Source organism: Kitasatospora sp. NPDC003701 (genome assembly GCF_053587085.1).
On record NZ_JBSFNM010000011.1, the window covers coordinates 118,918 to 175,728 of the forward strand.

General features: G+C 72.4%; 51 protein-coding genes, 1 tRNA gene and 1 pseudogene (1 of these 53 only partly in view). 9 read left to right on the forward strand and 44 right to left on the reverse strand.

Features of this window, described 5'->3' with window-relative positions; genetic code table 11:
• Together ACWDRR_RS13535 and ACWDRR_RS13540 are read left to right on the forward strand one after the other, a co-directional pair.
• A pseudogene (locus ACWDRR_RS13535) lies at positions 1 to 2,148 on the forward strand (hypothetical protein); the annotation flags it as partial.
• Between the two features lie 107 nt (positions 2,149 to 2,255).
• Positions 2,256 to 3,185: a coiled-coil domain-containing protein gene (locus ACWDRR_RS13540; protein WP_218201876.1), complete on the forward strand. Its 930-nt coding sequence runs from the start codon at positions 2,256 to 2,258 to the stop codon at positions 3,183 to 3,185.
• A gap of 221 nt (positions 3,186 to 3,406) precedes the next feature.
• Here the strand turns inward: ACWDRR_RS13540 and ACWDRR_RS13545 are convergent, their stop codons facing one another.
• Entirely contained in the window at positions 3,407 to 3,727 is a 321-nt protein-coding gene (locus ACWDRR_RS13545) for a hypothetical protein (protein ID WP_387882102.1), read from the reverse strand.
• On the reverse strand, positions 3,724 to 4,518 hold the full coding sequence (locus tag ACWDRR_RS13550) for an alpha/beta fold hydrolase (RefSeq protein ID WP_449772329.1): 795 nt from the start codon (positions 4,516 to 4,518) through the stop codon (positions 3,724 to 3,726). Before ACWDRR_RS13550 ends, ACWDRR_RS13545 begins: the two co-directional genes overlap by 4 nt.
• Positions 4,519 to 4,610: 92 nt before the next feature.
• Here ACWDRR_RS13550 and ACWDRR_RS13555 point away from each other — a divergent pair, with 92 nt between their 5' ends.
• Together ACWDRR_RS13555 and ACWDRR_RS13560 are read left to right on the forward strand one after the other, a co-directional pair.
• The gene (locus ACWDRR_RS13555; RefSeq protein WP_449772330.1) at positions 4,611 to 5,615 is read left to right on the forward strand and encodes an ABC transporter ATP-binding protein; all 1,005 of its coding nucleotides are present in this window, start codon (positions 4,611 to 4,613) and stop codon (positions 5,613 to 5,615) included.
• 1 nt (position 5,616) lies between these two features.
• A complete protein-coding gene (locus tag ACWDRR_RS13560) occupies positions 5,617 to 6,384 on the forward strand; it encodes an ABC transporter permease subunit (protein ID WP_449772331.1) in 768 nt (255 codons plus the stop codon).
• A 29-nt stretch (positions 6,385 to 6,413) separates the two neighbouring features.
• Here the strand turns inward: ACWDRR_RS13560 and ACWDRR_RS13565 are convergent, their stop codons facing one another.
• Positions 6,414 to 6,737, reverse strand: a complete 324-nt coding sequence (locus ACWDRR_RS13565) for an ATP/GTP-binding protein (RefSeq protein ID WP_449772332.1) — start codon at positions 6,735 to 6,737, stop codon at positions 6,414 to 6,416.
• A 228-nt stretch (positions 6,738 to 6,965) separates the two neighbouring features.
• Here ACWDRR_RS13565 and ACWDRR_RS13570 point away from each other — a divergent pair, with 228 nt between their 5' ends.
• On the forward strand, positions 6,966 to 8,273 hold the full coding sequence (locus tag ACWDRR_RS13570) for an LLM class flavin-dependent oxidoreductase (protein ID WP_449772333.1): 1,308 nt from the start codon (positions 6,966 to 6,968) through the stop codon (positions 8,271 to 8,273).
• A gap of 142 nt (positions 8,274 to 8,415) precedes the next feature.
• On the opposite strand, the gene ACWDRR_RS13575 is transcribed toward ACWDRR_RS13570, so the two are convergent.
• Complete coding sequence (locus tag ACWDRR_RS13575) at positions 8,416 to 8,808, reverse strand: SCO5389 family protein (protein WP_329489629.1); 393 nt, start codon at positions 8,806 to 8,808, stop codon at positions 8,416 to 8,418.
• Positions 8,809 to 9,294: 486 nt separating this feature from the next.
• Between ACWDRR_RS13575 and nucS the strand changes: the two genes are divergently transcribed.
• On the forward strand, positions 9,295 to 9,954 hold the full coding sequence (gene nucS, locus ACWDRR_RS13580) for an endonuclease NucS (protein WP_387882096.1): 660 nt from the start codon (positions 9,295 to 9,297) through the stop codon (positions 9,952 to 9,954).
• Between the two features lie 19 nt (positions 9,955 to 9,973).
• Here the strand turns inward: nucS and ACWDRR_RS13585 are convergent, their stop codons facing one another.
• From ACWDRR_RS13585 to ACWDRR_RS13605, 5 genes are all read right to left on the reverse strand, one after another.
• Positions 9,974 to 12,271: an ATP-binding protein gene (locus ACWDRR_RS13585; RefSeq protein WP_449772334.1), complete on the reverse strand. Its 2,298-nt coding sequence runs from the start codon at positions 12,269 to 12,271 to the stop codon at positions 9,974 to 9,976.
• A gap of 264 nt (positions 12,272 to 12,535) precedes the next feature.
• Complete coding sequence (locus ACWDRR_RS13590; RefSeq protein ID WP_449772335.1) at positions 12,536 to 12,880, reverse strand: STAS domain-containing protein; 345 nt, start codon at positions 12,878 to 12,880, stop codon at positions 12,536 to 12,538.
• 367 nt (positions 12,881 to 13,247) lie between these two features.
• Entirely contained in the window at positions 13,248 to 14,117 is an 870-nt protein-coding gene (locus tag ACWDRR_RS13595) for a 3-hydroxyacyl-CoA dehydrogenase family protein (protein WP_449772336.1), read from the reverse strand.
• 183 nt (positions 14,118 to 14,300) lie between these two features.
• Positions 14,301 to 14,951, reverse strand: a complete 651-nt coding sequence (locus tag ACWDRR_RS13600) for a response regulator (RefSeq protein WP_449772337.1) — start codon at positions 14,949 to 14,951, stop codon at positions 14,301 to 14,303.
• Positions 14,948 to 16,159 carry a sensor histidine kinase gene (locus ACWDRR_RS13605; RefSeq protein WP_449772338.1) on the reverse strand — a complete coding sequence of 404 codons (1,212 nt, stop codon included), beginning with the start codon at positions 16,157 to 16,159 and terminating at the stop codon, positions 14,948 to 14,950. Before ACWDRR_RS13605 ends, ACWDRR_RS13600 begins: the two co-directional genes overlap by 4 nt.
• A gap of 159 nt (positions 16,160 to 16,318) precedes the next feature.
• On the opposite strand from ACWDRR_RS13605, the gene ACWDRR_RS13610 reads away from it, so the two are divergent.
• The gene (locus ACWDRR_RS13610; protein WP_449772339.1) at positions 16,319 to 16,909 is read left to right on the forward strand and encodes a hypothetical protein; all 591 of its coding nucleotides are present in this window, start codon (positions 16,319 to 16,321) and stop codon (positions 16,907 to 16,909) included.
• 56 nt (positions 16,910 to 16,965) lie between these two features.
• Here the strand turns inward: ACWDRR_RS13610 and ACWDRR_RS13615 are convergent, their stop codons facing one another.
• The 26 genes from ACWDRR_RS13615 to ACWDRR_RS13740 form a co-directional block, all read right to left on the reverse strand.
• Positions 16,966 to 17,538 (reverse strand): cob(I)yrinic acid a,c-diamide adenosyltransferase, encoded by a 573-nt coding sequence (locus tag ACWDRR_RS13615; RefSeq protein WP_449772340.1) that lies wholly within the window; start codon positions 17,536 to 17,538, stop codon positions 16,966 to 16,968.
• 194 nt (positions 17,539 to 17,732) lie between these two features.
• On the reverse strand, positions 17,733 to 18,233 hold the full coding sequence (locus tag ACWDRR_RS13620) for a DUF2550 domain-containing protein (protein WP_030302766.1): 501 nt from the start codon (positions 18,231 to 18,233) through the stop codon (positions 17,733 to 17,735).
• 148 nt (positions 18,234 to 18,381) lie between these two features.
• On the reverse strand, positions 18,382 to 18,765 hold the full coding sequence (locus tag ACWDRR_RS13625; protein ID WP_360639367.1) for a F0F1 ATP synthase subunit epsilon: 384 nt from the start codon (positions 18,763 to 18,765) through the stop codon (positions 18,382 to 18,384).
• Between the two features lie 186 nt (positions 18,766 to 18,951).
• A complete protein-coding gene (atpD, locus tag ACWDRR_RS13630; RefSeq protein ID WP_449772341.1) occupies positions 18,952 to 20,397 on the reverse strand; it encodes a F0F1 ATP synthase subunit beta in 1,446 nt (481 codons plus the stop codon).
• A 2-nt stretch (positions 20,398 to 20,399) separates the two neighbouring features.
• Positions 20,400 to 21,314: a F0F1 ATP synthase subunit gamma gene (locus tag ACWDRR_RS13635; protein WP_449772342.1), complete on the reverse strand. Its 915-nt coding sequence runs from the start codon at positions 21,312 to 21,314 to the stop codon at positions 20,400 to 20,402.
• A 32-nt stretch (positions 21,315 to 21,346) separates the two neighbouring features.
• A complete protein-coding gene (gene atpA / locus ACWDRR_RS13640) occupies positions 21,347 to 22,921 on the reverse strand; it encodes a F0F1 ATP synthase subunit alpha (RefSeq protein ID WP_449772343.1) in 1,575 nt (524 codons plus the stop codon).
• Positions 22,922 to 23,072: 151 nt separating this feature from the next.
• On the reverse strand, positions 23,073 to 23,888 hold the full coding sequence (locus tag ACWDRR_RS13645) for a F0F1 ATP synthase subunit delta (RefSeq protein WP_449772344.1): 816 nt from the start codon (positions 23,886 to 23,888) through the stop codon (positions 23,073 to 23,075).
• Entirely contained in the window at positions 23,885 to 24,445 is a 561-nt protein-coding gene (locus ACWDRR_RS13650) for a F0F1 ATP synthase subunit B (protein ID WP_449772345.1), read from the reverse strand. The genes ACWDRR_RS13645 and ACWDRR_RS13650 overlap by 4 nt, the downstream gene beginning before the upstream one ends.
• Before the next feature lie 34 nt (positions 24,446 to 24,479).
• Positions 24,480 to 24,722: an ATP synthase F0 subunit C gene (gene atpE / locus ACWDRR_RS13655; protein ID WP_030302757.1), complete on the reverse strand. Its 243-nt coding sequence runs from the start codon at positions 24,720 to 24,722 to the stop codon at positions 24,480 to 24,482.
• Between the two features lie 93 nt (positions 24,723 to 24,815).
• Positions 24,816 to 25,631 (reverse strand): F0F1 ATP synthase subunit A, encoded by an 816-nt coding sequence (gene atpB, locus ACWDRR_RS13660; protein WP_449772346.1) that lies wholly within the window; start codon positions 25,629 to 25,631, stop codon positions 24,816 to 24,818.
• 285 nt (positions 25,632 to 25,916) lie between these two features.
• Positions 25,917 to 26,360: a hypothetical protein gene (locus ACWDRR_RS13665; RefSeq protein WP_449772347.1), complete on the reverse strand. Its 444-nt coding sequence runs from the start codon at positions 26,358 to 26,360 to the stop codon at positions 25,917 to 25,919.
• A 320-nt stretch (positions 26,361 to 26,680) separates the two neighbouring features.
• Complete coding sequence (locus ACWDRR_RS13670) at positions 26,681 to 28,033, reverse strand: MraY family glycosyltransferase (RefSeq protein ID WP_449772348.1); 1,353 nt, start codon at positions 28,031 to 28,033, stop codon at positions 26,681 to 26,683.
• 132 nt (positions 28,034 to 28,165) lie between these two features.
• Entirely contained in the window at positions 28,166 to 29,470 is a 1,305-nt protein-coding gene (locus ACWDRR_RS13675; RefSeq protein WP_449772349.1) for a serine hydroxymethyltransferase, read from the reverse strand.
• 124 nt (positions 29,471 to 29,594) lie between these two features.
• Entirely contained in the window at positions 29,595 to 30,221 is a 627-nt protein-coding gene (locus ACWDRR_RS13680; protein WP_449772350.1) for an arsenate reductase/protein-tyrosine-phosphatase family protein, read from the reverse strand.
• Positions 30,222 to 30,268: 47 nt separating this feature from the next.
• Positions 30,269 to 30,916 (reverse strand): L-threonylcarbamoyladenylate synthase, encoded by a 648-nt coding sequence (locus tag ACWDRR_RS13685; RefSeq protein WP_449772351.1) that lies wholly within the window; start codon positions 30,914 to 30,916, stop codon positions 30,269 to 30,271.
• 119 nt (positions 30,917 to 31,035) lie between these two features.
• Positions 31,036 to 31,902 (reverse strand): peptide chain release factor N(5)-glutamine methyltransferase, encoded by an 867-nt coding sequence (prmC, locus tag ACWDRR_RS13690; RefSeq protein WP_387882078.1) that lies wholly within the window; start codon positions 31,900 to 31,902, stop codon positions 31,036 to 31,038.
• A 60-nt stretch (positions 31,903 to 31,962) separates the two neighbouring features.
• Positions 31,963 to 33,039, reverse strand: coding sequence for a peptide chain release factor 1 (gene prfA / locus ACWDRR_RS13695; protein ID WP_449772352.1), 1,077 nt, complete (start codon positions 33,037 to 33,039; stop codon positions 31,963 to 31,965).
• Between the two features lie 127 nt (positions 33,040 to 33,166).
• A complete protein-coding gene (gene rpmE / locus ACWDRR_RS13700; protein ID WP_148642921.1) occupies positions 33,167 to 33,388 on the reverse strand; it encodes a 50S ribosomal protein L31 in 222 nt (73 codons plus the stop codon).
• A 160-nt stretch (positions 33,389 to 33,548) separates the two neighbouring features.
• Entirely contained in the window at positions 33,549 to 34,718 is a 1,170-nt protein-coding gene (locus tag ACWDRR_RS13705; RefSeq protein ID WP_449772353.1) for an LCP family protein, read from the reverse strand.
• Between the two features lie 126 nt (positions 34,719 to 34,844).
• Positions 34,845 to 36,956 (reverse strand): transcription termination factor Rho, encoded by a 2,112-nt coding sequence (gene rho / locus ACWDRR_RS13710; RefSeq protein WP_449772354.1) that lies wholly within the window; start codon positions 36,954 to 36,956, stop codon positions 34,845 to 34,847.
• Between the two features lie 606 nt (positions 36,957 to 37,562).
• Positions 37,563 to 38,498, reverse strand: coding sequence for a homoserine kinase (gene thrB / locus ACWDRR_RS13715; RefSeq protein ID WP_449772355.1), 936 nt, complete (start codon positions 38,496 to 38,498; stop codon positions 37,563 to 37,565).
• 338 nt (positions 38,499 to 38,836) lie between these two features.
• Positions 38,837 to 39,976: a threonine synthase gene (thrC, locus tag ACWDRR_RS13720; protein ID WP_449772356.1), complete on the reverse strand. Its 1,140-nt coding sequence runs from the start codon at positions 39,974 to 39,976 to the stop codon at positions 38,837 to 38,839.
• A gap of 8 nt (positions 39,977 to 39,984) precedes the next feature.
• Positions 39,985 to 41,277, reverse strand: a complete 1,293-nt coding sequence (locus tag ACWDRR_RS13725) for a homoserine dehydrogenase (RefSeq protein WP_449772357.1) — start codon at positions 41,275 to 41,277, stop codon at positions 39,985 to 39,987.
• A 136-nt stretch (positions 41,278 to 41,413) separates the two neighbouring features.
• A complete protein-coding gene (gene lysA, locus ACWDRR_RS13730) occupies positions 41,414 to 42,808 on the reverse strand; it encodes a diaminopimelate decarboxylase (RefSeq protein WP_449772358.1) in 1,395 nt (464 codons plus the stop codon).
• Between the two features lie 87 nt (positions 42,809 to 42,895).
• Positions 42,896 to 44,551, reverse strand: coding sequence for an arginine--tRNA ligase (argS, locus tag ACWDRR_RS13735; RefSeq protein WP_449772359.1), 1,656 nt, complete (start codon positions 44,549 to 44,551; stop codon positions 42,896 to 42,898).
• Between the two features lie 73 nt (positions 44,552 to 44,624).
• Positions 44,625 to 45,053, reverse strand: coding sequence for a response regulator (locus ACWDRR_RS13740; RefSeq protein ID WP_387882069.1), 429 nt, complete (start codon positions 45,051 to 45,053; stop codon positions 44,625 to 44,627).
• 157 nt (positions 45,054 to 45,210) lie between these two features.
• Here ACWDRR_RS13740 and ACWDRR_RS13745 point away from each other — a divergent pair.
• A tRNA-Arg gene (locus ACWDRR_RS13745) sits at positions 45,211 to 45,282 on the forward strand.
• Between the two features lie 147 nt (positions 45,283 to 45,429).
• On the opposite strand, the gene ACWDRR_RS13750 is transcribed toward ACWDRR_RS13745, so the two are convergent.
• From ACWDRR_RS13750 to ACWDRR_RS13775, 6 genes are all read right to left on the reverse strand, one after another.
• Positions 45,430 to 46,266 (reverse strand): hypothetical protein, encoded by an 837-nt coding sequence (locus ACWDRR_RS13750; RefSeq protein WP_449772360.1) that lies wholly within the window; start codon positions 46,264 to 46,266, stop codon positions 45,430 to 45,432.
• An 84-nt stretch (positions 46,267 to 46,350) separates the two neighbouring features.
• Entirely contained in the window at positions 46,351 to 47,334 is a 984-nt protein-coding gene (locus tag ACWDRR_RS13755; RefSeq protein ID WP_449772361.1) for a trypsin-like serine peptidase, read from the reverse strand.
• 173 nt (positions 47,335 to 47,507) lie between these two features.
• Entirely contained in the window at positions 47,508 to 48,434 is a 927-nt protein-coding gene (locus ACWDRR_RS13760) for a carbohydrate kinase family protein (protein WP_449772362.1), read from the reverse strand.
• A 95-nt stretch (positions 48,435 to 48,529) separates the two neighbouring features.
• On the reverse strand, positions 48,530 to 50,080 hold the full coding sequence (locus ACWDRR_RS13765; protein WP_449772363.1) for an MFS transporter: 1,551 nt from the start codon (positions 50,078 to 50,080) through the stop codon (positions 48,530 to 48,532).
• Between the two features lie 276 nt (positions 50,081 to 50,356).
• Positions 50,357 to 52,060 carry a DUF885 domain-containing protein gene (locus ACWDRR_RS13770; RefSeq protein ID WP_449772364.1) on the reverse strand — a complete coding sequence of 568 codons (1,704 nt, stop codon included), beginning with the start codon at positions 52,058 to 52,060 and terminating at the stop codon, positions 50,357 to 50,359.
• Positions 52,061 to 52,124: 64 nt separating this feature from the next.
• Complete coding sequence (locus tag ACWDRR_RS13775; RefSeq protein ID WP_449772365.1) at positions 52,125 to 52,814, reverse strand: rhomboid-like protein; 690 nt, start codon at positions 52,812 to 52,814, stop codon at positions 52,125 to 52,127.
• A 167-nt stretch (positions 52,815 to 52,981) separates the two neighbouring features.
• Here ACWDRR_RS13775 and ACWDRR_RS13780 point away from each other — a divergent pair, with 167 nt between their 5' ends.
• Positions 52,982 to 53,716, forward strand: a complete 735-nt coding sequence (locus ACWDRR_RS13780) for a TetR/AcrR family transcriptional regulator (RefSeq protein WP_449772366.1) — start codon at positions 52,982 to 52,984, stop codon at positions 53,714 to 53,716.
• A 177-nt stretch (positions 53,717 to 53,893) separates the two neighbouring features.
• On the opposite strand, the gene ACWDRR_RS13785 is transcribed toward ACWDRR_RS13780, so the two are convergent.
• The 3 genes from ACWDRR_RS13785 to ACWDRR_RS13795 form a co-directional block, all read right to left on the reverse strand.
• On the reverse strand, positions 53,894 to 54,745 hold the full coding sequence (locus tag ACWDRR_RS13785; protein WP_449772367.1) for a fumarylacetoacetate hydrolase family protein: 852 nt from the start codon (positions 54,743 to 54,745) through the stop codon (positions 53,894 to 53,896).
• Between the two features lie 393 nt (positions 54,746 to 55,138).
• Positions 55,139 to 56,356, reverse strand: coding sequence for a serine/threonine-protein kinase (locus ACWDRR_RS13790; RefSeq protein ID WP_449772368.1), 1,218 nt, complete (start codon positions 56,354 to 56,356; stop codon positions 55,139 to 55,141).
• A gap of 93 nt (positions 56,357 to 56,449) precedes the next feature.
• Positions 56,450 to 56,811 carry the end of an ABC transporter substrate-binding protein gene (locus ACWDRR_RS13795; protein WP_449772369.1) on the reverse strand. Its footprint extends 628 nt past the window's final position, so the window shows 362 of its 990 coding nt (coding positions 629-990); its start codon lies off the right edge, out of view — the gene reads right to left on this strand; it ends in the stop codon at positions 56,450 to 56,452.

Here is a 56,811-nt window from a genome sequence, read left to right on the forward strand (position 1 = left end):
GAGTACACCGCCGCCGAAACGGCCCGCCTGCTGGCGGAGGCCGAGGAGGCGCTGGAGACCGCCCGGGCCGCCGCCGAGCAGCGGACGACCGAGGCCGAGGCGGCTGCTTCGGCGCTGCGCGAGCGGGCCGGGGCCGACCTGGCCCTGGCCTCCGAGCAGGCCGAGACCGTCCGGGCCGAGGCCGGCCGGGAGCTGTCCGAGGCCCGTGCCACCGCCGACTCGATCCGCGCCGAGGCGCAGGCGGTGCTGGCACAGGCCGGCGTCGACGGCGACGAGTCGGTGGCCGCCGCCAAGGCCGAGGCCGCCGAGCTGGTCGCCGCCGCCAAGGCCGAGGCCGCCGAGCTGGTCGCCACCGCCGAGGACGAGGCCGCCGAGGTCCGCCAGTCGGTGGCCGGCATGCACGAGGCCGCGTCCCAGCAGATCGCCGAGCTGCGGGCCACCGCCGAGCGCGAGTCCGCCGAGGTCCGCCGGGAGGCCGCGCAGGCCGCCGACGAACTGCGCGACACCGCCGAGCGGGAGACCGCCGAGCTGCGGGCGCTGGCCGAGCGGGAGACCGCCGAGCTGCGCGAGCGCACCGACCGCGCGGTCGCCGAGCTGCACGAGGCGGCCGACCGCGAGACCACCGAGCAGCGGGCCCTCGCCGACCGGGAGACCGCCGAACAGCGCGCGCTGGCCGACCGCGAGACCACCGACCTGCGGGCCCGGACCGCCGCCGAGACGGCCGCGCTGCGCGAGCAGACCGAGCTGGAGCTGGCCGCCGAACGCGAGGCCGCCGAGGCCGAGCTGGCCCGTCGGCACGCCGAGGCGCAGGCCTACGACGAGCGGCTGCGCGCCGACGCCGAGGCCGAGCTGCGCGCCGCCCAGGAGGCCGCCGAGCAGCAGCGGGCCGCCGCCGAGGAGCGGGCCGCCCGGACGGTGGCCGCCGCCGACGAGCGGGCCGCCGCCGCCATCGCCGAGGCCGAGGAGTTCGCGGCCGCGCTGCGGGCCGAGGCCGAGGAGTACGCGCTGGCCACCAGGAGCCTCGCGGACGACTACGACGCGGACACCCACGCCCGCGCCGACGCCTTCGACGCGGACACCCGCGAGGCCGCCGAGCAGTTCGACAAGGCCACCCGCGAGCAGGCCAAGTCCGTCCTGGAGCGGGCCTTCGCCGACGCCGAGGCGCTCGGCGAGGACGCCCAGACCACCGCGCTGGCCACCACCGCCGCCGCCGAGGAGCAGGCGGACGCGATGGTCGCGGCCGCCCGCAAGGAGGCCGACCGGCTGGTCGCGGCCGGCGAGGCGGCCGGGCAGGCCGCGGTCGAGAAGGGCCGGGCCGACGCCGACGCCCTGCTCTCCGAGGCGCGCCGGGACGCCACCGCGATCCGCGAGCGCGCCGAGGAGCTGCGCGAGCGCACCGACGCCGAGGTGGAGGCCCTGCACGAGCGCGCCCGCAAGGAGAACGCGCAGGCGATGAAGTCGGCCGGCGAGCGGGTGGACGCGCTGGTGACGGCCGCCCAGGAGCAGCTGACCGAGGCCGAGGAGCAGGCGGTGGCCGCCGTCGCCGAGGCCGAGGAGCGGGCGGCGGCGCTGGTCGCGGCCGCCGAGGAGCGCGCCAACGAGCTGACCTCGCAGGCGTCCGCCGAGGCCAGCAAGGTCCGGATCTCGGCCGTCCGCAAGGCCGAGGGCCTGCTGAAGGAGGCCGAGACCAAGCTCTCCGACTCGACCGACCGCGCCGAGGCCCTGATCGTCAAGGCCGAGGCCAAGCTGAAGTCCGCCCAGGAGGAGTCCGAGGAGCGGATCGAGACGGCGGCGGCCGAGGCGGAGAAGCGCCTGCGGACCGCCGACGAGGCCGCCGACGAGCAGATCGAGCTGGCGAAGGCGGAGGCCGAGCGGGTGCTCGCCGAAGCGCGGACCGAGGCGACGCGGGTCACCGACGAGGGCCGGCGCGAGCTGGACGAGCTGGTGCGCCGCCGCAAGGACATCAACACCGAGATCTCCAGGGTGCAGGACGTGCTGTCCGCACTGGAGGCGTTCGAGGCACCGTCACCGGTCGCGCAGGCAAACGGGGGAAGTACCAGCAAGAAAGACGGGGGGGCCAAGGCCGGTGCCGGAGTCGGTTCCCCCCGGTCGGGTGGCAATCGCTCCGGTGGCGCACCACCCGATTGAGCGGACATTCTCCGCGAGACAACGGCATTTCGCCGACGACACTCCGGTACCGTGTCAGGATTCCCTCAACCACCTCAGCGGTTTGACGACAGGAAGCCCAGAACCCCATGAGCGACAGTCACTCCCCTCACGGCTTCGACCTGGTGCGCCGTGGGTACGAGCGTGCCCAGGTCGACGAGCGGATCACCAAGCTGGTGGCCGACCGTGACAGTGCCTTGACCCGGATCAGCGCGCTGGAGAAGCGCATCGAGGAGCTCCACCTGGAGACCCAGACCGCGCAGGCGGCGGTCACCGAGGCCGAGCCCTCCTACGCCGGCCTCGGCGCCCGGGTCGAGAAGATCCTGCGACTCGCCGAGGAGGAGGCCAAGGACCTGCGCGACGAGGCGCACCGCGCCGCCGAGCAGCACCGCGAGCTCGCCGAGGCGGCCGCCCAGCAGGTCCGCACCGAGGCCGAGAACTACGCCAAGGACCGCAAGGCCAAGGCCGAGGACGAGGGTCTGCGGATCGTCGACAAGGCCAAGAGCGACAGCGCCCAGCTGCGTGCCGAGGCCAACAAGGACGCCCAGAACAAGCGCGAGGAGGCGGACGCCCTCTTCGAGGAGACCCGCACCAAGGCCGCCCAGGCCGCGCTGGAGTTCGAGACCAACCTGGCCAAGCGCCGCGAGCAGTCCGAGCGCGACCTGGCCGCCCGTCAGGCCAAGGCCGAGAAGCGCCTGGCCGAGATCGAGCACCGGGCCGAGCAGCTGCGCCTGGAAGCCGAGAAGCTGCGCACCGACGCCGAGCGCCGCGCCCGCCAGACGGTGGAGACGGCCCAGCGCCAGTCCGAGGACATCGTCGCGGACGCCAACGCCAAGGCCGACCGGATCCGCAGCGAATCCGAGCGCGAGCTGGCGGCGCTCACCAACCGCCGCGACAGCATCAACGCCCAGCTGACCAACGTCCGCGAGATGCTGGCGACGCTGACCGGCGCGGCCGTGGCCGCCGCCTCGCTGCCGAACGACGACACCATGGGCGTGCCCGCCCAGCAGTCGCGCTGACGCCGCACCCCGCACGGGCCGAAGGGCGCGCCCTCGGGTAGGAGCGCCCGGCGAGTGCGGAACCACAGCGGGCCCCCGTCCTCCGGGACGGGGGCCCGTCGTGCTGTCCGGCACCCCGGCGGCACCACCGGGGCCCCGGGAGGGCCCGTGGAGGGCCCTGGGGCGCCTCCGTGGCGGCCCGGAGTGGGAAGTCGGCCGCTCCGACTTCCCACTCCTCGCGTTCACCGCGGATAGGCCCCGTCCGGCCGCTGGTGGCCGCAGCTCAGCTGGTTGCCGTCGTCGTCCGAGACGGTGCCGAACCACGACGTGCACCAGACCGAGACCGAGTCCCGCCAGTACTGCACCTCGAAGGGGTGCCCCGGGCCGTAGTCGCCGTACGAGGTGACGATGAAGGTCTCCCCCGGGCGCATCCAGTAGTCCTCGCCGAGCGGCTCCAGGGTCAGTTCGAGCAGCCCCTCGCCGCGGTTGGTGACCGGTACCCGGCCGGTCACCTCCAGCGCCGAGAAGTCCCAGCCGCCGGTCTCCGCCTGCCCCTCCCTCATCGCGTCACCCGCGCCAGGAGCCGGCGCACCGCCGCGTCGAACGCCTCCGGCGCCTCCAGCGCGCTCAGGTGCCCCACCCCGGGGATGACGGTCAGCTCGGCGTCGGGCCGCGCCCGGGCCATCAGCTCGGCCTCCTCCAAGGGCATCAGGGCGTCCTGCTCCCCCGCCACGATCGCGGTCGGCACCCGCACCCCGGCCAGCACGTCCAGGGTCTGCGGCCGGGCCGCCATCGCCCGCTGCGCCCAGGCCACCGCCGCCGGCGGCGCGGCGGCGATGATCCCCTGCACCCGGTCGACCAGGTGCCCGGAGTCCGGTCCGAGCTGGCCCACCGCCATCCGCTCGTCGAGCAGCAGCTGGACGCTGTCGCGGGCCAGGACGGCGGTGGCGATCCGCTCGCGGTTGGCCCGGGCGGCGTCGGTGTCGGCGGTGGCCTTGGTGTTCGCCAGCAGCAGGCCGGCCATCCGCCGCGGGTGCCGGCGGGCGAAGGCGAGCGCCACGTACCCGCCCATCGAGAGACCGCCGATCACCGCCCGCTCGATCCCGGCCGCGTCCAGCAGCAGGGCGACGTCGTCGGCCACCGCGTCCAGCGAGGGCTCGTCGGTGCCCAGCTCGGTGCCGCCGAAGCCGCGCTGGTCGGGCGCCAGCACCCGGGCCTCGTGGCCGGTCGTCCCGGGCAGCCCGTCCAGTTGGGCCGACCACATCGAGGCGTTGAGCGGAAAGGCGTGCAACAGCACGAGAGGTGTTCCGGTACCGCTCTCGCGGACCGACACTGCGGAGGGGAGCTGGGTCATGCGCCCACCGTAGTTCGGTGCGCCCGGCGGGCGCACTCAGCGGGCCGCCCTGTCCGCTTTGTCATAGCCTGACGGAGAGTGAGGGAGCGCGAATGATCGAGTTGCACGAACTGACCAAGCGTTACGGCAAGACCCTTGCCGTGGACCGGCTCAGCTTCCAGGTGCCGCAGGGCGTGGTCACCGGGTTCCTCGGCCCCAACGGCGCCGGCAAGTCCACCACCATGCGCATGATCCTGGACCTCGACCGGCCCACCGGCGGCCGCGTCACCATCGACGGCAAGAGATACGGGCAGCTCAGCGAGCCGCTGAAGTACATCGGGGCGCTGCTGGAGGCCAAGGCCGTCCACCCCGGCCGGACCGCCCGCGACCACCTGCTCTGGCTCGCCCAGAGCAACCGCATCCCCACCGGCCGGGTCGACGAGGTGCTCGCCCTGGTCGGGCTCACCCCGGTCGCCCGCAAGCGCGCCCGGGGCTTCTCGCTCGGCATGGGCCAGCGGCTCGGCATCGCCTCCGCCCTGCTCGGCGACCCGGAGATCGTGATGTTCGACGAGCCGGTCAACGGGCTGGACCCGGAGGGCATCCTCTGGATCCGCAACCTGATGAAGCGCCTCGCCGCCGAGGGCCGGACCGTCTTCGTCTCCTCCCACCTGATGAGCGAGATGGCCGTCACCGCCGACCACCTGGTCGTCATCGGCAAGGGCCGGCTCCTCGCCGACCTGCCGATGGCCGAGTTCATCCGGCGCAACTCCCGCTCCGCCGTCCGGCTGCGCACCCCCCAGCCCGAGCGGCTGCTGGACGCCCTGGCCGGCGCCGGACTGCGCAGCGAACCGGGCCCGGACGGCTCCTACGAGGTGGTCGACGGCGAGCTCGCCGCACTCGGCGAGCTGGCCGCCACCCACGGGGTCGTGCTGCACGAGCTCAGCCCCCAGCAGGCCTCGCTGGAAGAGGCGTTCATGCAGATGACGGCCGACTCGGTGGAGTACCACGCCGGGAGCGGCGAGGGCCGCGACGCGGCCGGCGCACCCGGCACCTGGGGCGCGACCTGGCAGGGTGCCGCGGCGCAGCAGCCGGCGGCCGCACAGCAGAAGGAGAACTGAGATGGCGTCCTTCCCGGCGGTGCTGCGCTCCGAGTGGACGAAGATCCGAAGCGTCCGGTCGACGGTCTGGACGCTCGCGCTGGCCTTCGTGATCACGCTCGGCCTCGGCGCGCTGCTGTCCCTGCTCACCAACAACAACTTCGAGGAGTTCCGGGGTGACACGGACGTCCCGTTCGACGCCACCGGGACGGCCTTCTCCGGCATCATCCTCGGCGAACTGGCCATCATCGTCTTCGGCGTGCTGGCGGTCGGCAACGAGTACAGCAGCGGGATGATCCGGGTCACCCTGGCGGCCGTCCCGCAGCGCGGGACCCTGCTCACCGGCAAGGCGGTCGTGCTCGGCGCGCTGGCCTTCGCGGTCTCCCTGGTCACCGCGTTCATCACGTTCTTCGTCGGCCAGTCGCTGCTCGGCGACCACTCCACCAGCATCGGCGAACCGCACGTGCTGCGCGCGGTGTTCGGCGCGGCGATGTACCTGACGCTGCTCTGCCTGTTCTCGGCCGGCGTCACCGCGATGCTGCACAACCAGACGCTGGCCCTGGGCGTGCTGGTGCCGTTCTTCTTCCTGCTCTCGCCGATCCTCTCGGCGGTGCCGAAGGTCAAGACGCTGGCGCACTACTTCCCCGACTACGCGGGCTCGCGGATGATGCTGGTCTACGAGCAGCACAACCAGCCGTACGGCCCGTGGGCCGGCTTCGCGATCTGCCTGGCCTGGACGGTGGCCGCGCTGGTCGGCGGCGCGCTGGTGCTGAAGAAGCGCGACGCCTGACCCGGCTCACCGGCGCGGTCGCGGCACCCTCAGTACCGGGGGGCGCCGCGGCCGCGCTGGACGTTGGAGGCCCGCCGGTCGCGGGCGCCCCAGCAGGCCCGGTGCCAGTGCCGGCGGTCGTCCACGCCGGCGCCGTGCAGCGGCCAGGCCACCACATGACCGACGCCCGGCGGGATCTCCTGGTCGCAGCCCGGGCAGCGGTAGTGCCGGCCGGCGGTGCCGGCCACCGTCTGCACCACCCAGTCGTCGCCCCGGTAGCTCTCGGTGCGGCGCAGGGCGCCGCCGAGCGGGGCGGCCGGCGCCGAGGCCTCGTGATCGGCTGCACTCTTGATCCGGTTGCGGCGGGGCGACACGTCTGGCTACCTCTCTACGGGGGCTCGGGACCGGTTCCAGGTTACGGCCGGCGCATACCCCCCGGAGCCACTATCACGGCACCGCCCGGCGGTTCGGTGTTTCCCGTGATATCCACCCGTTCTTCTGTGAAATTCGTGGTTCGGCGTGCCATTGGCACATGACATCGGTTACTCACAAGGGGACAGGCGGGGCCCGCAGACCCTGCGCGCACCCGAGGAGGCCCAAGGATGACCAAGACCAGCGCCCGCGCCGAGACCCGCCGACCCGTCGGAGTCCGGCCGCCCGCAGTCGGCCCGGCACCGACCACCACCGGCCCGGCCACCGCCACCGGCACCCCCCTGCCGGCACCCCAGCGCTCCGGCGCGCGCGCCGCGGACACCGCACCGGTCCGGGTCGGTGCCTTCCTGCTCTCGGCCCAGTTCCCCGGACAGACCCACGGCGAGGCCCTGGACCGGACGGTCCGGGCCACCGTCGAGGCCGAGCGGGCGGGCCTGGACAGCGTCTGGCTGGCCGAGCACCACTTCGTCCCGTACGGGGTCTGCCCGAACGCCGCCACGCTCGCCGCGATGCTGCTCGGCCGCACCCGCCGGATCGGCATCGGCACGGCGGTCAGCGTGCTCTCCACCGCCCACCCGGTGGCCCTCGGCGAACAGGCCGCGATGCTGCACCTCGTCTCCGGCGGGCGGTTCACGCTCGGGGTGGGGCGCGGCGGTCCCTGGATCGACCTGGACGTCTTCGGCGGCGGTGTGGAGGCCTTCGAGCAGGGCTTCCCGGAGCGGCTCGACCTACTGCTGCGCTGGCTGCGCAGCTCGCGCGTGGGCGCGGACGGACCGCAGTTCAGCTTCCCGGAGGTGGCCGTGGTGCCGCGCGCCACCGAGCCGCCCCGACGGCCCGACCTCGGCGCCTGGCTCGGCCTCGGCGACCAGTCCGGGCTGCTGCGCTTCCCCCGCCAGCGGGTGGAGACGACCGGACCCGGCGAGGAACTCACCGCCTCCGGGCACCCGGTGGCCGGCCCGCCGCTGGTGGTGGCCTGCACCTCGCCCGGCGGGGTACGGCTCGCCGCCGAACGCGGCCTGCCGATGCTGCTCGGCATGCACTCCGGCGACGACGACAAGCTGCGGATGCTGGAGCTCTACCGCACCGCCTGGCTGGCCGCCGGGCGGAGCGAGGAGCAGCTGCGCCGGATCGGCCGCCAGCACGTCGCGGCCGGGGTGGCGCAGGTCGACGACCGCACCTCGGCGGCCCGGGCCACGCTGCTGCGCGCGATGCCCGGCTGGTTCGAGTACGGGCTCGGCGCGCACCGCACCGTGGACGGCCGGGAGCGCAAGATGCGCGACCCGCACGCGTACACCGAACTCCTCTGCGACCTGCACGCGGTGGGCACGCCGAAGCAGTGCGCCGACCGGCTGCTGGCCACCGCCGAGCGCACCGGCATCCGGCGCTTCGCGCTCCTCGCCGAGGGCAGCGGCGACCGCGAGGCCACCCTGCAGAACATCGCCCGGCTGGGCTCCGAGGTGCTGCCGCAGCTGGGCTGACGCCGACGGGCCGGTCCGGACGACGGACGCCGCCGGGCCGCCCCTCCCCTCGGCGGGGTGGGGCGGCCCGGTGGCGTTCCGGAGCCGCCGCGGCGGCCCCGGTGCTCGCTGCGCCGTCGTACCGGCGCGACCGGCCCGACGATCAGCAGTCCCGGAGTTCCTCGGACTGGTTGAGCAGCTGCTCCCGGACGGACGTGAAGCGATCGAACCGCGCCTCGTTGGAGTCCGACGGCAGGAACACCGCCACCCGGTGACAGTTCTGGAAGGCCAGCCGGACGCCGAAGTGGCGCTGCAGCGCACCCCGGATGGCGTCGCTGGCGAGTGCCCGCAGGAGCTGGCCGCGGGCCTGCTCGCTGGGCGGCGGTACGTGGTTGTCGGCGAAGTCGGTGCCGTCGACCTTCGCCTGGGCGACCAGCGAACTGATCAGCTCCCAGGCGTACGGCAGGGAGACGCGGACGCAGTCGACGAATTCCCGCTCGTCGACCTCGCCCCGCTCGGCCTTTTCCAGCAGGGCCGGTGAGACGTCGAGCGACATGGATTCTCCTCTCGCGGTCCACCCGCGCGGCGCCCGGGTGGTGATGCGTAGTCCAAGCTGAGGGTGAGGGTGGGCGAATCGCGCGTGATGTCCGGAACGCCGTCGGACGGCTGTTTCCGGCACCGTGCGGAGGCGTCGGCGCCTAGGCCGCGTCGAGGGACGCGTCGGGGGCGCCGGCCGCTCAGAACAGCGTGGCAGCCAATGGGGGGCGAGGCCGGGGATTCCTGTGGATTGCTCCGTAAATACGCCTCGCTGCACCAGATTGGCCGGATCCTGCTGGATCGTTCATCTGAAGTCTCCGTCCCCGTTGACAGCTCCGCTGCAAGCAAGCCGTCACACACCGTAGCTGCCCGTGGGAACGGGCGCCAGAGTGCCGACAGGCATTCGCGGGATCGCCGAACCTCCATGTTCGCGGGGTTCGCGGATTCTTCACCCGGCCGTCGCGGAATCGCATCAACTGGCCCCGGTGGGCTAGCGTGGTCGACCGTGCGTCTCGTAATTGCCCGCTGCTCAGTCGACTATGCCGGTCGGCTCTCCGCCCATCTGCCCTCCGCCACCAGGCTCATCCTGGTCAAGGCCGACGGCAGCGTCAGCATCCACGCCGACGACCGCGCCTACAAGCCGCTCAACTGGATGTCCCCGCCGTGCACCCTCAAGGAGGCCGACGGGGTCTGGACAGTGATCAACAAGGCCGGCGAGAAGCTCATCATCACGCTGGAGGAGGTGCTGCACGACTCCTCCCACGAGCTCGGGGTGGACCCCGGCCTGATCAAGGACGGTGTCGAAGCACACCTCCAGGAGCTGCTGGCCGACCGGATGGAGGTGCTCGGCGCCGGCTGGTCGCTCATCCGCCGCGAGTACCCGACCGCGATCGGCCCGGTCGACATCCTCTGCCGCGACTCCGACGGCACGACCGTCGCCGTCGAGATCAAGCGCCGCGGCGAGATCGACGGCGTCGAGCAGCTCACCCGCTACCTGGAGCTGCTCAACCGGGACCCGCTGCTCGCTCCGGTGAAGGGCGTCTTCGCCGCGCAGGAGATCAAGCCCCAGGCCCGCGTCCTCGCCACCGACCGCGGCATCGGCTGCGTGGTGCTGGACTACGACGGGCTGCGCGGCATCGACGACGACAAGCTCAAGCTGTTCTGACCGTCGTGCCCTGATTCCGTCAGGGCGTCGTCGGAGGCGCCGTCGGGCTCGGTGAGCCCGACGGTGTCGTCCCGGTGGGCGACGTGCTCGGTGTCGGGGGCGCGGTCGTCGTCGGCGTCGTCACCGGACCGGAGGTGCTCGGCACCGCGGGCGGCACGGTCGGCTGAACCGGCGGCGGCTGCACGGGCGGTACCACCGGCGGCTGCGACTGGCCCGGGGAGGGCGGCTGCGAGGCCGACCCCGACGCGGTGGGCGACTTGCCGGCCTTCTTCGACGCCGACCCGGACGCCGACGGCGAGTGCGACGGCCCGCCACTGCTCTCCGGCGCCTCCGTGTCCTGCGACGGCGAGGCCTCCGGGCTCTGCGTGCCCTCGGAGGGCGAGGCGGTGGGGCTCAGGCTCGGCCGGGGCGTCGGCCGGCCCGCCGGCAGGCCGGTGCCGTCGTCCGTGCTGCTGTGCGGGTCGGTGCCCCGGTGCTCGTCCGGGCCCGTGACGCTCAGCCCGACCGCCGTACCGAGCACGCCGAGCGCGAGGACGGCCGCCGAGGCGGCGATCACGGTGCGCCGGGTGCCGCCGGCCGTGCCGGGGGTGGTCTTGAACCGCCACGGCACCTGCGCGATCGCCCGGATGACCGGACGTCGGACGGGTATCGGAGCGGTCGACGCGGCGGCGGGCAGCTGCCGGCCGTCGGCGCGCAGCAGGTCGATCATCCGACGGGCGCCGGCGGCCCCGCGCGGCTCGCCGAGCGCGGCCCGCAGGGTCAGCGCGGACTCCAGTTCGGCGACGGCGCGCCCGGGCTCCCGGACGCAGATCGCGTAGACGCCCAACTCGTGGTGGAACCAGGCCTCGTCGGCCCGGGAGCCGGTGTTGCGGGCGGCCTCCAGACCGAGCAGCAGGGCACGCTCCCAGGCGCCCCAGCGCAGTGCCAGCGCCAGCGCCGGCCCCGCCGCCCGGGCCAGCCGCAGGACGGCGGCGTGCCGGCCGGCGGCCCGGTCGGCCAGCAGCACCCCGATCACCACCTCCGCCTCGGCCGCGATCTGTTCCGTGGACACCGAACTGTGCCCGACCCACCAGGCGAAGTGCTGGGCGGCGCCGTCGATGCTGCCGCGGGCCGGCCAGTGCGGGGCGAGGAGGTCGAGCGCGCCCGCGGTGAGCCGGTGGTGGCCGCCGATGGACACCGCCAGCCCGGCGTCGGCGAGTTCGTGCAGCGCGCTCTCGCCCTGGCCGACGTCGATCAGCGCGGGCAGGTGCGGGGCGGTCGGGCACTCGCCGCCGAGCGCCACCGCGAGCCTCAGCACGGCCTGGGCCGGCTCGCTGAGGCCCTCGGCGAGCCGGACGGCGGGCGAGGCGCTCTCGGCCACGGACGGCAGCGGGACGGTACCGCGCAGCTCGCTCTCGCGGACCGCCGGGTCGGGGTGCCGCTCGGGCTCCTCGACCGCCCCGAAGACGCCCAGCCGGTCCTCCTCGGCGGCGACCAGCGCGTCCACCGCGACGTCCCGCTGCCGCAGCAGCGCGGCGGCCTGGACGAAGCGCAGCGGCAGCCCCTCGGACTCGAACCAGAGGTCGACCGCCCAGGCCTTCTCGGCCGCGTCGAGGGGCCGGCCGGCCAGCCGGGCGGCCAGCGCGAGGCAGGCGGAGCGGGAGAGCCCGGCGACGAGGTGGTCCTGCAGCCGGGAGTCGGCGGGCAGCGGCGGGCCGTCGGGGGCGACGGAGATCAGGAAGGCGCAGTCCGGGGCGGCGGCGAGCAGGTGTTCCAGCTCCGCGCCGGCCGGTTCGACCTCGTCGACCACCACGATCGCGCCGACCCGGGCGAGGTGCTCGGCGAGTTGGCCCGGATCGGGGCGGAAGCCGGGGGCCTGGTGGGTGGCGGCGAAGAGGTCCTGGAGCAGGTCGTCACCGGTGCGGCGGTGGCCGCAGAGCTGGACGACGCCGCCGGGCGCGAGGTCGCACGCCGCCTCGGCGACGGCCGACAGCAGCGCGCTGCGGCCCGAGCCGGCCTGGCCGACCAGGCGTATCGAACGCCCCTCGGCGAGCAGGCCGAGCAGGTGGGCGATGTCGGCCTCGCGGTCGAGCAGCGGCAGGTCGGCGGGGCCGGCGCCGAGGGCGAGCGGTCCGACCGCGCGGCCGGGGCCGCCGACCGGTCCGCGGGCGGGCTCGGTGCGCCCGATCCGGCGCGGGCGGGGCCGCCACTCCTCGGGGCAGGGCCGGACCTCGGACCCGTCCGGGGTGCCGACGGTCACCAGCAGGGCGCCGGAGACCAGCTCACCGCCCCGGGTGCGCACGGCTTCCTGCCGGAACTCACCGGATGGCTGTCCCACGATCTGCTCCGCCCCTGGTCGGCCGACGACTCGGTACGGCCGCTCCGGGCCGGGGGCACTCCCCTGCCTCCGGCCGGGGGGACCCCCACCCCGCCGGAGGCGGGGAGGAGCCGGTCCTGTCCCCGGCGGCCGTCTTTCTGACGGCAGACTCTTGCACATCCGGCCCGCCGCGCGCAGGGCGGTCCCTCCCCGAAGGGGGCGCAGGAGGCGACGGGGGCGCGGGAGGGCCGGCGGAGACGGGGCGCGGGAGGCCCGGCGGAGGGTCTACAGCACCGGGCCGAGCGCGGGCAGCGTCGCGCCGCGGGGCTCCGAGACGGCGCCCTCGACGGCGAGGATGCGGTTCAGCCGGGTGGCCACCAGCAGCCGCTGGAGCTGCGCCGGGACGGACCGCAGCACCAGCCGGCGGCCGATCCGGCCGGCCCGGCGGTGGGTTCCCATGATCACGCCGAGGCCGGTGGCGTCCCAGAACTCCAGCCGGCCGAGGTCCAGCACGAGATCGCCCCGCCCGCCGTCGACGGCCTGGTGCAGTCGGACCCGCGCGTCGGCGGCGGTGCGCACGTCGAGGCCGCCCTCGATGGCCAGCGCCGCGTGGTCGCCCGTGATGCGCATGGTCTCCTCCTCCGCCTGGCGGTCACTGGTACGGGTCGTTCCGCCCCGGCCGCGCGGGCCCGGGATCGGGTGTCCATCCGGGCGGGCCTGAAGCCCCGCGCCCGGGCCCGGCCGCAGCATCGTCGGCGTGGACCGGGTCCCCCTCATCTGACGGTGAACCAGGTCCGCAGGTTGCTGGTTCCGGCCAGATCTGAAGCAACTTCACTCGTCCGAGGGAATATACGCAGGAAGTCTCCACACCTACGCTCGATTACCGCCCAAATCACCCGTCTGCGGCACCCGGCGTGAGGAAACTCACCCGCCCCCGGCGCGGTGGGCCGCACGGTCCGGTGACCGCACGGCCCGGCCGGTCACCGGCCCCGGCGGGTCACTTGCCCGGGTAGGGGTAGAAGCCCTGTCCGCTCTTGCGGCCCAGGTCACCGGCGGTGACCATGCGCGCCATGATCTCCGGCGCGGCGAACTTCTCGTCCTGGGTCTCGGCGTAGATGTTGCGGGCGGCGTGCAGCAGGATGTCGACGCCAGTCAGGTCGGCGGTCTCCAGCGGGCCCATCGCGTGGCCGAAACCGAGCCGACAGGCGGTGTCGATGTCCTCGGCGGTGGCGACGCCCGACTCGTAGAGCTTGGCGGCCTCGACGACCAGCGCCATGATCAGGCGGGTGGTGACGAAGCCGGCCACGTCGCGGTTGACCACCACGACCTCCTTGCCCACGCCCTCGGCGAAGGCGCGCGCGGTGGCGAGCGTCTCGTCGCTGGTCTTGTAGCCCCGCACCAGCTCGACCAGGCGCATCAGCGGCACCGGCGAGAAGAAGTGCACGCCGACGACCGACTCGGGGCGGCGGGTGGCCGCGGCGATCCGGGTGATCGGGATGGCCGAGGTGTTGGAGGCGAGCACCGCGCCGTCCTTGGCGATCTTGTCGAGCTCCTTGAAGACGCCCTCCTTGACGTCCAACTGCTCGAAGACCGCCTCGACCACGATGTCGGCCTCGGCGACCGCGCCCAGGTCCGTCGTGGTGGTGATCCGGCCGAGCGCCGCCTCGGCGTCCTCGGCGGTCATCCGGCCCTTGGCGACGAACTTCTCGTACGAGGACCGGATGCCCGCGAGACCGCGCTGCAGCGCCTCCTCGGTGACGTCCCGCAGCACCACCGGGTGACCGGCCTGGGCGGAGACCTGGGCGATCCCGGCCCCCATCAGGCCGGCCCCGATCACGGCGATCTGCTTGCTGGACGCGTTGCTCATGGCTGGGTCTCCCGGATGCCGTCGCCGCCCTGCGGGCGGGCCCTGAAGGCGGCTCAGGGCAGGGGTCGCCCGCTCATGAGCCGCGCCGCTCATGCGCCGGACTCTAATGCCCTTCCGCCCGCAGTGGTGTCATCCGGGAGTGTGATCTGCGACTGACCTGGCCCGATACCGGAGGGCCGTTGTTCAGATCGTCAGACCGAGGTCCTGCGCGAGGATCGCCGCCTGCACCCGGCTGCGCAGCCGCAGCTTGGCGAGGATGCGGCTGACGTGCGTCTTGGTGGTCGCCTCGGCCATCTCCAGCCGCCCGGCGATCTCACCGTTCGACATCCCGGCCCCGATGCAGGCCAGCACCTCCCGCTCCCGCGGTGTGAGACCCGACACCGACTCCCGCACCTCGGGCCCGACCGTGCGCCCGGGGCGGGCGAAGGTGCCGATCAGCCGCCTGGTCACCGAGGGCGCCAGCATGCCGTCCCCGCGCGCCACCGTGCGGATGCCCTCGACCAGGGTGTCCGCCTCCAGGTCCTTCAGCAGGAAGCCGGCCGCACCGGCCCGCAGCGCGCCGTAGACGTACTCGTCCAGGTCGAAGGTGGTCAGCACCAGCACCTGGGCGGCTCCGGCGGCCACCACCCGGCCGGTCGCCGAGACGCCGTCCAGCCGGGGCATCTGCACGTCCATCAGGACGACGTCCGGCCGCAGCTCCAGGGCCAGGCGCACCGCCTCCTCGCCGTCCGCGGCCTGCCCGACCACCTCCAGGTCCGGCTCGGCCCGCAGGATCATCACCAGCGCCGCCCGGACGGCCGCCTGGTCCTCGGCCACCAGCACCCGAATCGTCATGCCCGCCGCTCCCCTTCCTCGGTCACCAGTTCCCGCGGCAGCACCGCGTGCACGCTCCAGCGCTCCCCGTCCGGGCCCGCCTCGAAGCTGCCGCCGAGCAGCCCGGCCCGTTCCCGCATGCCCACCATCCCCGCCCGGGCGCCGGGCAGTTCCCGGGCCACGTCGGTGCGGTACGGGCTGTCCACGGCGATCCGCAACTCCTGCGGACCGTACTCCAGCAGCACCCGGACCTGCCCCGGGCCGGCGTGCTTCAGCGCGTTGGTGAGCGACTCCTGCACGATCCGGTACGCCGCCAGCCCGACCGGTACCGCGAGCTCCCCGCGCTCGCCACGCTCCGCGAGGTCGAACTCCAGCCCCACGTCCCGCCCGGCCGCCCGGGCCTTGGCCACCAGCGCGTCCACCGCCCCCAGATCGGGTGCGGCGTACGACTCGTCGGCCTCACCGCCGCCGCTGTCGCGCAGCAGCCCGATCATGCGGCGCATTTCGGCCAATCCCTGCACGCTGTTCTCCCGGATCACCCCCAGGGCCGCCACCAACGGGTCCTCCTCGGGACGCCGCTGACGCCGGGCCACCGACTGGGCGCCGGTGGCGTGGATCGCGATGGCCGACAGGTGGTTGGCCACCACGTCGTGCAACTCCCTCGCCATCCGCGACCGTTCGGCCACCACGGCCTGGCGGCGGTCCATCTCGGAGAGCAGCGCGGTCTGCTCGGCCCGCAACCGCTGGGCCTCCGCCTCCTCGCGGTGCTTGCGCATCAGGTCCCCCGTCCAGACCGGCCCGAGGAAGATCAGCGAGGTGATCACCACGACGGCCAGCGCCGTCGGGGCATCGCTGTACAGGAAGGACAGGCTGCTCAGGACGATCACCGAGCCGGCGCCGGTCAGGTGCAGGATGCGGGACATCCGCGGCAGGCCGTAGAGCACCGCCGCGTAGAGCAGGTCGGTGTACATGATGGTGGTCGCGATCAGCGCACCGGTGAAGATGCTCACGGCGAAGACCGCCCCGCCGATCGTCACCGTCAGGATCGGGCGGGTGCGCCGGAAGAGCTCCAGCCCGGCGATGACCAGCAGCGGCGGCAGCACCATCCAGCGCGGGACGCCCTCGGAGTGGTCGTAGACCTTGAAGGCGATCAGCACAAGCCCGCCGATCAACCCGGCGAGGGCGATCGCCCGGTCCTCCTGCCGCGGGGTCAGTGTGGGTCTGCGCACTCCCCCATCAGATCATCCCCGGCCGGGCCGCCGGCTCCGGTACGGGGAGGAGCCGCCGTACATCGAAAGGTGCAGGCCCGGCTCGGCTCCACCGACGACGACCGGAGCGCCCGGACCGGCCAGGCTGGAGGCACCGCTGATCCGACCTGGGAGCACTCCATGATCGTCACTCTGATCGTCGCGGCCGAGGTCGCGTTCTGGATCCTCCTCGCGCTCGGCCTGGCCACCCGCTACCTGCTACGGCTGCGGACGGTGAGCACCGTCCTGCTGGTCGGCCTGCCCGCCGTGGACCTGACCCTGTTCGCCCTGACCGTGCTCGACCTGCGCGGCGGCGCCACCGCCAGTTGGACGCACGCGCTGGCCGCGGGCTACGCGGGCTTCTCCATCGGCTACGGGCCGTCCCTGGTCCGCTGGGCCGACCGGCACTTCCAGTACCGCTTCGCCGGCGGCCCCAAGCCCAAGGGCGCCCCCAAGTACGGCGCCGAGCGGACCCGCCACGAGTGGCAGATCTGCGGGCGCACCGTGGTCTCGGCGGTGATCACCCTGGGTCTGATCACCGCCCTCGTCCCGCTCTCCGACGGCGCCGCGCACTTCGGCGACTTCACCGGCTGGTACCTGCGGCTGGGCCTGGCGGCCGGGATCAACGTGATCGTGGCCGCCTGCTACTCGCGCTGGCCCAAGGAGGCCCCGGCCGGCGCGATCGTCGAGGAGGGCCACGTGGTCGGCTGGAAGATCCCCCAGCAGCAGTAGCGCCCGCCGCTCCGGCCGCCCCGCCGGCTGCCCCGCCCACCGGCGGGGCGGCCGGTTCAGCGGTTCTCGCCCGGCACCCAGAGCACGTCGCCCCGCTCCTTGTTGGCCGCCCGGGCCAGGATGAACAGCAGGTCGGAGAGCCGGTTGAGGTACTTGGCGGTCAGCGGGTTCACGGTGTCCCCGTGCTCCTCGATCGCCGCCCAGGTGGCCCGCTCGGCCCGCCGCACCACCGTGCAGGCCAGATGCAGGTGGGCCGCGCCGACCGTGCCGCCGGGGAGGATGAAGCTGCGCAGCTTCTCCAGCGACTCCAGGTAGTGGTCGCAGTCCGCCTCCAGTTTGTCGATGTAGGACTGCAGCACCCGCAGCGGCGGGTACTTCGGGTCCTCCACCACCGGGGTGGCCAGGTCCGCGCCGACGTCGAAGAGGTCGTTCTGCACCCGGACGAGCACCGCGGCGACGTCCTCGGGCAGGCCCCCGGCGGCGATCGCCACGCCGATCGCGGCGTTGGCCTCGTTGGTGTCGGCGTACGCGACCAGGCGCGGGTCGGTCTTGGTCGTTCGGCTCATGTCACCGAGCGCGGTGGTGCCGTCGTCGCCGGTGCGGGTGTAGATGCGCGTCAGATTGACCATGCCGCCAGACTAGCGAGCGGGTTAGGCGACGTTAACCCCCACCGGGGCACGGGCTGCCAGTGGGCACGCGCCAGGCCCGCGAGGGTCCGTCGCTACGCGACGTTGACCTCCCCCCACCCCGAGGGTCCGTCGCTACGCGACGTTCACCTCCCCCAGCCTCCGGCCGGGGGGACCCCCACCCCGAGGGTCCGTCGCTACGCGACGTTCACCCTCTGCCCGGGCGGGGCGGCTTCGAGCCAGGCGAGGAAGCCGGTCAGGGCGTCGTCGCTCATCGCCAGCTCCAGCGGGGCCCCGTTGTGCAGGCAGCGCAGCACGACCGAGCCGGAGAGCAGCGCAAGCTCCTCCTGGCCCTCGGGGTAGCGCCGGCCCAGTACCTCGATCTCCCGGCGCGGGAGCACCTTGCGCGGGCGCGGGGCGTACGAGAAGACCCGGAACCACTCGATCGAGTCACCGCTGTAGCGGCCGATACCAAAAACCCACCCCTTGCCGTCGGTCTGGGGGACCGGGGCGGAGGTGGGTTTGCCGTTCTCGTCGAGGTCGGGCTGCGTGGAGGCGTCGGCGGGCATTTTGAGCCGGTAGCTGCAGTCGAACGTTCCGCCGACCCGCTGGATCACACGGCGTCGTACCGCGAATGCCACCAGGCCGATCACACCCAGCGCAACGACCGCCGCGCACACCACAAGGGCGAGGACCATGCTCACCTACCTCCTCGCTACCCGCGTTCCCCGTATCGGTCGTATGAGGCGACCGCGTTGACCTACCAACTGAGACGACAGTCCCGGGGTCACGCTCACGCGTCCCCGGGACCGTCGGTCGACCCCGCTAAGCCAGGGTCCGGCGCACTCAGGCGTGGGCCTTGAGACCGCGCGCCGCGAACAGACGCACCTCGGCGCGTCGCTCGGCGTGCTCGTCCAGGTCCGACTTCGCCTGCTCCAGTGCACGCTCGGCGCGCGCGACATCGATCTCGTCCGCCAGCTCGGCGATCTCCGCGAGCAGAGACAGCTTGTTGTCGGCGAAGGAGATGAAGCCGCCGTGCACCGCGGCGATCACGGTGCCGCCGTCCACGGTGCGGATGGTGACCGGACCGGTCTCCAGCACGCTCAGCACCGGGGTGTGACCCGGCATGATGCCGGTGTCACCGGAGGCCGTACGGGCGACGACGATGGTGGCCGCACCGGACCACACCTTGCGGTCGGCTGCGACCAGCTCGACGTGCAGCTCAGCCAACGTGGGCTCCTAGGCTCATGCAACGCCCGATTACTCGGGAGTTTCGGTAAGAATAACGGGCCCGCGCCCCCGGCATGAAACCGGCGGCACGGATTTGACCGGAATCACAGCCGATGCGACGTGAGGGGTGGGTCCCAGGGCTGGGGCCCACCCCTCACGGTCACTCTCGGCTGCTACCGGACGCGACTACTTCTTCGCGAGCTCGGCGGCGTTCTTCTCGAGGTCCTCGATGCCACCGCACATGAAGAAGGCCTGCTCCGGAACGGCGTCGTACTTGCCGTCCGCGATCGAGTTGAAGGCCTCGATGGTCTCCGACAGCGGCACGGTCGAACCCTCGACACCGGTGAACTGCTTCGCCACGTAGGTGTTCTGCGAGAGGAAGCGCTCGATGCGACGGGCACGGTGGACCGTGATCTTGTCGTCCTCGGACAGCTCGTCCATACCGAGGATAGCGATGATGTCCTGCAGGTCCTTGTACTTCTGCAGGATCCCCTTGATACGGATGGCCGTGTCGTAGTGGGTCTGCGCGATGTACCGCGGGTCGAGGATGCGGGACGTGGAGTCCAGCGGGTCGACGGCCGGGTAGATGCCCTTCTCCGAGATCGGGCGCGACAGAACGGTCGTCGCGTCCAGGTGGGCGAAGGTGGTGGCCGGGGCCGGGTCGGTCAGGTCGTCCGCGGGGACGTAGATCGCCTGCATCGAGGTGATCGAGTGACCGCGGGTCGAGGTGATGCGCTCCTGCAGGAGGCCCATCTCGTCGGCCAGGTTCGGCTGGTAACCCACCGCGGAGGGCATACGGCCGAGCAGGGTCGACACCTCGGAACCGGCCTGGGTGAACCGGAAGATGTTGTCGATGAAGAGGAGCACGTCCTGCTTCTCGACGTCACGGAAGTACTCCGCCATGGTCAGCGCGGAGAGCGCGACGCGCAGACGGGTGCCCGGCGGCTCGTCCATCTGGCCGAAGACCAGCGCGGTCTTGTCCAGAACGCCCGAGTCGACCATCTCGTGGATGAGGTCGTTGCCCTCACGGGTACGCTCACCGACACCGGCGAAGACCGACACACCACCGAAGTTCTCGGCGACGCGGTAGATCATCTCCTGGATCAGAACGGTCTTGCCGACGCCGGCACCACCGAACAGACCGATCTTGCCACCGGTGACGTACGGGGTGAGCAGGTCGATGACCTTGATGCCGGTCTCGAACATCTCGGTCTTGGACTCGAGGTCCTTGAAGTCCGGCGCCTTGCGGTGGATCGGCCAGCGGACCTCGACCTGGGCCTCGAACTCGGCCTTGTCGACGTTCAGCACCTCACCGAGGGCGTTGAACACCTTGCCCTTGGTGATCTGGCCGACCGGAACCGAGATGGCGGTGCCGGTGTCGGAGACCTGCGCGCCACGGACCAGGCCGTCGGTCGGCTGCATCGAGATGCCGCGGACCATGCCGTCGCCGAGGTGCTGCGCGACCTCGAGGGTCAGGGTCTTCTTGCCCGAGCCGTCGGGGTTGTCCACCTCGACGTGCAGGGCGTTGAACATGTTGGGAATCGCGTCGACGGGGAACTCCACGTCGACGACCGGGCCGATGACCCGCGCGACGCGGCCCGTCGCCGTGGTCGGCTCAACTGTGGTGGTCATTCTCATTCGCTCCCGCGGCTAGCGTCGGCGAGGGCGTTGGCACCGCCGACGATCTCGCTGATTTCCTGGGTGATCTCGGCCTGACGGGCCGAGTTGGCAAGCCGCGTGAGCGACTTGATGAGCTCGCCGGCGTTGTCCGTCGCGCTCTTCATCGCGCGCCGACGGGCGGCGTGCTCGGAGGCGGCCGACTGCAGCAGCGCGCTGTAGATCCGGCTCTCGACGTACCGCGGCAGCAGTGCGTCGAGGACGCCCTCCGCCGACGGCTCGAAGTCGTACAGCGGGAAGATCTGGTTCGTGGCCTTCGACTGGTCGCTGAGCTCGACCTCGTCGAGCTTCAGCGGCAGCAGTCGCACGTCGACCGCGGTCTGCGTCAGCATGGACTCGAACTCGGTCGAGACCACGTGGATCTCGTCCACGCCGCCGGTCTCGGCCGTGAAGGCCTCGATCAGCTCGGCCGCCACGGCCTTCGCGTCACCGTAGCTCGGCTTGTCCGAGAAGCCCGTCCACGACTGACCCACCGCGAGGTTGCGGAAGGTGTAGTACGACAGACCCTTCCGGCCGACGATGTAGGTCACCACGTCCTTGCCCTCGCCGCGCAGGCGCTCGGTGAGCACCGTCGAGGCCTTGATGGCGTTGGACGAGTAACCGCCGGCCAGGCCGCGGTCCGCCGTGATCAGCAGGACTGCGGCACGCGAGGCGTTCGGGTTCTCGGTGGTGAGCGGGTGCTTGGCGTTGGACCGGGTGGCCACCGCCGTCACCGCCCGGGTGAGCTCGTCGGCGTACGGAGTGGAGGCGGCCACCGCGCGCTGCGCCTTACCGATGCGCGCCGCGGAGATCATCTCCATCGCCTTGGTGATCTTCTTCGTCGCGGTGACAGAGCGGATCCGGCGCTTGTAGACCCGAAGCTGTGCTCCCATGGGTCGTTACGTCCTTTCCCTCGTTACCGGACTCAGGCCTGCTCGGAGAGCAGCTTGCCGTCAGCCGTGGTGTAGCCCTGCTTGAAGGCGTCGATCGCGGTGGTCAGCGCGTCGATGGTGCCGTCCTCCAGCTTGGAGGTCTCGACGATGCCGGCCAGCAGGTTCTTGTGCTGCAGACGCAGGTGGTCCAGGAACTCGCGCTCGAAGCGGCGGATCTCCGCGACCGGGACGTCGTCCAGCTTGCCGGTGGTGCCGGCCCAGATGGAGACGACCTGCTCCTCGACCGGGAACGGCTGGTACTGGCCCTGCTTCAGCAGCTCGACCATGCGCGCACCGCGCTCCAGCTGGGCCTTGGAGGCCGCGTCCAGGTCGGAACCGAAGCCGGCGAAGGCCTCCAGCTCACGGTACTGGGCGAGGTCCAGGCGCAGACGGCCGGCGACCGACTTCATGGCCTTGATCTGGGCCGAACCACCGACGCGGGACACCGAGATACCGACGTTCACGGCCGGGCGGATGCCGGCGTTGAACAGGTCGGACTCCAGGAAGCACTGGCCGTCGGTGATCGAGATGACGTTGGTCGGGATGTACGCCGAGACGTCGTTGGCCTTGGTCTCGATGATCGGCAGACCGGTCATCGAGCCGGCGCCCAGCTCGTCGGAGAGCTTCGCGCAGCGCTCCAGCAGGCGGGAGTGCAGGTAGAAGACGTCACCCGGGTAGGCCTCGCGGCCCGGCGGACGACGGAGCAGCAGCGACACGGAGCGGTACGCCTCGGCCTGCTTCGACAGGTCGTCGAAGATGATGAGGACGTGCTTGCCGTCGTACATCCACTCCTGGCCGATGGCCGAACCGGTGTACGGGGCGAGGTACTTGAAGCCGGCCGGGTCGGAGGCGGGAGCGGCCACGATGGTGGTGTACTCCAGCGCGCCGGCCTCCTCCAGGGCGCCACGCACGGACGCGATGGTGGAGCCCTTCTGGCCCACGGCGACGTAGATGCAGCGGACCTGCTTCTTCGGGTCGCCCGAGCGCCAGTTGTCACGCTGGTTGATGATCGTGTCGATCGCCACCGCGGTCTTGCCGGTCTGGCGGTCGCCGATGATCAGCTGGCGCTGGCCGCGGCCGATCGGGGTCATCGCGTCGATGGCCTTGATACCGGTCTGCATCGGCTCGTGGACCGACTTGCGGACCATGACGCCGGGGGCCTGCAGCTCCAGGGCGCGACGGCCGGTGGAGGCGATGTCGCCCAGACCGTCGATCGCGTTGCCCAGCGGGTCCACGACGCGGCCGAGGTAGCCGTCGCCGACCGGCACGGAGAGGACCTCGCCGGTGCGACGCACCGTCTGGCCCTCCTCGATGCCGCCGAACTCACCGAGGATGACGACACCGATCTCACGGGTGTCGAGGTTCAGCGCGAGGCCGAGCGTGCCGTCCTCGAACTTCAGCAGCTCGTTCGCCATGACCGAGGGCAGACCCTCGACATGGGCGATGCCGTCCGCCGCGTCAGTGACCGTGCCGACCTCTTCACGCGAGGCGGCGTCCGGCTGGTACGACTGGACAAAGTCGGCCAGCGCGTCCCGGATTTCCTCCGGACGGATCGTAAGCTCCGCCATCAGGCTTCCCTGCTCTCCTAGTTTGCGATCCTCGGCCCGCCATTGAGGGCCGCAAGTATTCGACTCTCGGCCGGGTCTCTCGAACCGGCCGTACGATTTGCCGGCTCCGGTGGAGCCGGTTCCCGACCGAGGGTCGGATGTGCTTCGGTGCTCAGCCTTCGAGCGACTGGCGAGCGCCTTCGAGGCGGCTCGACACGGTGCCGTCGATGATCTCGTCGCCGATCTGGACCCGGACACCGCCGACGACCTCGGGGTCGACGTCGATGTTCAGGTGGACCCGGCGGCTGTACAGCCGGCCGAGAGCACCCTCCAGGCGCTCCTTCTGGCCGTCCGACAGCGGCACCGCGGTGGTGACCAGGGCCACCACGCGCCCGCGCCGTGCGGCGGCGAGCTTCGAGTAGGACTCCAGGCCCTGCTCAAGGCTACGGCCACGCGGGTTGTTCACCAGGGCGGTGATCAGCCGGACGGTGCCCGCGTTGGCGCGGCCACCGAGCAGCTTCTTGATCAGCGCGGCCTTGGCGACGGCGCCGGCCTTGGGCTCGGTCAGGCCGGCGCGCAGCTCCTGCGAGCCGCTCACCACCCGTCCGAACCGGAACAGCTCGTCCTCGACGTCGTCCAGGACACCGGCCTTGTCGGCGGCGATGACCTCGGCGTACGCGGCCAGCTCCTCGATCCCGTCGACCAGGTCGCGCGAGCCCGACCAGCGGGAGCGGACCAGGCCGGACACCAGGTCGAGGGTCTCGCCGGAGACCTGCCCGGTGAGCAGCGAGGAGACCAGCTGGGCCTTGTCCTGGCCGGACCGGGACGGGTCGGTCAGGACGCGGCGCAGCGACACCTCACGGTCCAGGAGGACCGTGACGGCGGTGAGCTCCTCGGCCACCTTGACCGCCTCCACCGAGGTGGAGTCGGTCAGGGCTTCGAGGTTCTGCCGCCCGGCGGCCAGCGCCTCACGGCTTGCGCCGATCACTTGGCCGCACCCTGAGCAACGGTGGCCTTGGCCTCCAGCTCGTCCAGGAAGCGGTCAATCACGCCGCTCTGCCGGGCGTGGTCCTCGAGGGACTCACCCACGATGCGGGAGGCCAGCTGCGAAGCGAGCGACCCCACGTCCTGGCGCAGGGCGGCAGTCGCCTGCTTCTTGTCGGCCTCGATCTGGGCGTGACCGGCGGCGACGATGGCCTCGCGCTGACGCTGGCCCTCCTCGCGCATCTCGGTGAGCTGGGCAGCGCCCTGCTCACGAGCCTGCTCGACGATGCGGGCAGCCTCGTGACGCGCCTCGGCGAGCTCGGCGCGGTACTGCTCAAGCAGGGCCTGGGCCTCAACCTGAGCGGCCTCGGCGCGCTCCATGCCGCCCTCGATCGCATCCCGGCGCTCCGACAGCACCTTCTCGATGCTGGGGAGGAGCTTCTTGCCGAGGATCCCGAAGACGATGAAGAAGCAGAGCAGGCCGATGATGATCTCGGGCCATGCGGGGAGGAGGGGATTCATGATCTCCTCCTCCTCCGCGAGGTGAGCCACGATGCTCATATCTGGACCTTCCTCGAAGGGTCTACAGCCGGGATTACTTGGGGCCCTGACCGAAGACGAACGGCATGACGATGCCGATGAGGGCGAGCGCCTCGGTCAGCGCGAAGCCGATGAACATGTTGGAACGGATCAGGCCGGCGGCCTCGGGCTGGCGGGCCATGGCCTGCACGCCGTTACCGAAGATCAGACCGACGCCGATGCCGGGGCCGATCGCGGCGAGGCCGTAACCGATGGAAGCGACGGAACCGTAGACGCCGACCTCAGCGAGCATGCTCATTGCAGTGTGTCCTTTGCGGGGATGGTGTACCGGTGGTGATTGGCCACCGGGCGTTCCGGGGGGAGTGGTTCAGGAGGGCCGTGGGCCCCTGGCTCAGTGCGCCTCTTCGAGGGCACCGGCGATGTAGCTGCTGGCCAGCATCACGAAGATGTAGGCCTGCAGGAACTGGACCAGCAGCTCGAAGGCGGTCAGGCCGATGGCGACGATGAACGAGGCCGAGCCGTAGAGCGCGCCCAGGGTCGGGCTGAGCAGGTACCAGGAGGCGATGGAGAACATCACGATCAGCAGGTGGCCGGCGAACATGTTCGCGAAGGCTCGGACCGCGAGCGTGAACGGACGCACGAAGATGTTCGAGAAGAACTCGATCGGCACCAGGATGAACATGACCCAGCCGGGAATGCCCGACGGCCAGCACAGGTTCTTCAGACCGCCGACGAAGCCGTGCTTCTTGAAGGTCAGCGTCATGTAGGTGACCCAGACGACGGCCGCGAGGCCGGCCGGGAACGCGATCGCCGCCGTCACCGGGAACTGGGCGAACGGGATGACCGACATGATGTTCATCAACCAGACGAAGAAGAACATCGAGACCAGCATCGGGACGTACTTCTCGCCCTTCTTGCCGATCGTCTCCAGCACGATGGACCGCTTGACGAAGTCGTAGCCGATCTCACCGACCAGCTGCAGCTTGCCGGGCACGAGGCGCGGCTTGGCGAAGGCGGCCCAGAAGAAGACGACGACGAGCAGCGAGACGATGATCGACAGCAGCATCGGCTTGTTGAACTCGACGCTGCCGATCGAGAAGATCGGCTCGAACTGGAACTCGTTCAGGCCCGGGGCCGGGAAGCCGCAGCCAGCGTCCCCGAAGTGGCAACTGCCTGAGGCGAGCGAAGACGTGAGTTCAGCACTCACCACGGACTCCTTCGTCGTGACGCATGGTTACGGCAACCTCGGTGTGTCGGCGTGGCCTGCGGCCACGGTGCGGCACTGGAACTTGATGGGTTTCTCGCCGACCCCGCGCGGAAGTGCTCTGCACCACAGCGGGATCATCGAAGACTGCAAGGATCCGGGGGGCGATCCGTCCATCGTGCGGACAGACCTGGCCTCTTCCCGTACTCCGTTGTTGCGACGGACGATAGCAGCCCGTCAGGACCGCATAAACACCGCCCCCCTCGTTGGGGGGACAGCCAGGCCTCGTCACTGTTGACGTCCCGAGTCGGAAGGCTTGTCGCCCTTGTTTTCGGAGGCGTCGGTGTCGACGTAGAAGGTCTTGGCCTTGAGTGCGCCGCGCACCTGGAAGCCCGTCCAGATCAGGGCGCAGCCCAGCAGGGTGAAGGCGAAGGCCTGCCGGTTGAAGAGTTCGGTGTCCTTGAAGACCGCGAGGACGATACCGACCAGCAGGATCTGAGTGGTGTAGACCAGGAGCCCGGCAGCCATCATGATCTGCGGGTTCGACCTGGTCAGCCGGTCGAGCGCGACCTGGCCGAAGCTGAAGAAGGCCATCACCAGCAGCGTTCCGAAGAGGGCGCCGAGCGCTCCCTTGCCACCCGCGACGGCAAAGGAGATCACCATGGCGATGATCCCGGCGACCGCAGTGGGGATCGCGGCGCCGCGAAGGATCCGGGCGTCGTTGGACGGCATGTCGGCAACTCCGGCGGCATGTCGATGTGGCGGGGGGACGGGCACAGAACGTGGTGGTGGTACCGACCAAGGGACCGCCGTGGACCGGCCGCTCTGCGGCGAGTCCGTCGAGGGAGACCGACCGGGGACGGAAGTCCTCCACCTGTCAGGTCTTTCGGCGTGTTCTCGGTACTCGTGAACGGTATCACAAACTATTTGATGAGAGCTTTACCATGATTGTGTGGCACCTGTCACACTGGCGGCCCAACAGTGCCCCCGTACGGGTGAACCACCTTGACGACGTGTCAGCTGCTTCGCCGGGGCACTTCCGGCGGGCACTCCTACCGGCCGCGACCGCTGCCGTGGCCCCGGCCGCCGACCGCCGACGAGCCGCCCTTGTTGCCCAGGTTGCCGAGCAGTTCCTTGTCCTTGGCGGACAGCTCGGCCATCGGCTCCGAGGTCGCCGAGGTCGCAGGGGCGACCGGGGCGTCGCCCTCGGCGACCCGCGCGACGGCCCGGGCCGGCTTGCGGCGCCGGTAGCGCGGCGGCACGAAGGCCTGCACGGCGCGCGGCGCGCGCGGGCGGAAGCGCGGGGTGAGCAGCACCACCAGGCCCACCAGGCAGAGCCCGGCCAGCGTCAGCACGACCGTACGACCGGTGTTGGTGACCGAGAAGGCGACGGTGCCGAAGGCGATCAGCGCGGCCCAGAAGTACATGATCAGAACGGCCCGGCTGTGCGAGTGGCCGACCTGGAGCAGCCGGTGGTGCAGGTGCCGCTTGTCGGCGGCGAACGGCGACTGGCCGGCCCAGGTGCGGCGGACCACGGCGAGCAGCAGGTCGGCCAGCGGCAGCGCGATGACGGTCAGCGGCAGCAGCAGCGGGATGTAGATCGGCACCAGGGCGTGCACGGTGGCGGTCTGCGAACCGGTCTCGCTGGTGATCAGGTCCGGGTCGACGCGGCCGGTGATGGAGATCGCGGCGACGGCCAGCATCAGGCCGAGCATCATCGAGCCGGAGTCGCCCATGAAGATCCGGGCCGGGTGCAGGTTGTGCGCCAGGAAGCCCAGGCACATGCCGATCAGCAGCACGCTGAAGAGCACGGCGGGGGCCGCGTCGGTGATCGTGTAGCCGTACCAGAGCCGGTACGAGTACAGGAAGAAGGCCATCGCGGCGATGCAGACCATGCCGCCGGCCAGGCCGTCCAGGCCGTCGATGAAGTTCACCGCGTTGACCATGACGACGACCATGGTGACCGAGATGACCATGCCCTGGGTCGGGCTCACGGCGACCGCGCCGACGCCCGGCACCGGCAGGGTGATCACGGTGACGCCCTGCCAGACCATCACACCGGCGGCGATCATCTGGCCGCCGAGCTTGACCAGGGCGTCCACGCCCCACTTGTCGTCGAGCACACCGAGCAGCCACATGATCCCGGCGCCGGAGAGCAGCGCGCGGATGTCGGTGCCCTGGGAGAACACCTTGCTGAGGTTGTCCAGCTGGGAGGCGACCAGGATGCCCGCGCAGAGGCCGCCGAACATCGCGATGCCGCCGAGCCGCGGCGTGGGCTCGCGGTGCACGTCACGGGCGCGGACCGGCGGCATCGCGCCGGCCGCGATCGCGAACTTCCGCACCGGGCCGGTCAGCAGGTAGGTGACGGCCGCCGTGCAGAACAGCACCAGCAGATACTCACGCACCACTGGCCTCCTGCGTCACTGTCCGACGGGTGGGTACCGAAGGTACTCCCGTGCCTGTCCGGGGTTCGAGGTGCGTCGCCACGGCACACACCTTATTGAGTCGGACGCCCGGCGCGTGCATCGCGGTTCGCCCTACCGGGTAGGAGAGTGCGATACGCCCCCGCCGGGGGCGGCGAAGGCCCGTGCCAGCTCGCGGACCCTGGCTCCGATCCGGACGTCCGTGCCCTCGGCGAGCAGCCGTCCGATCAGCGCGGCGATCTCGGCCAGCTCGGCCTCCCCCATGCCCTGCGTGGTGACGGTGCCGGTGCCGAGCCGGATCCCGGAGGCCTCGGACGGCGGCGCGGAGTCGTACGGCAGTGCGCATTTGCCGAGCAGCAGCCCGGCGACGGCGCAGCGGCGTTCGGCCTCGGCGCCGCTGACCCCGAGCGGTCCGACGTCGGCCGTCACCAGATGGGTGTCGGTACCGCCCGTCAGCGGGCGCATCCCCGCCTCCGCGAGCCCCGCCGCCAGCACCCGCGCCCCCGCCACCGTGCGGTGGGCGTAGGCGCGGTACTCGGGGGTGGCCGCCTCGGCGAGGGCGACGGCCTTGCCGGCCACCTCGTTCATCGCGGCTCCGCCCTGGCTGAACGGGAAGACCGCCCGGTCGATCCGCTCGGCCAGCTCGGCGGTGGAGAGCAGCAGACCGCCGCGCGGGCCGCGGAGCAGCTTGTGGGTGGCGGCCACGGTGACGTCCGCGTACGGCACCGGGGAGGGCGCCACCCCCGCCGCGACCAGACCGGTGGTCTGGGCGACGGAGGCGATCAGATAGGCGTCCACCGATTCGGCGATCTCCCGGAAGGCCGCCCAGTCCGGGTGCCGGGGGTGGGAGATCGAGCCGGCCACGATGGCCTTCGGCCGGTGCCGGCGGGCGAGCTCGCGGACCTGGTCGAGATCGATCAGGCCGTCGTCCTCGCGCACCCCGTAGCCGATGAACTCGAACCAGCGGCCGGAGAAGTTGGCGCGCGAGCCGCAGCTGAGGTGGCCGCCGTGCTCCAGCGACATCGCCAGCACCACGTCGCCGGGGCGCAGCAGCGCGGCGTACGTCGCCAGCATGGCCGAAGTGGCCGAGCGGGGCTGGACGTTGGCGTGCGGGGCGGCGAACAGCCGGCGGGCCCGGTCGATCGCCAGCAGCTCGGCGGCGTCCGCCAGCGCGCAGCCGGTGTGGTGGCGTCGGCCGGGGTAGCCCTCGGCGTACTTGTCGATCAGCGGCCCGGAGAGCGCCGCCAGCACGGCCGGGCTGGTGAGGTTCTCCCCCGCCAGCAGCTGGATCGTCTCGGCGCGCCGCTCGGCCTCGGCGGCCAGCAGGTCGGCCAGCTGCGGGTCGGCCCGGCGCAGCGCTTCGGACGCCCACCGCCCCGTCGTCTCGGAGGAACCGGTCGCGGCATCGGTGACGGTCATGGCGGAGCTCCCGGGCAGCGTCGGGCAGGTGTCTCCAGCGTAGGACCGGGTCTCGCACCCGGCCTGCCGACGCGGGCCCGATGCACCCGGCCGGGCGCGCTCCGCCCGGGCGGAGCAGCGGCAGTCAGAGGGGGCGCGCGGGTACCCCGGTGAGTGCGGTGACCACCGGGTCCACCGCGTGGAATATCTCCTCGCCGCAGTTGCGGAACATGCCGATCGGCGCGCCGTACGGGTCGTGGACCTCGTCCGACTCCGGGCTGGCGGCGAGCAGCCAGCCGCGCAGCGCGGCCGCCGCCCGCACCAGGGCGCGGGCCCGCTCGGTGACGTCGGCGCCGCGGCGCGGGTCGGGCAGGGTGCCCGGGTCTATCGTCCGGACCAGGCGGGTGAACTCCTTCAGGGTGAAGGTGCGCAGCCCCGCCTCGTGACCCATCGAGATCACCTGGGCGCGGTGGTCCAGGGTCGCGGTGAGCACCAGGTCGGCCTCGACCACGTGCTCGTCGAGCAGCTCGCGGCCGGCGAAGCCGCCGCTGTCGGCGCCGTACTCGTCCAGCACCGTGGCGGCGTGGTCCTCCATCGGCGCGCCCACGTGGCCCCAGGTGCCGGCGCTCTCCACCAGGATCCGTCCGGCCACCCGGGGGCTCAGCCGGGTGTCCAGCTCACGCCGGGTGAGCCGCTCGGCGATCGGCGAGCGGCAGATGTTCCCGGTGCAGACGAACAGGATGCGGAAGTGGTCCAGCGGCCTGGGGCCCACGCTCAGGTACGGCGATATGCCGGGCCCGGAATGGAGGGAAGCGGCCGTCAACTGCCGGCCTCCAGGTCGGGGACGACCTCCCTCAGCTGCTCGGCGCTGATCGCGCCGGCCCGCAGCAGGACCGGGACCTTGCCCGTGACGTCGACGATGGAGGAGGCGGTGGCGTGGTCGGCCCGGCCGCCGTCCAGGTAGACGGAGATGGCGTCGCCGAGCTGCTGCTGGGCCTCGTCGCAGGTGGCCGGGGACGGGCCGCCGGTCAGGTTGGCGCTGGACACGGCGAGCGGGCCGGTGGTGTTCAGCAGCTCGATCGCGACGGGGTGCAGCGGCATCCGGACGGCGACCGTGCCGCGGGTCTCGCCGAGGTCCCAGCGCAGCGACGGCTGGTGCTTGGCGACCAGGGTGAGCCCGCCCGGCCAGAAGGCGTCGACGAGCTCCCAGGCCTGCTCGGAGAAGTCCGTGACGAGGCCGTGCAGGGTGGTCGGCGAGCCGACCAGGACGGGCGAGGGCATGTTGCGGCCCCGGCCCTTGGCGGCCAGCAGCGCGGCGACCGCCTCCGGCGAGAAGGCGTCGGCGCCGACCCCGTACAGGGTGTCGGTGGGCAGCACGACGATTTCGCCGCGGCGGATGGCCGAGGCGGCCTCGCGCAGACCGGTGGCGCGGTCCCCTGCATCGGCACAGTCGTAGCGGCGGCTCATCGGTGCGGTCCCCTTCCGAGATGACTCATGACGGCGTTCACAGCGCGGACTCGCGCCCGGTGGTGTTGCACCGGGTGTTCACAACGAGACCCTTCGGGCCGTCGTGCTGTGTTCATTGTTCACAACGAGACCCTTCGGGCCGTCGTGAAGCGAGGCCGGTTGTTGAGGTCGCGGTGGTCGGCGGTGTCCGTCCAGCCGCCTTCCTCGTTGAAGATCCACGGCACCTGGCCGCCCTGGGTGTCGGCGTGCTCGATCACCACGGCGCCGCCCGGGCGCAGCAGGCGGGCGGCGACCCGCTCGATGCCGCGGATGGTGTCCAGCCCGTCCTCGCCGGAGAACAGCGACATCTGCGGGTCGTGGTCGCGGGCCTCGGGGGCGACGTACTCCCACTCGGTGAGCGGGATGTACGGCGGGTTGGAGATCACCAGGTCGAAGCGGCCGTCCCAGGAGCGGTCGTCCTCGAAGGCCTTGGTGGCGTCACCGGCGTGCAGGGTGACCCGGGCCCGGTCGGAGCTGGCCTCGATGTTGCGCCGGGTGTACTGCAGCGCGCCCTCGTCCAGCTCGAAGGCGTGCACGGTGGAGCGCGGCAGCTCCTGGGCGAGGGCGAGCGCGATGGCGCCCGAGCCGGAGCAGAGGTCGACCACCAGCGGCTCGGCGACGTCCATGTCGCGGACGGCGTCTATGGCCCACTCCACGACCGACTCGGTCTCCGGGCGGGGCACGAAGACCCCGGGGCCGACCGCGAGCTCCAGGTAGCGGAAGAACGCCCGGCCGGTGATGTGCTGCAGCGGTTCGCGCGCCTCGCGGCGGGAGACGGCCTCCCAGTACCGGGCGTCGAAGTCGGCGTCCTTGACCGTGTGCAGCTGGCTGCGCTTCACGTTGTGGACGTGTGCGGCGAGCTCTTCCGCGTCGAAGCGCGGCGACGGCACGCCGGCCGCGGCCAACCGCTGGGTGGCCTGGGCCACCTCGGCAAGCAGCAGGTTCACGAACGACCTCTTGTTTCTGCGCTGCGGCTTCTCTGGTGCATTCGGACCCGGACGCCGGTCTCAGTTCTGCTGGGCCGCGGCGAGCTTGGCCGCGGCGTCCGTGTCCACGCAGGACTGGATCACCGCGTTCAGCTCGCCGTCCAGGACCTGGTCCAGGTTGTAGGACTTGAAGCCCGTGCGGTGGTCCGAGATGCGGTTCTCGGGGTAGTTGTACGTGCGGATCCGCTCGGAGCGGTCCACCGTGCGGACCTGGCTGCGACGCGCGTCCGAGGCCTCCCGCTCGGCCTCCTCCTGCGCGGCGGCCAGCAGCCGCGAACGCAGGATGCGCATCGCCTGCTCCTTGTTCTGCAGCTGGCTCTTCTCGTTCTGGCAGGACGCCACGATACCGGTCGGCAGGTGGGTGATCCGGACGGCGGAGTCGGTGGTGTTGACCGACTGGCCGCCGGGGCCGGACGAGCGGTAGACGTCGATCCGCAGGTCGTTGGCCACGATCTCGACCTCGACCTCCTCCGCCTCGGGGGTGACCAGCACGCCCGCCGCGGAGGTGTGGATGCGGCCCTGCGACTCGGTGGCGGGGACGCGCTGCACCCGGTGGACGCCGCCCTCGTACTTCAGCTTGGCCCACACGCCCTGGCCGGGCTCGCTGTTGCCCTTGGTCTTCACGGCCACCGAGACGTCCTTGTAGCCGCCGAGGTCGGACTCGTTGGCGTCGATGATCTCGGTCTTCCAGCCGATCCGCTCGGCGAAGCGCAGGTACATCCGGAGCAGGTCGCCGGCGAACAGCGCCGACTCCTCGCCGCCCTCACCCGCCTTGATCTCCAGGATGACGTCCTTGTCGTCGTTGGGGTCGCGCGGCACGAGCAGCAGGCGCAGCTCCTCGGTCAGCTCCTCGCGGCGGGCCTCGGAGTCCTTCACCTCGGCGAGGAACTCCGGCTCTTCGGCGGCGAGTTCACGCGCGGCCTCGATGTCCTCGCCGGCCTGCTTCCAAGCGCGGTAGACCCGGGTGATCGGGGTCAGCTCGGCGTACCGCTTGGCGAGCTTGCGCGCGTTGGCCTGATCGGCGTGGACGGACGGGTCGGCCAGCCTCGTTTCGAGGTCGGCGTGCTCGACGAGGAGCTCTTCGACTGCCTCGAACATGAAGGGGCCTTCTTCCCTGAGATCCGGTGGAGAGGTGGTGCGGATGCGCCGTGGGACGCGAACGGCGCCGGTCTCCAGCGCCCCCGGAACGAGTACGGGGGCACCGGAAACCGGCGCCGAGGGAGCGCTAGGCCTTCGCGCTGTGCTGCTTGCCGAAGCGGGCCTCGAAGCGGGCCACGCGGCCACCGGTGTCGAGGATCTTCTGCTTGCCGGTGTAGAACGGGTGGCACTGCGAGCAGACCTCGGCGCGGATCTCGCCACTGGTCTCGGTCGAGCGGGTGGTGAACTCGTTGCCGCAGGTGCAGGTCACACGGGTGACCACGTACTCGGGGTGAACGTTGGGCTTCAAGGGGTTCTCCTAGTGTTCGGGAGGGCACCGGGTCGGCGGCTTGAATGCCGCACGTGAACCGGGACCGACGGACCAGTCTGCCAGGACCGGCCGCTTCTTCCCAAACCGGGTCGCGTTCCGGGATATTCCGGGCCGCTCCGGCGGGCCCGCCGGAGCGGGCCTAGCGCCTCGGGGAGGGGCTCGCCGCGGTGCCGGCCGCGGGCTTCGCCGCAGTGCCGGCCGCGGGCCGCGCCGAGGCCTTGGCGGAGGCCTTCGGAGGCGCCGTGGGGGCCGCCGGGGTGGTCTGGGCGGGGTTCTGCGGCTGCTCGGCCAGCAGGGCCTGCGGGAGCGGCCGGTCGGCCTTCAGGGCCGCCCAGAGCTGGTCGGCCTGGGGCTGCTGGGCGACCACGCGGTTGGCGTCGCCGGGTGCCGTCACCACCGGCAGGGTGACCATCGTGAGCTGGTCCGGGCCGATGCCCTTGAGTTCCTCGGCCAGTCCCACCAGGGAGTTCACCGAGGCCAGCGCCGAGTCGGTGGTGATGCTGCGGGTCAGGGTGTCGCCGACCGACCAGAGCTTGACCGGGTTGCCGAACAGGCCGATCCCGCCGGCCTGTCCGAGCAGCGACTTGACCATCTGCTTCTGCAGCTCGATCCGGCCCAGGTCGCTGCCGTCGCCGACGCCGTGCCTGGTGCGGACGAAGGCCAGCGCCTGCTCGCCGTTGAGGTGGTGCTCGCCGGCCGGGAGGTCCAGCCCGCTGTCCTTGTCGTGGATCGGGACGGTGGTGGTCACGGTGGCCCCGCCGATCGCGTCCACGACCCGGGCGAAGCCGGCGAAGTCGATCTCGACGTAGTGGTCCATCCGCAGCCCGGTGAGCTGCTCGGTGGTCTTGACCGCGCACGCGGCGCCACCGGTCTCGTACGCACTGTTGAACATCGCACGCTTGACCCCCGGGGCGGCCTTGCCGCTCCCGTCCGTGCAGTCGGGGCGGTCGACCAGGGTGTCCCGGGGTATGGAGACCACCTCGGCCCGCGAGTGGCCCTGGTCGATGTGCACCACCATCGCGGTGTCCGAGCGGGCGGTGTCACCGGTGTCGCCGCCGGCCAGGGCGCCGTTCCCGCCGGCCCGCGAATCCGAGCCCAGGACCAGGATGTTGAACGAGCCGTCGGTGGCGGACGGCGGCCGGGACGTACCCAGCCGGGCGTTGATGTCGACGCTCTTGATGTTGCCGTTGAGCTTGAAGTAGGCGTAGCCGGCCGCGCCGGCGCCGAGGACGACGAGCGCGGCGAACGCACACGCGGCCGCGCGCAGGACCTTGCGGCGGCGACTCGGAACCCTCTTGTGGTCGGCCATACGATCCAGAGTAAATCGGACAACATGATCCAAAGGACTCCAAATGTCCCAACTCTGGAACAAGCAGAGAACCCTGGCCCGCTCGCGCGGACCAGGGTTCTGTGCTCACAAGCCGCTCGGATGCGGTCAGTCGCCGGACCCGGGGGTCGTCTTGGCGATCTGCATCAGGAACTCGGCGTTGCTCTTGGTCTGCTTCATCTTGTCCAGCAGCAGCTCGATCGCCTGCTGCGAGTCGAGCGCGTGCAGCACCCGGCGGAGCTTCCAGACGATGGCCAACTCCTCGCTGCCCAGCAGGATCTCCTCCTTGCGGGTGCTGGAGGCGTCGACGTCGACGGCCGGGAAGATGCGCTTGTCCGAGAGCTTCCGGTCGAGCTTGAGCTCCATGTTGCCGGTGCCCTTGAACTCCTCGAAGATGACCTCGTCCATCCGCGAGCCGGTCTCGACCAGCGCGGTGGCCAGGATCGTCAGCGAGCCGCCGTTCTCGATGTTGCGCGCGGCGCCGAAGAACTTCTTCGGCGGGTACAGCGCGGTCGAGTCGACACCACCGGACAGGATGCGGCCGGAGGCCGGCGCCGCCAGGTTGTAGGCGCGGCCCAGACGGGTGATCGAGTCCAGCAGGATCACCACGTCGTGGCCCAGCTCCACCAGGCGCTTGGCGCGCTCGATGGCCAGCTCGGCGACGGTGGTGTGGTCCTCGGCCGGGCGGTCGAAGGTCGAGGAGATGACCTCGCCCTTCACCGACCGCTGCATGTCGGTGACCTCCTCCGGACGCTCGTCCACCAGGACGACCATCAGGTGGCACTCGGGGTTGTTGTGGGTGATCGCGTTGGCGACCGCCTGCAGCACCATCGTCTTACCGGTCTTCGGCGGCGCGACGATCAGACCGCGCTGGCCCTTGCCGATCGGCGACACCAGGTCGATGATCCGGGTGGTCAGCACGCCCGGGTCGGTCTCCAGGCGCAGCCGCTCCTGCGGGTAGAGCGGGGTGAGCTTGTTGAACTCGGGACGGCCGCGGCCGCTCTCCGGGTCCATGCCGTTGACGGAGTCCAGCCGCACCATGGCGTTGAACTTCTCGCGGCGCTCGCCGTCGCGCGGCTGGCGCACCGCACCGGTGATGGCGTCACCCTTGCGCAGGCCGTTCTTGCGGACCTGGGCGAGCGAGACGTAGACGTCGTTCTGGCCCGGCAGGTAGCCGGAGGTGCGCACGAACGCGTAGTTGTCGAGGATGTCGAGGATGCCCGCGACCGGGATCAGCACGTCGTCGTCGCCGACCTGCGGCTCGGCGGGGCCGACCTCGAAGCCCTCGCGGCGGCCGCGGCCCCGGCGGTCGCGGTAACGACCGCGGCGGCCGCGACGGCCGTCGCCGAACTCGTCGTCGTCGTAGCCGCCCTGCTGCGCCTGCGGCTGGGCCTGCTGGCCACCGCCGCTCTGGCGGCTGGGCTGGCTGTCGCTCTGGCCGCCCTGCTGCTGGCTCTGGCCACCCTGGCTCTGGCCGCCCTGACGGTCGGCACGGTCCCGGCGGTTGCGGCGGTCACGGCGCGACTCGCGGGAGTCGCCGTCCTGGCCGGCCTGGGCGTCGCCGCCCTCCTGGCGGCCCTCGCGCTCGCCGCCCTCGCGGCGGTCGCGACGGTCCCGGCGGTCGCGGCGGGTCTCGGTGCGACCCTCCTCGCGGCCCTCGAAGCCACGGGTCTCGGCCTGGCGGGCCTCGGCCTGCTTGGCCTCGGTGGCGACCGCGGCGGGCGCCTCGGCGGCGACCGCGTCGGCGGTCGGCGCGCCGGCGGCCGAGGTGGCCCGGCGGCGGGTGCGCTCGGTACGGGCGGGCGCGGCGGTCTCGGCGGCGGCCTGGACCGGGATCTCGATCTGGGCCTGCTCGTCGGCGGCCGGGGCCTCGGCCTGGGCGGCCTTGGTCCGGCGGGCGGGCTTCTCCGCCGGCTCGGCGGTGTCGGCCTTGGCGGCGGCGCGCTTGGCGGCCGGAGCGGCGGCGGGCGCGGCACCGGCGGCGAGCAGCGGGTCCCCGCCGCTCTTCTCCTTGATGGCCTCGATCAGCTGGCTCTTGCGCAGGCGTCCCGTGCCGCTGATACCGAGCGTCGAGGCGAGCTTCTGCAGCTCGGCCAGGACGAGGCCGTCCAGGCCCGCGGCAGCGGTGCGACGGCGCCGGGCCGGGGCCGCGGGGGCGGCGGCTGCGTCCGACGCCTCGGCGTCCGGGCGCGCGCCCATCAGATCGGTGGTGTCGCTCACTAAGGGTCCTTCCCTGGAGCGGACGTCGGCCTGTCTGGCTCGGCGACCGGTTGTGCTGTCCTGACCAACGCTCGACTGCGTCGGTCCGAGGCGGTGATCCCCCGGATGGCGGGTGGCCAGTCGGGGGAGAGCTGCGAGGTGCGGTGCGTGAAGCACGGTGGTGCTGAGTGGCGCGGTGGGACGGTCGCATGCCGACCCTCCCCCAGCCGGCCTTGGCCGGGTGGTACCCCCACGCTGCCTGCGAATCCCGGGCCCCCGTCGCGTGACGGTGGCCCGTGCTCCGCCCGTCCTTGCCTCAAGGTGGGAGGCCGCGGGGTGGGAGTCAGGTGCCGTCACGGCTTCGGGATGCGGCCGCATTTCGCGCAGGCAGGCTGCGTACGCGCTGCGGTGGGCTCCCGGAGAATCGTCGCCCCGTGTATCGCCGGGACTCCGCGTGAGCGGAGTGCTGGGATCGGGACGCGGCGCACCGAGCCCCGGAGGGCACCTGGTGCAGCAATGAGGTTAACACTACCGACCCCCTCAGACATTCCCCAGCCTTGCGCTTGCCAATCGTGTCCGGACGGTCCGGCCCCGGTACGGCCGGATCCGGGCCTCCGGACCGGTGCGTCAGACGTCGAGCGGGAGCACCGAGGCCCCGGCCCGGTCGAGCTCCAGCCGGTGCGCGGCGAACACCGGACCGCCCTGACCTGCGTCGTCGGCGAAGGCCAACACCTTGTCGGCGCCCGCCTCGTCGGTGAGCGCGAGGACGGTCGGGCCGGCCCCGGAGATCACCGCGGGGATGCCCTCCGCGCGCAGCGCACCCACCAGGGCGGCGCTGTCCGGCATCGCGGAGGCCCGGTAGTCCTGGTGCAGCCGGTCCTCGGTGGCGGCGAGCAGCAGCTCGGGCCGCCGGGTCAGGGCCTCGACCAGCAGCGCGGCGCGACCCGCGTTGACGGCGGCGTCGGCCAGCGGGACGGTCCGGGGCAGCAGCCCGCGGGCGGTCTCGGTGAGCACCTCGGTGGCCGGGACGAAGACCACCGGGACGACCCGCTCGGACGGCTCCAGGGTGACGGCCTTGGCCGACTCCTCGTCCGTCCAGGCCACCGTGAAGTTGCCGCGCAGGCAGGCCGCGACGTTGTCGGGGTGGCCCTCCAGCTCGGAGGCGAGGGCCAGCAGCGCGTCGTCGTCCAGCGCGGACGGGCCGCCGATGGTGACGGCACGGGCGGCCACGATGCCGGCGACGATCGCGGCGGACGAGGAGCCCAGGCCGCGGCCGTGCGGTATCCGGTTGGCGCAGACCACTTCGAGGCCGCGCGGCTGGCCGCCGAGCCGGTCGAAGGCGGCGCGCATCGCGCGGACCACCAGGTGGCGCTCGTCGCGGGCGAGGGTCTCGGCGCCCTCACCGGCGATGTCGACGGAGAGCCCGGAGTCGGCGACCCGGACGACCACGTCGTCGTACAGACCCAGCGCGAGTCCGAAGGCGTCGAAGCCAGGGCCGAGGTTGGCGCTGGTCGCGGGAACCCGGACCCGGACGGCGGCGGCACGGAACGCAGGACCGGCCATGCGGTGGACTCTCCTGGGGAAATCGGGCGGCGCGAAGCGCGTCGGTGCGAGGGTGGGAGGGGGCCGCGGGCCCCGATCGGGGCGGGCGGTCACAGTCGTCGGCGCGACCCGTGGACGGGTCGGACCCGGGGCATGTGCCACACGGCCGAACCCAGAGTATCGAAGAGAGGTTCCACAGTGGTACACCCCGTGGGCCTTCGATCTGGTGTGTTGCCGGTTCTGGCCGGAATTCATGCCGGAATGGCACCGGAATGAGCGCCGGAATTGACACAAAAGTGTCAGCGGAGAACGGCCGCGGGCCGACCCCCGAAAGGGTCGGCCCGGGGGGCGGAATCCGGTCAGTCGAGCAGGCCGAGGCGCTGGGCCGCGGCCTCCGGGTCGATCGGGACGATCTGCGGCTGCGGCGCGCCGGCCACCGCCCAGTCCGGGTCCTTGAGGCCGTTGCCGGTCACCGTGCAGACGATCCGCTGGCCCGGGTCGACCAGGCCGGCCTCCGCCTTGGCCAGCAGACCGGCCACCGAGGCGGCCGAGGCGGGCTCCACGAAGACGCCCTCCTGCGCGGCCAACAGCCGGTAGGCGGACAGGATCTGACGGTCCGTCACCTTGTCGATGAGGCCGCCCGACTCGTCCCGCGCGGCGAGCGCGTAGTCCCAGGAGGCGGGGTTGCCGATCCGGATCGCGGTGGCGATGGTCTGCGGCTTGAGCACCGGCGCGCCGTCCACGATCGGGGCCGAGCCGGCGGCCTGGAAGCCCCACATCCGCGGCGTCCGGGCGGCCAGCCCGTCGGTGGCGTACTCGCGGTAGCCCTTCCAGTACGCGGTGATGTTGCCCGCGTTGCCGACCGGGAGGACGTGGATGTCCGGCGCGTCGCCGAGCATGTCCACGATCTCGAAGGCGGCGGTCTTCTGACCCTCGATCCGCACCGGGTTCACCGAGTTGACCAGCGCCACCGGGTACTTCTCGGACAGTTCACGCGCAAGGGTGAGGCAGTCGTCGAAGTTCCCGTCCACCTGAAGGATCTTGGCGCCGTGGACCAGCGCCTGGCCCATCTTGCCGAGCGCGATCTTGCCCTGCGGCACCAGCACCGCCGACACCATCCCGGCGCGCACCGCGTAGGCGGCGGCGGAGGCCGAGGTGTTGCCGGTGGAGGCGCAGATGACGGCCTGGGCGCCGTCCTCCTTCGCCTTGGAGATGGCCATCGTCATACCGCGGTCCTTGAAGGACCCGGTGGGGTTGGCGCCCTCGACCTTGAGGTAGACCTCGCAGCCGGTGCGCTCGGAGAGCACCTGGGCGGGGACCAGCGGCGTGCCGCCCTCCAGCAGGGTGACCACCGGCGTGGTGTCGCTGACCGGCAGGCGGTCACGGTACTCCTCGATCAGCCCGCGCCACTGGTGGGTGTGCGCCGCCGACCGCCCACTCGTCGCTTCCGGCACCGGCGCACCCTTCGGCTCGGGGCGGCCCGCGATCACGTCGTTCATGGCTCTTCCTACTCCCCTTCGACCCGCATGATGCTGGCCACGTCCCGCACGCTGTCCAGCGCGCGGAGCTTGTCGACCGTCGCCGACAGGGCGGCGTCGGTGGCACGGTGGGTGACCACGACGAGCGAGGCGTCGCCGTCGCGGCCCTGCTGGCGCACGGTGTCGATGGAGACGCCGTGCTCGGCGAAGGTGGACGCCACCTGGGCGAGCACGCCCGCGCGGTCGTCCACGTCCAGGCTCACGTGGTACCGGGTGACGACCTCGTCCATCGGCTTGGCCGGCAGCCGGGTGTACACCGAGTCGCCCGGACCGGTGGCGCCGGCGAGCTTGTTGCGGCAGACCGCGACGAGGTCGCCGAGGACCGCCGAGGCGGTCGGCGCGCCGCCGGCGCCCGGGCCGTAGAACATCAGCCGGCCGGCCGCCTCGGCCTCCACGAACACCGCGTTGTACGCCCCGCGGACGGAGGCCAGCGGGTGCGAGAGCGGGATCATCGCCGGGTGGACCCGCGCGGTGACGGACGCGCCGTCCGCGGCCCGCTCGCAGATCGCGAGCAGCTTGACCACGCAGCCCATCTGCTTGGCGGAGGCGATGTCGGCGGCGGTCACCTCGGTCAGGCCCTCGCGGTAGACGTCCGCCGCGGTGACCTTGGTGTGGAACGCGATGCCGGCCAGGATCGCGGCCTTGGCGGCGGCGTCGAAGCCCTCCACGTCGGCCGTCGGGTCCGCCTCGGCGTAACCGAGCGCGGTGGCCTCCTCCAGCGCCTCCGAGTAGCCGGCACCGGTGCTGTCCATCTTGTCGAGGATGAAGTTGGTGGTGCCGTTGACGATCCCGAGCACCCGGTTGACCTTGTCGCCGGCGAGGGACTCGCGCAGCGGGCGGATCAGCGGGATCGCGCCGGCCACCGCGGCCTCGTAGTAGAGGTCCACCCCGGCCTCGGCGGCCGCGGCGTGCAGCTCGGTGCCGTCCTGGGCGAGCAGCGCCTTGTTGGCGCTGACCACCGAGGCGCCGTTGCGGAACGCCGACAGGATGTGCTGTTTGGAGGGCTCGATACCGCCCACCACCTCGATGACCACATCGATGTCGCCCCGGTTGACCAGGGCCTCGGCATCGGTCGTGATCAGGTGCCCGGGCACACCCGGGCGCTCCCGCCCGGCCCGCCGGACCGCGATGCCGGCGAGCTCGACCGGCGCGCCGATGCGCGCGGCGAGGTCGGCGGCGTCTGTCGTCATGATGCGCGCCACCTCGGAGCCCACCACACCACAGCCCAGCAACGCCACCTTCAGCGGCCGCGTACGCATCATCCGACTCCGCTCTGCATTCTTCGTGCTTCGGTTTCCGGCGGTATTTCGGGGATCCGCCGGAGCTTCGGTCTGTACCAGTCTCCGGGACTTTCCGTACGGATCTACGGTCGTTCCATGATCTGAGACAAGAATTTCGTCATCCGATATCGAGACGCAGGAGATCCTCCTCCGTCTCGCGCCGGACGATCACCCGGGCCGAACCGTCCTTGACGGCCAGCACGGGAGGCTTCAGGGCGTGGTTGTAGTTGCTCGCCATCGAGCGGCAGTAGGCGCCGGTGGCGGGCACCGCGACCAGGTCGCCCGGGGCCAGGTCGGCCGGCAGGAAGGCGTCCCGGACGACGATGTCGCCGGACTCGCAGTGCTTGCCGACCACTCGGACCAGCATCGGCTCGGCGTCGCTCTCGCGCGACACCAGGGCCACCGAGTACTCCGCGTCGTAGAGCGCGGTGCGGATGTTGTCGGACATGCCGCCGTCCACGCTGACATACGTGCGCAGGCCCTCCAGCGGCTTGACGGTGCCCACCTCGTACAGCGTGAAGGCCGTCGGGCCGACGATCGCGCGGCCGGGCTCGACGGAGAGCCGCGGGGCGCTCAGGTTCGCGGCGGCGCACTCGCGGCGGACGATCTCGGCCAGCGCGGCGGCGATCTCGGCCGGCTCGCGCGGGTCGTCCTCGCTGGTGTAGGCGATGCCGAGGCCGCCACCGAGGTCGATCTCGGGCAGCTCGACGCCGTGCTCGTCGCGGATCTCGGCGAGCAGGCCGACCACCCGGCGGGCGGCGACCTCGAAGCCGGCCGTGTCGAAGATCTGCGAGCCGATGTGCGAGTGGATGCCGCGCAGCTCCAGGCTCGCGCCGTGGGCGAGGACCCGGCGGACCGCCTCGGCGGCCGCGCCGCCGTTCAGCGACAGGCCGAACTTCTGGTCCTCGTGCGCGGTGGCGATGAACTCGTGGGTGTGCGCCTCGACGCCGACCGTGATCCGGATCAGCACCGGCTGGCGGACGCCCTGGCCGGCGGCGATCGCGGCGAGGCGCCCGATCTCCTCGTAGGAGTCGAGCACGATGTGCCCGACGCCCGCCTTCACGGCCTGCTCCAGCTCGTGGACGGTCTTGTTGTTGCCGTGCAGCGCGATCCGCTCGGCGGGCATCCCGGCGGCCAGCGCCACCGCCAGCTCGCCCGGGCTGCAGACGTCGAGGTTCAGCCCCTCCTCGTGCAGCCAGCGCACGACCGCCTTGGAGAGGAAGGCCTTGCCCGCGTAGTAGACGTCCGCGTCGGCGCCGAAGGCCTCGCGCCAGGCGCGCGCCCGGGTGCGGAAGTCGTCCTCGTCCATGACGTAGGCCGGGGTGCCGAACTCGGCGGCGATCCGGCGGACGTCGAGGCCGCCGACGGTGACCACGCCGTCGGCACCGCGGGCGACGGTCTTCGACCAGACCTTGGGGTCGAGCGCGTTCAGGTCGCTCGGCGGCGCCTGGTAGTGACCCTCGGGCAGCACGTCGCCGTGACGGGGGCCTGCGGGGTGTGCGGAGCGGCTCATCTCTGCTTACTTCCTTGGCTTATGGCGAGGGGCGGCGACGGTCCTCATTGACCGTCCGCCGCCCCCGCTGTGCGCTTGGGGGTGGTCCTACATCCGCTCGGGCGCCGTCACGCCCAGGAGCGTGAGGCCGTTGGCGATCACCGTGCGCGTCGCGTCGGCGAGCCAGAGCCGGGCGTGCGTGAGGTCCGTGACCTCCTCGTCGCCCTTGGGCAGGATCTGGCAGTTGTCGTAGAACCGGTGGTAGTCACGCGCGACCTCCTCCAGGTAGCGCGCGACGTGGTGCGGCTCGCGCAGCTCGCCGGCCTTGGCCAGCACCCGGGGGAACTCGCCGAGCTGGCCCAGCAGGTCGGACTCCCACTCGGTCGAGAGCAGCTCCGGTTTGAAGTCCTGCGCCTTGGTGATGCCGAGCTCGGCGGCCTTGCGCTGGACGCCGCACATCCGCGTGTGCGCGTACTGGACGTAGAAGACCGGGTTCTCGTTGGTCTGGCTGGTCAGCACGTTGATGTCGAGCGTGATGGTGGAGTCGGTGGAGGAGCGCGCCAGCGTGTAGCGGGCGGCGTCCACGCCGATCCAGTCGACCACGTCGTCGATCGTGATGATGTTGCCGGCCCGCTTGGACATGCGGACCTCTTCGCCGTCGCGAAGCATCTTCACGAACTGGCCGATCTTGACCTCGATGTTGCGGTTCATGTCGTCGCCCGCGCAGGCCGCGATGGCCTTGAGGCGGTTGACGTAGCCGTGGTGGTCAGCGCCCAGCATGTACAGCGAGACCTCGGAGCCGCGGTCCCGCTTGGAGAGGTAGTACGCGGCGTCGGCGGCGAAGTAGGTGGTCTCGCCGTCCGCCTTGACCAGGACGCGGTCCTTGTCGTCACCGAAGTCGGTGGTGCGCAGCCAGATCGCGCCGTCCTGGTCGAAGACGTGGCCCTGCTCGCGCAGCCGCTCGATGGCCTTCTCGACGGCACCGGAGTCGTGCAGCGACTTCTCCGAGAACCAGACGTCGAAGTGGGTGCCGAACTCCTCCATGGAGCGCTGGATCTCGGCCACCATGAGCTTGAGGCCCTCGGTGCGGAAGGCCTGCAGCTGCTCGTCCTCGGGCAGGTCGAGCACGCCCGGGACGCCGTCCACGATCGCCTTGGCGATGTCGACGATGTACTCGCCGACGTAGCCGTCGGCCGGGACGGGCTGCCCGTTCGCGGCGGCCTTCAGCGAGCCGGCGAACTTGGAGATCTGCACGCCGGCGTCGTTCAGGTAGTACTCGGTGGTGACGTCGGCCCCGGAGGCCCGCAGCACGCGCGCCAGCGAGTCGCCGACGGCGGCCCAGCGGACGCCGCCGATGTGGATCGGGCCGGTCGGGTTGGCGGAGACGAACTCCAGGTTGATCCGCAGGCCCTTGAGCGCCTCGTTGCGGCCGTAGGCCTCGCCCGCCTCGACGATGTTGCGCGCCAGCTCGCCCTGGGTGGCGGCGTCGAGCTTGATGTTCAGGAAGCCCGGTCCGGCGATGTCGACCCCGGCGACCCCGGGCAGCTCACGCAGGCGGGCGGCCACCAGGTCGGCCACGGCTCGCGGCGGCTTGCCGGCCGGCTTCGCGAGCTGGAGGGCCACGTTGGTCGCGTAGTCGCCGTGGTCCCTGTTCTTGGGCCGCTCGACCGTCACGTGCTCGGGCACGGCGACGGCCAGCTCGCCCGCCTCGACGGCGGCGCTCACTGCGGCCTGGACTGCCTGGGAAAGCTCTGCGGGGGTCACGACGCCAAGCGTAGGCGAGACGGGGTACCCGCTCGCCACCCGGTTTGCCGGTTGAGACGCCCGCGCGCCGTGCTCAGCCGCGATCCGTGCGCTCTGTTCGCTCAGGGCGAAACCCGTCGGGCCTCGCCGCCCGGGTCATCAACCGCCACACCAGCGCCACCAGATCCGCCGGGTCGAAGGGCTTGCCCAGGTACCCGTCCACCCCGACCGCGTCCCCGAGATCCAGGTCGGCCGGCGTGCAGGCGCTGACGATCGCGATCGGCAGCCCGCTCGTCCCCGGTGCCGCCCGCAGCCGGGCCGCCGTCCGCAGACCGTCCAGCCGCGGCATCACGACGTCCAGCGTCACCACGTCCGGCCGCACCCGGCGGACCACCTCCAGGCACTCGGCGCCGTCGGCGGCGGTCACCACCTCGAAGCCTTCGAGCTCCAGGTTGACCCTGATCAGCTGGCGGATCACCTCGCTGTCGTCCACCACGAGGACCCGCCCGGACACTCCCGACACCTCACCGAGGGTATCGGCGCGCCCGCCGCCCCGTCCGGCCTTTCCCGACTTCCGCTCCCCCGCCGCCGGGCCGCTGCCCGAAACCCGTGCACGGAGCACGCCCCGGGCCTGGTAATGTTCTCCACGTCGAAGCGAACGCGACGACAACACCAAGCAGGCCCCCGTAGCTCAGGGGATAGAGCACCGCCCTCCGGAGGCGGGTGCGCAGGTTCGAATCCTGCCGGGGGCACTTCGCGAGAAGTGCAAGACAGGCCCAGGTCAGTGGAGTTCATCCACGGATCTGGGCCTTCGTCATGTCGGCGGCGGGCCGGGCGGCAGGGCCAGGGGCCCCCGCCCCTGACGGGACGGCGGCCCCGGACCCGCGGGCGACCCGTGGTCAGCCGGCGATCGGGGCGGTGAAGGTCTCGGCCGGGCCGAAGTCGGAGAAGGTCACCTTGTTGACCGCCTTGACGCCCTTCATCTCGACCTGCTGCTCGACGTAGACGGTGCGGCCCTTGGCGTCGATCCACTGGTCGAACTCGAAGCCGGTGCTGCCCTTCGCCTTCATCGACTTGTACGTCCGCGGGTCGACGGTGCTCAGCTGCTCGATGTCGATGTGGCCGGCGAGGTGGTAGGCGGCGACGCCGTCGCGCGTCTCCATGCCCTTGCGGGCGCCGGGGCCGGAGGCCAGCAGCAGCTTGGCGTAGTCGGTGTAGTCGGTGGCCGCGTTGTCGGTGGAGCGCGGCATCTTGACCCACGCGTCGCCCGGCGTGGACAGGTCGCGCATGTAGCTGGCGTCCGCCGTCGTCAGGCTCTCGATCCACAGGATCGGCTCGGCCACGCCGGGGGCGGTGGTGCGCATCTCCATCCGGCCGGTCCAGGCGGTGTTGAGGTTGTTGCGGCCCTTGACGGTCGACAGCGTCACCCCGCCGCTCTCGGTCGTCATGGCCGTGGAGACCGCGTAGGGCGCCTTGTCGGCGCCGGCCAGGGCCTGCTCGGGGTCGAACGCGCCGCCGGTGGCGGGCGTGGCGGCGGCCGGCGTCGCGGGGGCGGGGGCGGTGGTGGCGGCCGCCGGTGAGGTGGCCGCGGCGGAGGCGGTCGGGGAGGAGGACGCGGCGGCCGAGGTCGGGGCCGGCTGGGCCGCCGAACCGGTGTCGTCGTTGCACCCCGCCACGGTGACGAGGGCCAGGGCCGTCGCGGCGATCGTCAGGGCGGTGGTACGGGAAGTGGTCACGAGTGGGCTCTCCGGTGGTGTGGATCGTCGACGGAGAGTTTTCCACGTGGCACGACGCCGATCGAACCGATATCCGGCGATCGCTCAGGAGGCCGCTTCCACCGCCTCCTTGTAGAGGGCCGCGATGGTGTGGTCGAAGTAGGCGCTGTAGGAGGTGTCGGGGCTGTCGCCGCCCTGCTGGTAGCCGCCGATGGCGCCGACGACGTGGCCGGTGGTGGTGCTGATCCAGGGGCCGCCGCTGGTGCCGCCCGGATAGTCGGGGCAGTCGACGACGCGCTGGTAGGCGCTCTGGCGGCCGGTGGTGTTGGTGCACAGGACCGGGTCCTCGGTGCCACCGGGGTAGCCGTAGAGGCGGACGGTGGCGCCGAACGGCTCGTCGGTGCCGAGCTGGTTGGCGCCGACCACGTCCTCGATCCGGCGGCCGCCGTTGGACGCGGTCTCCAGGATGGCGAAGTCCTCGTCCTGGTCGCCGTCCCGGGACCAGCCGGTGGTGGTGTGGATCGCGGTGACCCGCCAGGTGCCGTACGGCGCGGTGCCGTCACGGTAGCCGGGGGCGAAGGTGACGCCGGCGGTGCTGCTCAGGCAGTGGGCGGCGGTGAGCAGCAGGTTGCCGGTCGTGCTGTGCAGCACGCTCGCGGTGCAGAAGTGGTTGCCGGCCGCGACCGCGCCGCTGAACAGGGCACCGACGGTGGTGGATTCGGGGGTGACCGGGGCCACCGCCGTGGTGCCGAGGGCGACCGGGGGTGTGGCCGTGGGGGTGGCGGTGGCCGGGCCCGTGGGGGCGTCGGTGGCGGCCGGGCCGTCGGCGTCGGCGGAGGGGGTCTCGGTGGGCGCCGCCGCCTGGAGCACGGCGTCCGGCGACGCGGGCGACGAGGGCGCGGACGAGGGCGGCGCGGATGACGCGGTGACCGCCGGGGCGCTCACCGACGGGCTGCCGGCCGCCGTCGCCTCCGAGGTCACGCTGTGCGTGCCCGCGACGACGGCCGCCACGGTGAGCGCCGAGAGCATGGTGAACAGGGTGGGAGCCAGCAAGCGGCGGCGGCGCTGGCGGCGGCGGTGCTGGCCCATACCTCGTCGGCTCCTGACCTGGGTGTCGGTGCGAGTACGGTCCGACTATGGCCCAGGGAGCTGGGAGGGCTGTGATGCCCGGCTGGGAGGTGGATGAGAAATCCGCCGTCGGAACCCGCCGCCCCGGACCGGCCGACCCCGGCCCGGCCTGCCGAACCCGCCGCCCCGGCCCGTCAGTCCGCCAGGACCGCGGCCAGGTCGTCCGGCGTGACGAACGCGGTGTGCGTCCCCTCCGCGGTGCAGGCGAACGCCCCGGCCACCGAGCCCGCGCGGGCGCAGTCCGGCAGCGACCGGCCGCGGAACCAGGCGTAGAGGAATCCGGTGACGAAGGCGTCCCCCGCGCCGTTGGTGTCGACGACCGGGCGGCCCGGGTCGACGGCGGGCAGGTGCCGGAGCGGGGCGTCCCGGGTGAGCAGGTGGCAGCCCCCGGCCCCCGCGGTGGCGATCACGGCGGTGGCCCGGCCCTCGGCGAGGATCGCGCCCATCACCTCCGCGTGGCGGCCCCGGCAGCCGGCCACCGAGAGGAAGACCAGGTCGGAGCCGAGCGCGTAGTCCCGGTGGTGGGGGTTGCGGCCGTCCCAGTCGTGCAGGTCGGTGGAGCTGGTGCGGCCGAGCCGGTGCAGGTCCGGGTACATGTCGCGGTTGTGGCCGGTGATGGAGAGGTGGACGTGCCGGCTGCGCTCCACGTACGGCAGGTAGAACGCGCGCGGCAGGCGCAGGTCGGCGGGGTGGCGGCCGTCGTAGAAGGAGAAGCGCCGGCCGGCGGCGTCGACCAGGTTGACCGCGCGCGGGGTGCCGTGCGGCGAGACCAGGTGGGCGAACGGCAGCCCCTGGCGGGCGTACTCGGCGAGGATCAGCTCGGCCTGCGGGTCGTCCCCGAGGTAGTCGAGGAAGGCCGTGCGCAGCCCGAGGCGGTGGGCGCCGAGGGCGACGCCGTTGCCGGTGTGGGCGACGTAGTCGCGGACCGGCCCCACGGACTGCGAGTCGGCGTCCGGGACTTCCAGCCGGTCGACCCGGACGACGGTGTCGATGCCGGCCCCGCCGACGACGAGCAGGTCGAACGTTGGCCCCGACGGGCCGGACGACTCGGACTCCGACACGGCGGCGCCTCCTTGACTCCCTGGTGGTGGCCAGGAGTCAAGCAGGCGCCGGAGGTTGACTGCAAGACCTTGCGGCAAGTTTCAGGATTCGGGGGTCAGGAGGCGCGCTGCCTCCCGCTCGGCGTCACCGCCCCCGCACCCGTCTGCGCACCCGCTTCGGCCGTCGCCGCTCCGGGGACGGCCTCCCCGGTGGCCTCGCCGGGCGCCGGGCGGTGGTTGATCATCAGGAAGGCGATCAGCGCGGCCGCCAGCAGGATGCCCATCGCCACCCAGGTCGCGACCACGTACCCGTGCACCGCACCCTGCGCCTGCACCTGGGGATTGCCGGCGATCCTGGTCGCCAGATACGTCGCGGTGGCACTGGCCGCGATCGTGTTCAGCAGCGCGGTACCGACGGAACCGCCGACCTGCTGGGCCGAGTTGATGGTGGCCGACGCGGCGCCGGCCTCGTTCGGGGCGACGCCCAGGGTGGCCAGGCTCATCGCCGGCATGAACACCAGGCCCATGCCGAAGCCGAGCAGCAGTTCGGCGGGCAGCACCATGCCGGCCCACGGGCTGTCGACCTTCATCTGGGTCAGCCAGGCCATGGCGCCCGCGGCGAGCAGCAGTCCGGGCCCGATCAGGTTGCGGGACGGCACCCTGGTCATCAGCCGGGCCGCGAAGCCGGTCGAACTGATCACGATGGCGGCCGTCATCGGCAGGAAGGAGACGCCGGACATCACCGGCGAGAAGTGCTTGATCACCTGCAGGTAGTAGGTGAGGAACAGGAACAGGCCGAACATGCCGACCATGGCCAGGCCGACGGACAGTGCGGCGCCGCCGCGGTTGCGCTCGCCCACGATGTGCAGCGGCAGCAGCGCGTGATCGGTGCGCCGCTCCACCAGGACGAAGACCACCAGCAGGAGCGCGCCGAGCCCCAGCGAGCCCAGCACCAGCCAGTCGATCCAGCCCCGGCTGACCGCCTCGGAGGTGCCGAAGACGATGGCGAGCAGGCCGCCGCAGCCCAGGAACGCGCCGGGCAGGTCGAGTTTGACCCGACGGCCCTTGGCGACGTGGTCCGAGGTGAGGATCGAGTAGGCCGCGAAGGCCGTCACGATGGCGATCGGGGTGTTCACGAACAGGCACCAGCGCCAGTTCAGGTACTCGGTCAGCAGGCCGCCCAGGAGCAGGCCGATCGCGGCGCCGCCGCCGGCGATCGCACCGAAGATGCCGAAGGCCGTACTTCGTTCGCGTGGATCGCTGAAGGTCGTGGACAGCAGGCCCAGGGCCGACGGGGCGAGCAGGGCGCCGAACGCGCCCTGGAGGGCGCGGGCCGCGAACAGCATCGTCGACCCGGTGGCGCCGCCGCCGAGCGCGGAGGCGAGGGCGAAGCCGAGCAGGCCGACGATGAAGACGCGCTTGCGGCCGAAGAGGTCGCCGAGCCGGCCGCCGAGGAGCAGCAGGCCACCGAAGGCCAGCGTGTAGGCGGTGATCACCCACTGCCGGTTGGCGTCGGAGATCCCGAGGTCCTTCTGGGCCGAGGGCAGGGCGATGTTCACGATGGTGATGTCGAGGACGATCATCAGCTGGGCGATGGCGATGACCGCCAATGCCCACCAGCGACGACTGTCCGCCGCCTTGGGTCCGGTGGCAGGTTGGGCAGACACTGGGGGAGCCTTCCGCAGGGGTTCGGAGAGGTCACGCAGTCGCCTTCAAGCCAAACTCTCCGCGCGGCGAATGGCAAGGAAAAAGCTCACCAAATCGTACGAATTGGGACCAATGAACCAGGGCCCCGGGACCGCAGGACCAGGACCGCGGACCGGGGCCACCGGCGGTGCGGAAGGCCGCGGAGCAGCCGCGGGGACGCGCGGGCCCCCGGGTTGCCCGTGCCACCCGGGGGCCCGCCGCGACGCCGTCGGCCGCGGCCGGCACCGGTGGCCCCGCTACAGCGCGGCCAGCTCCGCGACCAGGTCGTCCAGGCCCAGCGAGCCCTGCGAGAGCGCCGCCATGTGCCAGGCCTTGAGGTCGAACTCCTCGCCGCGCGCCTCGTGGGCCGCGCGGGCCGCCGCCCGGCCGCGCAGCCAGGCCCGCTCGCCCAGCTTGTAGCCGATCGCCTGGCCGGGCATGCCCAGGTAGCGGACCAGCTCGCTGTCCAGGACCTCCGTCGACAGCCCGCAGTACCGGCCGAAGAACTCCCGCGCCGCGTCCGGCAGGACGGGCTCGCCCGGCCGGTACGGGGAGTCGGCGGGGAAGTCCAGCCCGGCGTGCATGCCGATGTCGACGATCACCCGCAGCGCGCGCATCATCTGGGCGTTGAGGTAGCCGAGCCGGTGGCCCGGGTCGGTGAGGTAGCCCAGCTCGTCCATCAGGCGTTCGGCGTACAGCGCCCAGCCCTCCACGTTGGCGCTCACCCCGCCGATGCTGACCTGGTAGGTGGAGAGCCGGTCGGCGACGTAGTTCCACTGCGCGAGCTGGAGGTGGTGGCCGGGAACGCCCTCGTGGTACCAGGTGGAGACGAGGTCCCAGACCGGGAAGCGGTCCCGGCCGATGGTCGGCAGCCAGGTCCGCCCCGGGCGGCTGAAGTCCAGCGAGGGGGAGGTGTAGTACGGCGCGGCGGCACTGCCCGCCGGGGCGATCCTCGACTCGACCCGGGTGACCGGCTCCGCGAGGTCGAAGTGGGTGCCCTGGAGGTCGCGGATCGCCCCGTCCATCAGCCCCTGGAGGTACTCACGCGCGGGCTCGGCGCCCTGGACGGCGGGGCCGTCGGTCTCCAGCCACTTCATCGCCTCCATCGGGGTGGAGCCGGGGAGCACCTTCTCCGCCTCCGCCTCCATCTGCGCGAGCAGGCCGTGGAACTCCTGCCAGGCCCAGCCGTACGCCTCGTCCAGGTCGAGGTCGGCGCCGGTCCAGTAGCGCACCCAGCGGCCGTAGCGCTCGCGCCCGGCGGTGTCGGGGGTGCCGGCGGCGGCCGGGGCGTAGACGTCGCGCAGCCAGTCGCGCAGGCCGGCCACCGCGTCGGCGGCGGCCGCGGCGGGCTCGGCCAGGCCGGCGCGCAGGCCCTCGGGCGCCTGCCGGACGAACGTGCCGAACCAGCCGGCCACGTCCCCCTCCAGCCACTCGCCGAGCTGCTCGACCACGGTGGCCACCTGGCGCGGGCCGGAGAGCAGGCCGCGCCCGACGCCCGCGGCGAGGGTCTCCCGGTACTGCTCCAGCGCGACGGGCACCCGGGCCAGCCGGCGGCCGATCACCTCCCACTGCTGCTCGGTGTCGGCGGGCATCAGGGTGAAGACCTCACGCACGTGGTGGACCGGCGAGCCCAGGTTGCGAACCGCGCGGAAGCCCTCCCCCGCGTCGTGGACGGCGAGTCCGGCGGTGAGCCGCTCACGCAGCAGCCGGGCGCAGCGGCGCTCGGCCTCGTCCTCGGCAGCTCCGGCACGCTCCGCGTCCGAGAGCCGGGCGAGCGTGCGGCGGCCGAGCTCGGCGATCGCCTCGTCACCGGCCGGGGAGAGGTCGGGAAGGCGGTCGTCCTCGAGGTTGAGCCCCAGGTACACCGCGGTCAGCGGGTCGAGCTCGGCAAGGGCCTGCACGTAGTCGTCGGCAATACGGCGCGGGGTGGTGCCGTCGGAGCTGATCAGTTCTTCAACCATCCGGACATCATTTCGCGGCCCGAGCCGATTGCAAGCCCCTACCCTGTGGCATGGACCGGCCATTTCAGGCGCCCGCCCGGCGCCCCCGCCGGCGCCTGAGCAGCAGGCCCGGGTCCCAGGTGGGCCGGCCGCGGGCGAAGCGGAAGAAGCAGAGGCCGATCAGCACCGCGCAGAAGTGTCCGAGGTCCGTGAAGGTGTGCGAAGTGACCAGCGGTACCAGGTAGAAGACCAGCACGCCGCCCCCGTACAGCAGGCGCCAGCGGCCGGCGAACCGGTACGTCAGCACGGCGACCACCCCGGCCAGCGCGTACGAGACACCGACGTCCACCGTGCCGGCCAGGCTCTCCTGCAGCCGGCCGCTCAGGATGCCCCGGGCGACCACCCCTTCGCTGACCAGGGTGGCCAGCACGTGCGCGGTGGCGGCCACCGTGAACCAGCGCAGGGTGCCCAGCCAGCGCTCGGCGTTGGCGTGGAAGAGGTTGAACAGCACGAAGTAGAGGAGGAAGCTCGACTGCTCCGTCCAGAGCGCGCTGGCCACCAGGACGTGCACCGGGTCCGAGCGCAGGTTGTCCAGGTTGGTCGAGCGGGCGGCCAGGAACCAGTCCAGGTTCGCCGGGTCCATCCGCGCCACCACGAAGCTGGTGACCGCCAGGAGCAGCAGCCACAGGTACGTCCCGGGCGCCGACCGGATCCACCCCAGGACCGCCCCCGGCACCCGGCGCACGGCGGCCGTCCACTGCTCTGCCTGCGCCATCCGGTGGCCCTCCTCGAAGCGACGGCGATCCGTCCCATCGTCGGCGGCCCGTCCGCCGCGGGCCCGCTGACCCGCCGGTGGCGGGCCGGCCCCGCCACAAACATCCGTTCGGGAAGATCGGTGCAGGCAAGGATCCGATCGGACCGGCGCCCATTACGCTGACCGCCATGGAAGCCAGCTCAGCGCCCGTCCCACCCTCCCCCGAGGCCCGTCCGCGGCGTAGCGGGTACCGGCGGCTGCCGGTGCAGCAGCGACGGGAGCAGCTGATCGCGGTGGCGCTGGAGCTGTTCGCCTCCCGGCCGCCGGACGAGGTGAGCCTGGACGACGTGGCGGAGGCCGCCGGGGCCTCCCGGCCGCTGGTGTACCGGTACTTCGCGGGCGGCAAGCAGCAGTTGTACGAGGCGGCACTGCGCACCGCGGCGCAGGAGCTCACCAGCCGGTTTACGGTGCCGCTGGCCGGCACCCCGACCGAGCAGCTGGCCGCCGTGCTGGAGAGCTACTTCGCCTTCGTGGCCGAGCACGACGCCGGCTACTCGGCCCTGCTGCGCGGCGGCTCGGTGGTGGAGACGCAGCGCACCTCGGCGATGGTGGACGACGTCCGGCGGGCAGCGCTCAAGCGGACCCTGCGCCACCTCGGCGTCCGCGAGGCCGGACCGCGGCTGACGCTGTTGGTGCGCTCGTGGATCGCGGTGGTCGAGGGCGCCTCGCTGAGCTGGCTGGACGAGGGCCGGGTGCTGCCGGTGGGCGAGCTTCGGGAGCTGCTGGTGGACCAGTTCATGGCGATGGCCGCGGCGACGGCGCTGCACGATCCGCAGACGGCGCAGGTCCTGACCACGCTGCTGGCGCTGGAGGGCCCGGACGCACCACGGGCCGCGCGGCTGCGGGAGGCACTCGGCGGCTGAGGCGGGGCGCCCGCCCGGCGGGGCCCGAACCACCCGGGGCCCGAACCACCCGGGGAACCGAACCGCCCGGGGAACCGAACCGTCTCCGGGGACCGACGGGCCTGCGAGGAACCGACGGGCCTGCGAGGAACCGACCCGACCCCCGTGCCCGGGGTCGGGATCGGAGCCGCCCCGGGGTCAGGCCTTGCCGAGCACCTGACGCTGGCGGCCCAGCCCGTCGATCTCGATCTCCACGATGTCCCCGGGGGTCAGGAACGGGGTGCCCGGGTGGCCCAGGGTGACGCCGGCCGGAGTACCGGTGACGATCACGTCGCCCGGCTCCAGCACCATGAACTGGCTGACGTACCGGACGATCTCCAGCACCGGGAAGATCATCTGCGCGGTGGAGCCGTCCTGCCGCAGCTCCCCGTTGACCCACAGGCGCAGCGACAGCCGCTGCGGGTCGGCGACCTCGTCGGCGGTGACCAGCCAGGGGCCGAGCGGGGTGAAGGTCTCCGCCGACTTGCCCTTGTCCCACTGGCCGCCGCGCTCGAACTGGAAGGCCCGCTCGGTGACGTCGTTGGCGATCGTGTAGCCGGCGACGACCTCCGCCGCCTCCCGGTGACCGGCCAGGTACCGGGCGGTGCGGCCGATCACGATCGCCAGCTCGGCCTCGTAGTCGGTCTTCTCGCCGCCGCGGGGCACCAGCACCTCGTCGTACGGGCCGACCACGGTGTTGCTGGGCTTGAGGAAGATCACCGGCTCGTCCGGGATCGCCGCACCGGCCTCGACGGCGTGGTCCCGGTAGTTGAGCCCGATCCCGACCACCTTGCCCGGCCGGACGACCGGAGCGCCGACCCGCTGCCCGGCGATGTCGGTCACCGGCAGCAGGCCGGCGGCCGCGTCGCGGGCCAGCGCGACCGGGTCGAGCCCGGACAGGAAGGCACCGTCGATGTCCCGGGCCCGCTGGGAGAGGTCGTACGCGGTGCCGTCCTGGCCCAGCGCGATCGGGCGCTCGGCGCCCGGTGGTCCGACACGGAGGAGCTTCATCTGAGCGTCACCACCACTTTCGTCTCAGCTCGCCGGAGCGGCCGCACACACCGCACCGGACTCTTGTTGCGAGGTATATCAACGTCTGCCACCTGCGAACCAGACAGTCCAGCTCGGCGAATTCCTATCAATTCCCACAAGCCGGGACGGCGCCGAATCGGGTGCCCGTACGGTTGACAGCCCCGCGCCGCACCCCCGTACGGCTCCGCCGTGGGCGAACGGCCCGGTGCCCGCAGGTGGACACGCGGCTGAGCAGCGGGGACGGGCGGGCGAGGCCGGCGGCGCGGCGGGCGCGCGGGTAGGGCCCGAGGCGCCACCGACGCCCCGCACCGGCTCGCCGCACCGCCGGGGCGGGCGGTGTCCGGGTCCGGCGGTCCGAGCGGCGCCGGGGCGTCAGGCGCGCTGCGGGTCGCCGGCGAGGAGCTGGTCCAGGGACGGCGCCCGGGCCGGGCCGGGACCGGTCACGTCGCGCTCGCGCTCCCAGCGGTCCAGGTCGCGCAGGGCGTCGGCGTGCGCCTGCGGCTCGCCGATCAGGGCCGGGGCCAGCTCGCGCAGCAGCGCGGCGGCGGCGCCCGGGCTGCCGCCGCGGGCCAGCCAGAGGGCGAGGTCGTGGCAGGTGCGCAGGGTGCGGAGGTCGGCCGGGCCGAAGCTGCGGGCGAGCCGCGGGATCAGCTCGGTCAGCATCCGGACGGCCTCCTCGGGCCGGCCCTCGACGCCGTACTCCCAGGCCCGGTCGGCCCGCAGCCGCAGCGCCTCGGGCGGCTCGGGCGGAGCGGGCGGGGTGGTCCGGCCGATCGGGATGTCGCGCAGCCGGCGGCGCACCTCGGCGGCGTCGGCGGGCCGGTCGGCCGGGTTCTTGGCGAGCAGCTGGCGGATCAGGGCGGCGAGCGCCGGGTAGGGGGTGCGCACCGGCGGCGGCGGGTCGTTCAGGTGCTGGTACATCATGGTGACCGGCGATCCGGCGTTGAACGGCCGCTGTCCGGTGCAGAGTTGGAAGAGCACCACACCGAGCGCGTAGAGGTCGGCCCGGCCGTCGATGGTGTCGCCGGCCCAGCACTCGGGCGCCAGGTAGGGCGGGGTGCCGATGACGACGCCGGTGGAGGTGAGCCCGCTGCCCGACTGGGTGAGCAGCCGGGCGATGCCGAAGTCCAGCACCTTGGCCTCGCCGCTCTCGGCGATCATGATGTTCTCCGGCTTGATGTCCCGGTGCACCACGCCCGAGCGGTGGGCGGCGTCCAGCGCCTTGCAGACCTGCCGGACCCACTTCAGCGCGAGCGCCGGGTCGGGCGTGCCGTCCTTGATCACCGCGGACAGCGGGCGGCCTCGGACCAGCTCCATCACCAGGTAGTGGGTGGACCAGGCGCCCTGCTGGACCCGGCCGTAGTCGTGCAGCGTGACGATGTGCGGATTGGAGAGGCTGCCGGCGGTCTTGGCCTCGCGGATGAAGCGGGCGACCGCCTCCTCGTCGCTCGCCTTCTCCTCGGAGAGGACCTTGACCGCGACCGACCGCCCGATGTTGCTGTCGTAGGCCGCCCAGACGACGCCAAAGCCGCCCTGACCGAGCATCCGGTCCAGCCGGTAGCGGCCGTCCAGTACCTCCCCAGCCCTCATGTCTCCCCCAACCCCCGAGTACGCCGGATTCGAAGCGCGTCCACCGTGACCGGGGCCACCATAGCGCTGGGGGAGGACATGAGGGTGAACGGACTACGGCTTGGGCTTGGGCAGCCCGGGCGGGTTGATCTCGGAGGTCTGGACGGCCTCGCCGTCGAGCCCCCAGCGCTTCAGCGCCTGGCCGTAGGTGCCGTTCTTGATGATCTCGTTGATCGCGCCGTTCAGCGCCTGGACCAGCCCGCTGTCCTTCTTGGTGGTCGCCGCGATCTTCCCGAGGACGTCCGCGCCGCCGCCGGAGTAGGTGCCGACCACCTCGGTCTCGCCGGTCTGCACGGCGTGGAAGGCCAGGCTGGGGTTGGGGCCGACGTAGGCGTCGATCCGGCCGGAGGACAGCGCCAGGTAGTAGTCCGAGGAGCTCTGGAAGTACTTGATGTCGACCGGCTTGAGGCCGTTCT

Bases quoted from the DNA above. Each gene is read 5' to 3' on its own strand.
- atpD (WP_449772341.1), bottom strand. From the start codon at position 20,397: ATGACCACCACAGTTGAGCCGACCACGGCGACGGGCCGCGTCGCGCGG.
- ACWDRR_RS13785 (WP_449772367.1), bottom strand. From the start codon at position 54,745: ATGAAGCTCCTCCGTGTCGGACCACCGGGCGCCGAGCGCCCGATCGCG.
- ACWDRR_RS13780 (WP_449772366.1), top strand. From the start codon at position 52,982: ATGGAAGCCAGCTCAGCGCCCGTCCCACCCTCCCCCGAGGCCCGTCCG.
- lysA (WP_449772358.1), bottom strand. From the start codon at position 42,808: ATGAGCCGCTCCGCACACCCCGCAGGCCCCCGTCACGGCGACGTGCTG.
- ACWDRR_RS13775 (WP_449772365.1), bottom strand. From the start codon at position 52,814: ATGGCGCAGGCAGAGCAGTGGACGGCCGCCGTGCGCCGGGTGCCGGGG.
- ACWDRR_RS13590 (WP_449772335.1), bottom strand. From the start codon at position 12,880: ATGCGCATCACGGGCGACCACGCGGCGCTGGCCATCGAGGGCGGCCTC.
- ACWDRR_RS13685 (WP_449772351.1), bottom strand. From the start codon at position 30,916: ATGAGCCGCCGCTACGACTGTGCCGATGCAGGGGACCGCGCCACCGGT.
- ACWDRR_RS13635 (WP_449772342.1), bottom strand. From the start codon at position 21,314: ATGGGAGCACAGCTTCGGGTCTACAAGCGCCGGATCCGCTCTGTCACC.
- ACWDRR_RS13650 (WP_449772345.1), bottom strand. From the start codon at position 24,445: ATGAGCATCGTGGCTCACCTCGCGGAGGAGGAGGAGATCATGAATCCC.
- thrC (WP_449772356.1), bottom strand. From the start codon at position 39,976: ATGAACGACGTGATCGCGGGCCGCCCCGAGCCGAAGGGTGCGCCGGTG.
- ACWDRR_RS13675 (WP_449772349.1), bottom strand. From the start codon at position 29,470: ATGACCGTCACCGATGCCGCGACCGGTTCCTCCGAGACGACGGGGCGG.
- ACWDRR_RS13575 (WP_329489629.1), bottom strand. From the start codon at position 8,808: ATGTCGCTCGACGTCTCACCGGCCCTGCTGGAAAAGGCCGAGCGGGGC.
- ACWDRR_RS13540 (WP_218201876.1), top strand. From the start codon at position 2,256: ATGAGCGACAGTCACTCCCCTCACGGCTTCGACCTGGTGCGCCGTGGG.
- atpE (WP_030302757.1), bottom strand. From the start codon at position 24,722: ATGAGCATGCTCGCTGAGGTCGGCGTCTACGGTTCCGTCGCTTCCATC.
- prfA (WP_449772352.1), bottom strand. From the start codon at position 33,039: ATGTTCGAGGCAGTCGAAGAGCTCCTCGTCGAGCACGCCGACCTCGAA.
- ACWDRR_RS13545 (WP_387882102.1), bottom strand. From the start codon at position 3,727: ATGAGGGAGGGGCAGGCGGAGACCGGCGGCTGGGACTTCTCGGCGCTG.
- ACWDRR_RS13705 (WP_449772353.1), bottom strand. From the start codon at position 34,718: ATGGCCGACCACAAGAGGGTTCCGAGTCGCCGCCGCAAGGTCCTGCGC.
- ACWDRR_RS13770 (WP_449772364.1), bottom strand. From the start codon at position 52,060: ATGGTTGAAGAACTGATCAGCTCCGACGGCACCACCCCGCGCCGTATT.
- ACWDRR_RS13615 (WP_449772340.1), bottom strand. From the start codon at position 17,538: ATGGTCAATCTGACGCGCATCTACACCCGCACCGGCGACGACGGCACC.
- ACWDRR_RS13550 (WP_449772329.1), bottom strand. From the start codon at position 4,518: ATGACCCAGCTCCCCTCCGCAGTGTCGGTCCGCGAGAGCGGTACCGGA.
- ACWDRR_RS13610 (WP_449772339.1), top strand. From the start codon at position 16,319: ATGATCGTCACTCTGATCGTCGCGGCCGAGGTCGCGTTCTGGATCCTC.
- ACWDRR_RS13600 (WP_449772337.1), bottom strand. From the start codon at position 14,951: ATGACGATTCGGGTGCTGGTGGCCGAGGACCAGGCGGCCGTCCGGGCG.
- ACWDRR_RS13595 (WP_449772336.1), bottom strand. From the start codon at position 14,117: ATGAGCAACGCGTCCAGCAAGCAGATCGCCGTGATCGGGGCCGGCCTG.
- ACWDRR_RS13755 (WP_449772361.1), bottom strand. From the start codon at position 47,334: ATGGGCCAGCACCGCCGCCGCCAGCGCCGCCGCCGCTTGCTGGCTCCC.
- atpA (WP_449772343.1), bottom strand. From the start codon at position 22,921: ATGGCGGAGCTTACGATCCGTCCGGAGGAAATCCGGGACGCGCTGGCC.
- thrB (WP_449772355.1), bottom strand. From the start codon at position 38,498: ATGGCCGGTCCTGCGTTCCGTGCCGCCGCCGTCCGGGTCCGGGTTCCC.
- ACWDRR_RS13570 (WP_449772333.1), top strand. From the start codon at position 6,966: ATGACCAAGACCAGCGCCCGCGCCGAGACCCGCCGACCCGTCGGAGTC.
- ACWDRR_RS13560 (WP_449772331.1), top strand. From the start codon at position 5,617: ATGGCGTCCTTCCCGGCGGTGCTGCGCTCCGAGTGGACGAAGATCCGA.
- ACWDRR_RS13555 (WP_449772330.1), top strand. From the start codon at position 4,611: ATGATCGAGTTGCACGAACTGACCAAGCGTTACGGCAAGACCCTTGCC.
- ACWDRR_RS13665 (WP_449772347.1), bottom strand. From the start codon at position 26,360: ATGCCGTCCAACGACGCCCGGATCCTTCGCGGCGCCGCGATCCCCACT.
- ACWDRR_RS13790 (WP_449772368.1), bottom strand. From the start codon at position 56,356: ATGAGGGCTGGGGAGGTACTGGACGGCCGCTACCGGCTGGACCGGATG.
- ACWDRR_RS13620 (WP_030302766.1), bottom strand. From the start codon at position 18,233: ATGGTCCTCGCCCTTGTGGTGTGCGCGGCGGTCGTTGCGCTGGGTGTG.
- ACWDRR_RS13725 (WP_449772357.1), bottom strand. From the start codon at position 41,277: ATGATGCGTACGCGGCCGCTGAAGGTGGCGTTGCTGGGCTGTGGTGTG.